The 56620-nt window shown below is 69.8% G+C and carries 49 protein-coding genes (2 of these 49 only partly in view); 15 read left to right on the top strand and 34 right to left on the bottom strand.

Going from position 1 to position 56620, the window contains the following annotated elements; all coding sequences use genetic code 11:
* The 7 genes from ACFVRO_RS16135 to ACFVRO_RS16165 form a co-directional block, all read right to left on the bottom strand.
* Positions 1-884 carry the 5' portion of a serine hydrolase domain-containing protein gene (locus tag ACFVRO_RS16135; protein WP_386954113.1) on the bottom strand. The gene continues 496 nt to the left of window position 1, outside the view, so only the first 884 of its 1380 coding nucleotides appear in the window; it begins with the start codon at positions 882-884; its stop codon lies off the left edge, out of view.
* Positions 885-987: 103 nt separating this feature from the next.
* Positions 988-1485, bottom strand: coding sequence for a methylated-DNA--[protein]-cysteine S-methyltransferase (locus ACFVRO_RS16140; protein ID WP_386954116.1), 498 nt, complete (start codon positions 1483-1485; stop codon positions 988-990).
* Complete coding sequence (locus ACFVRO_RS16145) at positions 1482-2996, bottom strand: DNA-3-methyladenine glycosylase 2 family protein (RefSeq protein WP_386954118.1); 1515 nt, start codon at positions 2994-2996, stop codon at positions 1482-1484. Before ACFVRO_RS16145 ends, ACFVRO_RS16140 begins: the two co-directional genes overlap by 4 nt.
* Positions 2997-3075: 79 nt before the next feature.
* Entirely contained in the window at positions 3076-3999 is a 924-nt protein-coding gene (locus tag ACFVRO_RS16150) for a class I SAM-dependent methyltransferase (RefSeq protein ID WP_386954121.1), read from the bottom strand.
* Positions 4000-4073: 74 nt separating this feature from the next.
* Entirely contained in the window at positions 4074-5681 is a 1608-nt protein-coding gene (gene purH / locus ACFVRO_RS16155; protein WP_386954124.1) for a bifunctional phosphoribosylaminoimidazolecarboxamide formyltransferase/IMP cyclohydrolase, read from the bottom strand.
* Positions 5682-5710: 29 nt separating this feature from the next.
* Positions 5711-6298 (bottom strand): phosphoribosylglycinamide formyltransferase, encoded by a 588-nt coding sequence (gene purN, locus ACFVRO_RS16160; RefSeq protein WP_386954126.1) that lies wholly within the window; start codon positions 6296-6298, stop codon positions 5711-5713.
* A 43-nt stretch (positions 6299-6341) separates the two neighbouring features.
* Complete coding sequence (locus ACFVRO_RS16165) at positions 6342-7682, bottom strand: DUF6350 family protein (RefSeq protein ID WP_386954129.1); 1341 nt, start codon at positions 7680-7682, stop codon at positions 6342-6344.
* A 91-nt stretch (positions 7683-7773) separates the two neighbouring features.
* On the opposite strand from ACFVRO_RS16165, the gene ACFVRO_RS16170 reads away from it, so the two are divergent.
* Positions 7774-9189: an NCS2 family permease gene (locus ACFVRO_RS16170; RefSeq protein ID WP_223586922.1), complete on the top strand. Its 1416-nt coding sequence runs from the start codon at positions 7774-7776 to the stop codon at positions 9187-9189.
* Between the two features lie 545 nt (positions 9190-9734).
* Here the strand turns inward: ACFVRO_RS16170 and sucD are convergent.
* Together sucD and sucC are read right to left on the bottom strand one after the other, a co-directional pair.
* Positions 9735-10637 carry a succinate--CoA ligase subunit alpha gene (gene sucD / locus ACFVRO_RS16175; protein WP_386954132.1) on the bottom strand — a complete coding sequence of 301 codons (903 nt, stop codon included), beginning with the start codon at positions 10635-10637 and terminating at the stop codon, positions 9735-9737.
* Between the two features lie 27 nt (positions 10638-10664).
* The gene (sucC, locus tag ACFVRO_RS16180) at positions 10665-11831 is read right to left on the bottom strand and encodes an ADP-forming succinate--CoA ligase subunit beta (protein WP_105672754.1); all 1167 of its coding nucleotides are present in this window, start codon (positions 11829-11831) and stop codon (positions 10665-10667) included.
* Positions 11832-11972: 141 nt separating this feature from the next.
* Here sucC and ACFVRO_RS16185 point away from each other — a divergent pair, with 141 nt between their 5' ends.
* Together ACFVRO_RS16185 and ACFVRO_RS16190 are read left to right on the top strand one after the other, a co-directional pair.
* Positions 11973-12635: a TetR/AcrR family transcriptional regulator gene (locus tag ACFVRO_RS16185; RefSeq protein ID WP_105672753.1), complete on the top strand. Its 663-nt coding sequence runs from the start codon at positions 11973-11975 to the stop codon at positions 12633-12635.
* Between the two features lie 187 nt (positions 12636-12822).
* Positions 12823-14058, top strand: a complete 1236-nt coding sequence (locus ACFVRO_RS16190) for an acyl-CoA dehydrogenase family protein (RefSeq protein WP_386954135.1) — start codon at positions 12823-12825, stop codon at positions 14056-14058.
* A gap of 20 nt (positions 14059-14078) precedes the next feature.
* Here ACFVRO_RS16190 and ACFVRO_RS16195 read toward each other — a convergent pair whose 3' ends face one another.
* Positions 14079-15347: a CynX/NimT family MFS transporter gene (locus ACFVRO_RS16195; protein ID WP_386954138.1), complete on the bottom strand. Its 1269-nt coding sequence runs from the start codon at positions 15345-15347 to the stop codon at positions 14079-14081.
* 54 nt (positions 15348-15401) lie between these two features.
* Here ACFVRO_RS16195 and ACFVRO_RS16200 point away from each other — a divergent pair, with 54 nt between their 5' ends.
* A complete protein-coding gene (locus tag ACFVRO_RS16200) occupies positions 15402-16202 on the top strand; it encodes an AraC family transcriptional regulator (RefSeq protein ID WP_386954141.1) in 801 nt (266 codons plus the stop codon).
* Between the two features lie 92 nt (positions 16203-16294).
* On the opposite strand, the gene ACFVRO_RS16205 is transcribed toward ACFVRO_RS16200, so the two are convergent.
* Complete coding sequence (locus ACFVRO_RS16205; protein ID WP_386954144.1) at positions 16295-17140, bottom strand: helix-turn-helix transcriptional regulator; 846 nt, start codon at positions 17138-17140, stop codon at positions 16295-16297.
* Positions 17141-17256: 116 nt separating this feature from the next.
* Between ACFVRO_RS16205 and ACFVRO_RS16210 the strand changes: the two genes are divergently transcribed.
* On the top strand, positions 17257-18201 hold the full coding sequence (locus ACFVRO_RS16210) for an SDR family oxidoreductase (RefSeq protein WP_386954147.1): 945 nt from the start codon (positions 17257-17259) through the stop codon (positions 18199-18201).
* Between the two features lie 45 nt (positions 18202-18246).
* Here ACFVRO_RS16210 and ACFVRO_RS16215 read toward each other — a convergent pair whose 3' ends face one another.
* Positions 18247-18750, bottom strand: a complete 504-nt coding sequence (locus ACFVRO_RS16215) for a hypothetical protein (RefSeq protein WP_386954150.1) — start codon at positions 18748-18750, stop codon at positions 18247-18249.
* A 63-nt stretch (positions 18751-18813) separates the two neighbouring features.
* Between ACFVRO_RS16215 and ACFVRO_RS16220 the strand changes: the two genes are divergently transcribed.
* Complete coding sequence (locus tag ACFVRO_RS16220; protein ID WP_386954152.1) at positions 18814-20262, top strand: phytoene desaturase family protein; 1449 nt, start codon at positions 18814-18816, stop codon at positions 20260-20262.
* A gap of 265 nt (positions 20263-20527) precedes the next feature.
* Positions 20528-21571 carry an ATP-dependent DNA ligase gene (locus ACFVRO_RS16225; protein ID WP_386954155.1) on the top strand — a complete coding sequence of 348 codons (1044 nt, stop codon included), beginning with the start codon at positions 20528-20530 and terminating at the stop codon, positions 21569-21571.
* A gap of 22 nt (positions 21572-21593) precedes the next feature.
* Here the strand turns inward: ACFVRO_RS16225 and ligD are convergent, their stop codons facing one another.
* The 3 genes from ligD to ACFVRO_RS16240 all read right to left on the bottom strand — a co-directional run bounded on the left by ligD (position 21594) and on the right by ACFVRO_RS16240 (position 26443).
* Positions 21594-22649, bottom strand: a complete 1056-nt coding sequence (ligD, locus tag ACFVRO_RS16230) for a non-homologous end-joining DNA ligase (RefSeq protein WP_386954158.1) — start codon at positions 22647-22649, stop codon at positions 21594-21596.
* A 45-nt stretch (positions 22650-22694) separates the two neighbouring features.
* The gene (locus tag ACFVRO_RS16235) at positions 22695-23822 is read right to left on the bottom strand and encodes an SseB family protein (RefSeq protein WP_386954160.1); all 1128 of its coding nucleotides are present in this window, start codon (positions 23820-23822) and stop codon (positions 22695-22697) included.
* A 143-nt stretch (positions 23823-23965) separates the two neighbouring features.
* On the bottom strand, positions 23966-26443 hold the full coding sequence (locus ACFVRO_RS16240) for an ATP-dependent helicase (RefSeq protein ID WP_386954163.1): 2478 nt from the start codon (positions 26441-26443) through the stop codon (positions 23966-23968).
* 133 nt (positions 26444-26576) lie between these two features.
* Here ACFVRO_RS16240 and ACFVRO_RS16245 point away from each other — a divergent pair, with 133 nt between their 5' ends.
* Both ACFVRO_RS16245 and ACFVRO_RS16250 read left to right on the top strand, forming a co-directional pair.
* Positions 26577-26975: a YccF domain-containing protein gene (locus ACFVRO_RS16245; protein ID WP_341939998.1), complete on the top strand. Its 399-nt coding sequence runs from the start codon at positions 26577-26579 to the stop codon at positions 26973-26975.
* Between the two features lie 21 nt (positions 26976-26996).
* On the top strand, positions 26997-27458 hold the full coding sequence (locus ACFVRO_RS16250; protein ID WP_386954166.1) for a hemerythrin domain-containing protein: 462 nt from the start codon (positions 26997-26999) through the stop codon (positions 27456-27458).
* Positions 27459-27469: 11 nt separating this feature from the next.
* Here the strand turns inward: ACFVRO_RS16250 and ACFVRO_RS16255 are convergent, their stop codons facing one another.
* Entirely contained in the window at positions 27470-28456 is a 987-nt protein-coding gene (locus ACFVRO_RS16255; RefSeq protein ID WP_386954169.1) for a glycerophosphodiester phosphodiesterase family protein, read from the bottom strand.
* 87 nt (positions 28457-28543) lie between these two features.
* On the opposite strand from ACFVRO_RS16255, the gene ACFVRO_RS16260 reads away from it, so the two are divergent.
* Positions 28544-29467, top strand: coding sequence for a Bax inhibitor-1/YccA family protein (locus ACFVRO_RS16260; RefSeq protein WP_386954172.1), 924 nt, complete (start codon positions 28544-28546; stop codon positions 29465-29467).
* 162 nt (positions 29468-29629) lie between these two features.
* Positions 29630-29902, top strand: coding sequence for a GlsB/YeaQ/YmgE family stress response membrane protein (locus ACFVRO_RS16265; RefSeq protein ID WP_223586936.1), 273 nt, complete (start codon positions 29630-29632; stop codon positions 29900-29902).
* A gap of 62 nt (positions 29903-29964) precedes the next feature.
* Here ACFVRO_RS16265 and ACFVRO_RS16270 read toward each other — a convergent pair whose 3' ends face one another.
* Both ACFVRO_RS16270 and ACFVRO_RS16275 read right to left on the bottom strand, forming a co-directional pair.
* Complete coding sequence (locus tag ACFVRO_RS16270) at positions 29965-31248, bottom strand: RNA polymerase sigma factor (protein ID WP_386954175.1); 1284 nt, start codon at positions 31246-31248, stop codon at positions 29965-29967.
* A gap of 19 nt (positions 31249-31267) precedes the next feature.
* Entirely contained in the window at positions 31268-31696 is a 429-nt protein-coding gene (locus tag ACFVRO_RS16275; protein ID WP_105672789.1) for a YciI family protein, read from the bottom strand.
* Between the two features lie 131 nt (positions 31697-31827).
* Between ACFVRO_RS16275 and ACFVRO_RS16280 the strand changes: the two genes are divergently transcribed.
* Positions 31828-32502, top strand: a complete 675-nt coding sequence (locus ACFVRO_RS16280; RefSeq protein ID WP_386954177.1) for a DNA alkylation repair protein — start codon at positions 31828-31830, stop codon at positions 32500-32502.
* Positions 32503-32593: 91 nt separating this feature from the next.
* Here ACFVRO_RS16280 and guaA read toward each other — a convergent pair whose 3' ends face one another.
* From guaA to ACFVRO_RS16340, 12 genes are all read right to left on the bottom strand, one after another.
* Positions 32594-34180: a glutamine-hydrolyzing GMP synthase gene (gene guaA / locus ACFVRO_RS16285; protein WP_105672735.1), complete on the bottom strand. Its 1587-nt coding sequence runs from the start codon at positions 34178-34180 to the stop codon at positions 32594-32596.
* A complete protein-coding gene (locus ACFVRO_RS16290; protein WP_223586938.1) occupies positions 34177-34683 on the bottom strand; it encodes a DUF3817 domain-containing protein in 507 nt (168 codons plus the stop codon). The genes guaA and ACFVRO_RS16290 overlap by 4 nt, the downstream gene beginning before the upstream one ends.
* A 115-nt stretch (positions 34684-34798) precedes the next feature.
* The gene (locus ACFVRO_RS16295; protein ID WP_386954179.1) at positions 34799-35068 is read right to left on the bottom strand and encodes an HPr family phosphocarrier protein; all 270 of its coding nucleotides are present in this window, start codon (positions 35066-35068) and stop codon (positions 34799-34801) included.
* Positions 35069-35103: 35 nt separating this feature from the next.
* Positions 35104-37122: a fructose-specific PTS transporter subunit EIIC gene (locus tag ACFVRO_RS16300; RefSeq protein ID WP_386954181.1), complete on the bottom strand. Its 2019-nt coding sequence runs from the start codon at positions 37120-37122 to the stop codon at positions 35104-35106.
* Positions 37123-37146: 24 nt separating this feature from the next.
* Positions 37147-38088 (bottom strand): 1-phosphofructokinase family hexose kinase, encoded by a 942-nt coding sequence (locus tag ACFVRO_RS16305; protein ID WP_386954184.1) that lies wholly within the window; start codon positions 38086-38088, stop codon positions 37147-37149.
* Complete coding sequence (locus ACFVRO_RS16310) at positions 38085-38879, bottom strand: DeoR/GlpR family DNA-binding transcription regulator (protein ID WP_386954186.1); 795 nt, start codon at positions 38877-38879, stop codon at positions 38085-38087. The genes ACFVRO_RS16305 and ACFVRO_RS16310 overlap by 4 nt, the downstream gene beginning before the upstream one ends.
* Positions 38880-38999: 120 nt before the next feature.
* Positions 39000-39974 (bottom strand): carbohydrate kinase, encoded by a 975-nt coding sequence (locus ACFVRO_RS16315; RefSeq protein WP_386954187.1) that lies wholly within the window; start codon positions 39972-39974, stop codon positions 39000-39002.
* Positions 39974-41185, bottom strand: coding sequence for an ADP-dependent glucokinase/phosphofructokinase (locus ACFVRO_RS16320; RefSeq protein ID WP_386954190.1), 1212 nt, complete (start codon positions 41183-41185; stop codon positions 39974-39976). Before ACFVRO_RS16320 ends, ACFVRO_RS16315 begins: the two co-directional genes overlap by 1 nt.
* A 37-nt stretch (positions 41186-41222) precedes the next feature.
* Positions 41223-42086, bottom strand: coding sequence for a ketose-bisphosphate aldolase (locus ACFVRO_RS16325; RefSeq protein WP_105672727.1), 864 nt, complete (start codon positions 42084-42086; stop codon positions 41223-41225).
* A gap of 44 nt (positions 42087-42130) precedes the next feature.
* A complete protein-coding gene (locus ACFVRO_RS16330) occupies positions 42131-42976 on the bottom strand; it encodes a carbohydrate ABC transporter permease (RefSeq protein WP_386954192.1) in 846 nt (281 codons plus the stop codon).
* A gap of 2 nt (positions 42977-42978) precedes the next feature.
* On the bottom strand, positions 42979-43902 hold the full coding sequence (locus tag ACFVRO_RS16335; protein WP_386954195.1) for a carbohydrate ABC transporter permease: 924 nt from the start codon (positions 43900-43902) through the stop codon (positions 42979-42981).
* Between the two features lie 82 nt (positions 43903-43984).
* Positions 43985-45283, bottom strand: a complete 1299-nt coding sequence (locus ACFVRO_RS16340) for a sugar ABC transporter substrate-binding protein (protein WP_105672724.1) — start codon at positions 45281-45283, stop codon at positions 43985-43987.
* A 225-nt stretch (positions 45284-45508) separates the two neighbouring features.
* On the opposite strand from ACFVRO_RS16340, the gene ACFVRO_RS16345 reads away from it, so the two are divergent.
* Both ACFVRO_RS16345 and ACFVRO_RS16350 read left to right on the top strand, forming a co-directional pair.
* On the top strand, positions 45509-46315 hold the full coding sequence (locus tag ACFVRO_RS16345; protein ID WP_386954196.1) for a DeoR/GlpR family DNA-binding transcription regulator: 807 nt from the start codon (positions 45509-45511) through the stop codon (positions 46313-46315).
* Between the two features lie 78 nt (positions 46316-46393).
* Positions 46394-47023, top strand: a complete 630-nt coding sequence (locus ACFVRO_RS16350) for a glyoxalase (protein ID WP_386954198.1) — start codon at positions 46394-46396, stop codon at positions 47021-47023.
* Positions 47024-47106: 83 nt separating this feature from the next.
* On the opposite strand, the gene ACFVRO_RS16355 is transcribed toward ACFVRO_RS16350, so the two are convergent.
* The 3 genes from ACFVRO_RS16355 to ACFVRO_RS16365 form a co-directional block, all read right to left on the bottom strand.
* Positions 47107-51753 (bottom strand): ExeM/NucH family extracellular endonuclease, encoded by a 4647-nt coding sequence (locus ACFVRO_RS16355; protein WP_386954200.1) that lies wholly within the window; start codon positions 51751-51753, stop codon positions 47107-47109.
* Between the two features lie 238 nt (positions 51754-51991).
* Positions 51992-52741, bottom strand: coding sequence for an SURF1 family protein (locus ACFVRO_RS16360; RefSeq protein WP_386954498.1), 750 nt, complete (start codon positions 52739-52741; stop codon positions 51992-51994).
* Positions 52742-52799: 58 nt separating this feature from the next.
* On the bottom strand, positions 52800-53921 hold the full coding sequence (locus ACFVRO_RS16365; RefSeq protein ID WP_105672720.1) for a GuaB3 family IMP dehydrogenase-related protein: 1122 nt from the start codon (positions 53919-53921) through the stop codon (positions 52800-52802).
* A 70-nt stretch (positions 53922-53991) separates the two neighbouring features.
* Between ACFVRO_RS16365 and ACFVRO_RS16370 the strand changes: the two genes are divergently transcribed.
* A complete protein-coding gene (locus tag ACFVRO_RS16370) occupies positions 53992-55083 on the top strand; it encodes an FAD-dependent oxidoreductase (protein ID WP_386954201.1) in 1092 nt (363 codons plus the stop codon).
* A 64-nt stretch (positions 55084-55147) separates the two neighbouring features.
* Here ACFVRO_RS16370 and ACFVRO_RS16375 read toward each other — a convergent pair whose 3' ends face one another.
* Positions 55148-56620: the 3' portion of an ABC-F family ATP-binding cassette domain-containing protein gene (locus tag ACFVRO_RS16375; RefSeq protein ID WP_386954203.1), read on the bottom strand. Its footprint extends 216 nt past the window's final position; only the last 1473 of its 1689 coding nucleotides appear in the window; its start codon lies off the right edge, out of view; it ends in the stop codon at positions 55148-55150.

Consider the following 56620-nt stretch of genomic DNA (forward strand, 5'->3'; position numbering starts at 1 on the left):
CGTGCGAAGAGCTCCCAGCCGAGACCCCAGGCGACGCCCTGGTCGATGTCCGGCAGCCGCACCTGGGGACGGCGCATGTCCTCGACGGATGCCGTGGACAGCATCCGGGATCCGTCCGCCGCGACGCCTCCGGCGAGATGGAGGCGTCCGAAGCCCAGCAGATCGCGCGCGCTCATCGCGAGTCGGGACCCCGCCGGACTCCCCGAGCGCTCCATCGACCACACGGTCGTCGGAGCGATGTCTCCCGCCGCGGTGCGCAGATGTCCGACCGCCGTGCGGTGGAGGATCGCCTCCTCCGCATCGACGGCGGCGTGCCGGAGTCCGAGCGGATCGAGCAGGCGCTCGCGGAGCACGCGGTCGTACGGCGCTCCCCGCAGCACCTCGACGAGGCGGCCGAGGGTCGAGAACCCCGCGTTGTTGTACGAGAACATCTCTCCGGGGGCGAAGAGCTGCGGAGTCTCGGCGAGGATGTCGACGTAGCGCTCCAGGTTGTCGTCGCCCGCCCCCGTGTCGACGAACACATCGCCCTCGAAGCCCGAGGAGTGGCTGAGCAGCTGGCGCACGGTGATCCGCGCCGATGCGTCGGCGTCGGCCACCCGGAATCCGGGCAGGATGTCGCGCACCGCCTGATCCAGCCCGAGCAGCCCCTCGTCGACGAGCTGCATCACGAGCGTCGCCGTGAACACCTTGGTGACGGAGCCGATCTGGAAGACCGCATCCGTCGTCGCCTCCACGCCGGTGGCGCGGTTCAGGATGCCGGTCGCGAACTCGATCGTCTCGTCGCCGAGGCCGATCGCGAGCGACAGCGCGGGGACCCGGTGCGCGGCGACGAGCTCCGGCATCCGCCGCTCGACCCAGGTTCTGATCGTCTCGACCTGCGCCATCGGCCCTCCTCGACCTCGTTTCTCGCGTCGAGCATACGAGCGGGGATACCGTGCCGGTTCGTCGCCGCGCACCACTCGCACGCCGCGGAGTCGTCGGATCGGCTCAACGAGCGGCGGCCTCCCGCGCCAGGAGACTCTCCTTGACGTGCACTCCCCACGCGAAGCCGCCGAACGTGCCGTCTGTACGGAGCACCCGATGACAGGGCACGAACAGCGCGGGGGCGTTGCGCGCGCAGATGGACGCGGCCGCCCGTACAGCACGAGGGTTGTCGAGACGCGCCGCGAAGGTCGTGTAGGTCAGCGGCGCACCGGGGTCGATGCGGCGCAGGAGCTCCCATCCTGCGAGCTGCAGGGAGGTGCCGGTCTGCATCACGGCGACCGTGTCGATCGCCGCGAGGTCGCCCCCGTAGTAGGCGACAACGGCGGAGGCGGCATCCGTCTCCCCCTCGACGACCGACTCCGGCCGACGGGCGACGGCGAGCCGGTCGAGGATCGCCTCCTGATCGGCGGTCCACCCCGAGGACAGCACGCGCTGCCGGTCGTCGGCGAGGATCGTGAAGGGGCCGTCCGCGGTGTCGATGGTCTGGATGAGGGCGTTCATGGGGTCTCCTTCTTCGTCGTCTTCGTGCGCGTCGGCCTGACCGGCGCCGCGCGCCACAGGTGCGCGCTGAGGTAGCTGCGCCAGGGCGCGACGCGCTCGGCCCAGTCCGTGAGGGGGCCGGGGTCTCCCGGCAGGCCGGAGGCCGCGGCGCCTGCGCGCAGGGCCACATCTCCGGGGAGCAGGATGTCGGGGTCGCCGAGCACGCGCATGCGCACGTAGTCGGCGGTCCACGGGCCGATGCCGGGCATCGCGAGCAGTGCGGAGCGCTGCTGCACGCCGTCGTCGCCGACGGTGAGGGTGAGGGTGCCGTCGGCGAGCGCGGCGGCTGCTCCCACGATCGCCCTGATGCGCGCGGCGGGCCCGCGGAGCACCTCTGCCCCGTGCGCGGCGATCTCCGACATCGTCGGGAACAGCAGCCCCGGCTCACCCGTTCCGTCGGGAACGGGGTGCGGCGTGCGCTCGCCGAGCGCGTCGGCCAGGGCCGTCAGCGCCGCGCGGGCCGCGACCACGGTGATCTGCTGCCCGATCATCGCGCGGATGAGCATCTCGTGCGGATCGGCTGAGCCGGGGACGCGGATGCCGGGGGTGCGGGCGACCAGCGGCGCGAGCTCAGGATGCGAGCTCAACGCGTCGTCGACGGCCAGCGGGTCGGCGTCGAGATCGAAGATGCGGCGGACGGTCGCCACGAGCGGGGCGAGGTCGCCGAGCTGGGTGACGCTCGCGCGCAGACGGAGCCGCGAGGAGGCGTCCTGCCGCACCTCGAACCACGCAGGACCTCCTGCCAAGCGCAGATGCCGAGCGAACGAGCTCGGCGTGACCGTCTCGATGTCAGGTACAGCCCGCGCAGCCATCCACGCGAACACACCGGCCGCGTCGAACGGACCGCGATACGGAAGCACGAGGTCGATCGCACCAGGGGTGGGCTCCGCCGCCGCGTCCCTGCGTCGGCGCGCGCGCAGCTCCCCCGGGGTGAGTCCGAACACCTCGCGGATCGTCTCGTTGCCCTGGCGGATGCTGGCGAACCCGGCCGAGAACGCGACGTCTGACACGGGCATGTCGGTGCCGACGAGGAGCATGCGAGCCGTGTGGGCGCGATGGGCCCTGGCCAGTGCGAGCGGCCCGGCACCGAGCTCGGCGGCGAGGAGGCGGGTCAGATGACGGCTGGAGTACCCGAGACGCGAGGCGAGCCCCGGCACGCCCTCGCGCTCCACGACACCGTCGGCGATCAGCCGCATCGCCCGCGCGGCGGTGTCTCCCCGGATGTCCCATGCCGGTGAGCCGGGCGCGGCCTCCGGCAGGCAGCGCTTGCACGCACGGTAGCCGGCCTCGTGCGCCGCGGCGCTGGTCGGGTAGAACGTGACGTTCTCGGGCTTCGGGGTGCGGGCAGGGCAGCTCGGTCGGCAGTAGATCCCGGTCGATCGCACGGCGGTGACGAACTGCCCGTCGAAGCGGGTGTCGCGGGCGCTGATGGCGCGGTACCGCTCGTCGAAGTCGATCACGGGGAGGCTCATGGATCCATGCTGTCACGCCCCGCCGACACGCACTGGCGGAAATCGGACATCGCTGTGGTCCCGCCTCACCGCACCGGAGTCAGCGGTCTCGTCTGATCATCCGGCTCGCCGCGCGCAGCGGCGCAGTGACCGCCCAACTCGTGCTGCCATGCAACGAGGCGATCGAGCGATCCTGGGCGGCGATCACCTCGGTGAGGCGCAGACGCTCGGTCTGCAACATGTCCACGACATCGTGCAACGAGGCGACCTCGGCCTCGAAATGCGGGATGCGCGCCATCTCGGCGATGACCGCCCCGAGTCGTTCGAAGTCGGTCCTGATGCGGTCGGCGACGCCGGCATCAGCGTCGAAGAGCACGCGAAGCGGCTCCTGCGCGATGTCGCCGACGGCGAGCACGCCGAGCCCGTGGCCGTGCTCGAACGTGAAGGAGCGGCCGGGCTCGGCGATCTCCTCCCAGAGCCTCCAGACGCCGAAGCCCTCGCGCCGCTCGGCGATGTCGTGGAAGAGGATCACCCCGCCGTCGCGGACAGTGTCACGCCACTGCTCGTAGTCCTCCCTGGCATCCTCATAGCCGTGGCGCCCATCGATGTGGAGGAGGTCCGCGGAGGCTGCGGCGAACTCCGGACGCGTCTCGGAGAAGTAGCCGCGGTGCAGCACGACCGAACCGGCGTAGTCGCGCTCGGCGGTCGCGCGCACCGAGAGGTAGACGGAGTCGTCGTAGAAGCCCGCCTGATCGTCGCCTTCCCAGCTGTCCAGCGCATGGATCGTGATCGAGTGACCCATCCGCTTCGCCGCCTCCGCGAACGCGAAACACGAGAAGCCGTTGTGGGTGCCGAGCTCGATGACATCCCGCGGTCGCAGCACGTCGACGATCCAGGCGGCGAACGACCCGTGAGTGGACCAGGCGGAGTCCACGAAGTGGGCCGGCAGCCAATAGGACGCGGGAGTCAGCCACGACGGCATCGACGTGCCGTCACCCGAAGTCGCACTCGTCTGTGCTGTCATACTGTCGCCCCGTCGCCCCAGTGTCCGTCCAGTATAGATTCCGCGGACGTGACCTGGAGCGACGGGGCCGGAGATCAGTGGAAGAAGTGGCGCTCCCCGGTGAAGAACATGGTGACGCCGGCCTTGCGGGCCGCATCCACCACCTCTTCGTCGCGCACCGAGCCGCCGGGCTGGACGATCGCCTTGATGCCCGCATCGATGAGCACCTGCGCGCCGTCGGCGAACGGGAAGAACGCGTCGGATGCCGCGACCGATCCGGTCGCGCGGTCGCCCGCCCGCTCGACGGCGAGACGGCAGGAGTCCACGCGGTTGACCTGGCCCATGCCGACGCCGACGGTGGCGTTGTCCTTCGCGAGCACGATCGCGTTCGACTTCACGGCGCGGCACGCCTTCCACGCGAAGATGAGGTTCTCCATCTCCGCGTCGCTCGGGCGCTCGCCCGAGACGAGCTCCCAGTTCTTCGCGACCGACCAGATGTCGTCGGGGAACCGGTCGGCGTCCTGCAGCAGCAGGCCGCCGGACACCAGGCGGACATCCATGCGCTCCTGCTGCCAGTCCTCCGGGAGCTGCAGCAGACGCAGGTTCTTCTTGGCTTTGAAGACCTCGAGCGCGGCGGGCTCGAACGAGGGAGCGACGATGACCTCGGTGAAGATGTCCTTGAGGTTCTCGGCCATCTTGAGGGTGACCGTGCCGTTCGCGGCGATGACTCCGCCGTACGCCGACACCGGGTCGCACTCGTGGGCCCGCAGGTGCGCGCTGGCGATCGGGTCGAGGGCGTTCGGCGCGGTGGTGGCGATGCCGCACGGGTTCGCGTGCTTGATGATCGCGACGGCGGGCAGCACCATGTCGTAGGCGGCGCGCAGGGCGGCATCCGCATCGACGTAGTTGTTGTACGACATCTCCTTGCCCTGCAGCTGCGTCGCCTGGGCGATGCCGTGGCCGCCGGCGCGCGTGTAGATCGCGCCGCGCTGGTGGGAGTTCTCGCCGTAGCGGAGGGTCGCGAGACGCTCGGCCTGGATCGTGAGGTGGGCCGGCAGGTCGCCCTGGTCGATCAGGGTCCCCTCGGCGAACCACGAGGCGACCGCCGCGTCGTAGGCAGCCGTGTGGGCGAAGGCGCGCGCCGCGAGCTCGCGGCGCTGCGAGAGGGACGTGCCGCCCTCCTTGATCGCGCCCACGATCGCCGGATACGACTCCGGCGAGACGACGATGGCGACGTTGGCGTGGTTCTTCGCGGCGGCGCGCACCATGGCAGGGCCGCCGATGTCGATCTGCTCGACGACGTCATCGCCCTGAGCGCCAGAGGCCACGGTCTCGACGAACGGGTACAGGTTCACCACCACGAGCTCGAACGGTGCGATGCCGAGGTGCTCGAGCTGTCCTTCGTGATCTTCCAGCCGCAGGTCGGCGAGGAGGCCGCCGTGGATCTTCGGGTGCAGCGTCTTGACGCGGCCGTCGAGCATCTCGTCGACGCCGGTGACGGCGGCGACGTCGGTGACCTCGAAGCCCGCCTCTCGGATCGTCGTGGCGGTGGAGCCCGTCGACACGATCTCGGCGCCGGATTCGGCGAGCGCCGCGGCGAGGGCCAGCAGCCCGGTCTTGTCGCTCACCGAGACGAGCGCGCGGCGGATCGGGACCGCATCGCGATCGCGGTACAGCGAGGGGTCGTGGCGGGGGCCGGCCATGGAGGGCTCCTTCGTGCGAGGGTGAGGGGTCAGGAAGCGGAGGACAGCGCGAGCTCGCCGGTCGCGATGCGTCGCACCACGTCGATGAGGAGTCGGCGCTCGACGGGCTTGATGCGCTCGTGCAGCGTGTGCTCGGTGTCGCCCTCGACGATCGGCACGCGCTCCTGCGCGAGGATGGGGCCGGTGTCGACGCCGTCGTCGACGACGATCACGCTGGCCCCGGTCTCGGCGGCTCCGGCGGCGAGCGCATCGCGGACGCCGTGCGCTCCGGGGAACTCCGGCAGGTAGGCCGGGTGGGTGTTGATCAGACGCGGCGAGTACGCGGCGACGAGAGACGGCGGCAGCAGGCGCATGAGTCCGCTGAGCACGACGAGGTCCGGCTTCCAGACGTCGAGCTGACGGCCGACCTCCTCGCCCCAGTGCTCGCGGCTCTCGTGCAGGTGCCACGGCACCGTGAAGCTCTGGATGCCGAACTCCTCGGCGTGCGCGAGCCCTTCGGCTTCGCGGTCGGCTCCGACCACGACGACCCGCGCGGGGAAGTCGGGGTGACGAGCAGCCTCGAGGAGGGCACGAAGATTCGAGCCTGTGCCCGAGATGAGAACGGCGACCGTGAGCACGCGCCCAGTCTACCGGGGCGCCGCAACGCGCCCGACCCGCATGTCAGCCCCCGGAGCCGCGCGGGGGGAGATCGTCCAGCGGCGTCGTGTCGAAGGAGGAACCGGCATCCGGCGCATCGTTCAGCGGCAGGTCGGATGCCGCCATCTCGGCGATCCACCGATCGGTGCGCTCCTCCGCGAGCTCGTCGCGGTGACGGGGCGCGAGCAGCAGGATCGCGGCGCCGATCAGCACCTCGCCGCCGAGCGCCAGCGCGAAGGGCAGCGCCGCGGGTCCGACCACTCCGAGCCGCCCCGGACCGATCGATCCGTTCGCGACGACAGCGGCCGTCGCGGCCACGCCGGCAGTGAGCACGGCGATCCCCAGCGCGATCGCCCCGCGCTGGGCCAGACCGAGCGGCGTGCCCTCCCAGACGAGACGGGAGCGCACCGCCCAGCCGGCGAAGGCGCCGGCCGCGATGGGGACGAGCACCACCACCAGCATCCACATCGAGCCGTTCTCGGGCAGCAGGCCCAGCACCGGGATGCCGGGCACCACGCCGAGCTGCGTGCCCGCCGGCGACACCGCGGTGCCGGCGCCGACGGCGAAGCCGGGACCTGCGAGCCAGGAGGCCGCCCAGACGATCAGCGTGGGCAGGTAGGCGAGGTGTCCGAGGGTGAGCACGGTGGCGCCGAGCACGTCGACCCTGGCGGCTTCGAAGAGCGCCACGACCTGCCCTCCGCGCAGCATCGTCATCACCGCGACGGCGAGCGCGGATGCCGCGACCACGCCGACGACCGCGAAGGCCGCTCCCCGCACCGCTGCGGCGGGCACCGGTCCCCACTCACCCCAGGAGTCGACGGCGTCGTGAACACGGTCGAGGATCCCGCCATCGCCGTCCTCCCACGCGATGCGCACCGCTCCGCACACGGCGCCGACGAGGTAGACGGCCGACGGCAGCAGGATCGCGAGAGCGAGAGGCGTGCGGGCGACGCCGAGGCTCGAGGTCAGCGCGACGCCGACGGCGATCAGCGCGAACGCGGCGGATCCCGAGAGCGCGCCGAGCAGCCAGGTGCCCGCGCGAGCCGCCCGCGCACCGGATCGCGCGGCGAAGAGCAGCGTGAAGACGAGGAAGGCCAGGGGCGTCACCGACAGCGTGAACGACGCCGCCTCCGGGGCGATCCCGGCGGCGGTCAGCACCTCGGCGGGGATCGTCAGATCCAACGGCACTCCGTGCCCGAACTGCCACAGGGTTCCCGTGAGAGGCCACAGGGCGCCCCAGTCGGCGCCGACGCCGAACGCGAGCGTCCAGAGCAGGGTGAGGGGCGCCAGCAGCACGGCGAGACCGATCGCGGCCGCGATGGCTGCGTCGACGGCCGCGAGGAGCGCGACGAGGAGGCGTTGCATATCCCTTCGAGACTACGACGAGAACCTGCGGCTCCCCTCGGGGCGCGCGCGACTCGGGCGACACGATATCGTCTCCACGGAGGTTCCCCCGATGACAACTGCCCCGTCCCCTGTCCGCGCGAGCGCAGAGCCCACGAACGCTCTCGACCGCTTCTTCGAGATCAGCAAGCGCGGATCCACGATCGGCACCGAGGTGCGCGGAGGCCTGGTGACCTTCGTCACCATGGCCTACATCGTGATCCTCAACCCGATCATCCTCGCCACCCCCGACGTCGACGGCCACGTGCTGTCCGGCCCCGCGGTCGCCGCAGCCACCGCACTGACCGCCGGGATCATGACGATCCTCTTCGGGCTCGTCACCCGACTGCCGTTCGCCTTCGCCGCCGGCCTCGGCATCAACGCGTTCCTCGCCTTCACGGTCGTCGGCACCGTGACCTGGCCGGAGGCCATGGCGCTGGTCATGATCAACGGCGTGATCATCGTGCTGCTCGCGGCGACCGGTCTGCGCAAGCTGATCTTCGATGCCGTCCCCGTGCAGCTCAAGCTCGCGATCACGGTCGGCATCGGCCTCTTCATCGCTTTCATCGGCTTCGTGAACGCCGGGTTCGTCACCTCGACCAAGAACGCCTCTCCCCCGGTCGATCTCGGCATCGGCGGCTCCGTGGCATCCATCCCCACCCTGCTGTTCGTCATCACGCTGCTGATCGGCGGTGTGCTCATCGCCCTGCGCATCAAGGGCGCCATCCTCATCGCCCTGGTCGGCGGCTCCGTGCTCGCAGCGCTGGTCAACCTCATCTGGCCCTTCGGCCAGGACTTCGGATTCAACGGCAGCATCGTGGGGCTCCCCGACCTGAGCCTGATCGGCCAGGTCGACTTCGGCTTCGACTTCGCGAAGGTCGGCGGCGTCACCCTGGTGATGTTCGTCTTCACGCTGCTGTTCTCGAACTTCTTCGACGCCATGGGCACCATGACCGGTCTCGCCAAGGAAGCCGACCTCGCCGACGAGAAGGGCGACTTCCCCCGGATCAAGTCGGCCCTCGTGGTCGAGGGCGTCGGCGCGATCGTCGGAGGCGGCACCTCGTCGTCGTCGGCCACGGTGTTCGTGGAGTCGGGCGCCGGCATCGGCGAGGGCGCCCGCACGGGCTTCGCGACAGTCATCACCGGCGCGATGTTCCTGCTCGCGATGTTCTTCACGCCGCTCACGTCCCTGGTGCCCAGCGCCGTCGCCGCGGCGGCCCTCGTGCTCGTCGGCGCCATGATGCTCTCGCAGATCAAGAACATCGACCTGAGCGACTTCCGCGTGCTGCTGCCGGTGTTCCTCACCGCCACGGTGATGCCGATGACCTACTCGATCGCCAACGGCATCGGAGCGGGCTTCGTCAGCTGGATCGTCGTGAACGCGTTCTCCGGCAAGGCCAAGACGATCCACCCGCTGCTGTGGGCGGTCGGCGTCGGCTTCGTGCTGTTCTTCGCCCGCGGCCCGATCGAGGCGCTGCTCGGCGCCTGACACCCGCACGACAGAGGGGCGGATGCTGCGGCATCCGCCCCTCTGTCGTCTCTGCCGCCCCCTCTGCCGTCTCTGCCGCCCCTCTGTCATCTCTGCCGCCGCTCTGTCATCTCTGCCGCCCCTCTGTCGTCTCACCGCCCCTCGGACCGTCGCACGTTCATCGGACGATCGCACGTTCCTCGGACGATCCGCCGCCGATCATCCGAAAAAGCGACAACCCTCCGAAAAACACAAGGCGAGCATCTGCCCGAGTGCACGAACGGGCGAGCGGATGCCCGTGCGGATGCCGCAGCCGGATGCCACGAGCGAGTACGCAGCATCCCCACCGACCCTCGGACCGTCGCACATTCATCGGACCGTCGCACGTTCATCGGACGATCCGCCGCCGATCATCCGAAAAAGCGACAACTCTCCGAAAAACACGAGGGCGAGCATCCGCCCGAGTGCACGAACGGGCGAGCGGGATGCCCGAGCGGATGCGCAGCCGGACATGCATGAAGGCCCCGGGGTGGAGCCCGGGGCCTTCATGTCAAGCGTAGCTCAGATCAGAGAGCTTCCACGATCGCGCGCATCAGGTCGGCGGTCTCGGACGGCGTCTTGCCGACCTTGACCCCGGCGGCCTCGAGGGCCTCCTTCTTCGCCTGAGCGGTGCCCGCAGAGCCCGAGACGATGGCGCCGGCGTGGCCCATGGTCTTGCCCTCGGGGGCGGTGAAGCCCGCGACGTAGCCGACGACCGGCTTCGTGACGTTCGCCTTGATGTAGTCGGCCGCGCGCTCTTCCGCGTCGCCGCCGATCTCGCCGATCATGACGATGGCCTTGGTCTCGGGGTCGGCCTCGAACGCGGCGAGCGCGTCGATGTGCGTGGTGCCGATGACCGGGTCGCCGCCGATGCCGATGGCGGTCGAGAAGCCCAGGTCGCGCAGTTCGAACATCATCTGGTAGGTCAGGGTTCCCGACTTCGACACGAGTCCGATCGGGCCCTTGCCGGTGATGTTCGCCGGGGTGATGCCGACGAGCGCCTCACCGGGGGTGATGATGCCGGGGCAGTTCGGACCGATGATGCGGGTCTTGTTGCCCTTGCTCTGCGCGTAGGCCCAGGCCTCGGCCGAGTCGCCGACGGGGACGCCCTCGGTGATGACGACGAGGAGCGGGATCTCGGCGTCGATGGCCTCGATCATCGCGTCCTTCGTGAAGGCGCCGGGGACGAAGGCGATCGACACGTCGGCGCCGGTCTCCTTCATGGCCTCGGCGACCGAGGCGAAGACGGGGAGCTCGACGGCGTTGCCGTCCTTGTCCGTGTGCGCGACCGTGGTGCCGGCCTTACGGGCGTTGACGCCTCCGACGACCTGGGTGCCGGCCTTCAGCATGAGCGCCGTGTGCTTGGTGCCCTCGCCGCCGGTGATGCCCTGGACGATGACCTTGGAGTTCTTGTTGAGGTAGATCGACATTTCTCTAGTCCTTGTGTCTCTCTGCGATCAGGCGTTGGCGAGCTCGGCGGCCTTGTCGGCGCCCTCGTCCATCGTGGCGGCCAGGGTGACGAGCGGGTGCGCGTACTCGGCGAGGATCGCGCGACCCTCGTCGACGCGGTTGCCGTCGAGGCGCACGACGAGGGGCTTGGATGCCGCGGCGCCCAGCGTCTCGAGGGCGCCCTTGATGCCGTTGGCCACGGCGTCGCACGCCGTGATGCCGCCGAAGACGTTGACGAACACGCTCTTGACCTGCGGGTCGCCGAGGATCACGTCGAGACCCGCGGCCATGACCTCGGCAGAGGCGCCGCCTCCGATGTCGAGGAAGTTGGCGGGCTTGACGCCGTTGTGGTTCTCACCGGCGTAGGCGACGACGTCGAGCGTCGACATGACCAGGCCTGCGCCGTTGCCGATGATGCCGACCTCGCCGTCGAGCTTCACGTAGTTCAGGCCGCTCGCCTTGGCCTTGGCCTCGAGCGGGTCTGCGGCGTCCTTGTCCTCGAGCGCCTCGTGCTCGGGGTGGCGGATCTCGGAGGCGTTGTCGTCGAGCGTGACCTTGCCGTCGAGCGCGATGATGTCGCCCTCTTCGGTGCGGACCAGCGGGTTGACCTCGACGAGCGTCGCATCCTCGCCCTTGTAGACGTCGAAGAGCTTCACGAAGACGTCGGAGACCTTCTCGACGAGGTCCTCGGGGAAGTTCGCCGCGCGGGCGATCTCGACGGCCTTCGCCTTGTCGATGCCCGTGAGCGGGTTGACCTCGACGCGGGCGAGCGCCTCTGGACGCTCGACGGCGAGCTCCTCGATCTCCATGCCGCCCTCGACCGAGCAGAGGCTCAGGTAGGAGCGGTTGGCGCGGTCGAGCAGCACGGAGAAGTAGAACTCCTCGGCGATGCGGGCGCCCTGGGCGACCATGACGCGCTTGACGATGTGGCCCTTGATGTCGAGGCCGAGGATGGCCTTGGCCGCCTCGTACGCCTCTTCGGGGGTCTTCGCGACCTTGACGCCGCCTGCCTTGCCGCGACCACCGGTCTTGACCTGCGCCTTGACGACGACGACTCCGCCGATCTTCTCAGCGGCTGCCTTCACCTCCTCGGGGGTGTCGGCGACGATGCCGGCGAGGACCGGCACTCCGTACTTCTCGAAAACGTCTCGTGCCTGGTACTCGTACAGATCCACTGTGGTTCCTTCACTGGGATGCGGCTGGTTTTTCTCTCGATGTCGAGACATCGACCAGTCCCCCAGCTTACTACCTCGCTCTGAGCGCCCCGCGCCGGGAAGCCGCCTCGCAGTTCGCCCGCGAGGTTCTAGGCTTTCGTCATGCGAGACTTCCCCGAACCGCGCTCCGCCGTCGTCGCCGCAGCGCTCGAACTGTTCCAGACCCAGGGTTTCGACCAGACGTCCGTCGAGCAGATCGCCAAGGCCGCCGGCGTCTCGCGATCGACCTTCTTCCGCCAGTTCGGCGGCAAGGAGGACGTGGTGTTCGCCGATCACGAGGTCCTCATCGAGCAGCTCAGGGAGTTCCTCGCCGAGGGGCACGAAGACCCGTGGGGCGCGGTCTGCGCGGCATCCGAGTCCGTCTTCTCGCATTTCGCGAACGATCCGGAGCTCGCGCGTCGTCGCTACCAGATCGTGCGGCAGGTCCCCGTGCTGCGTGAGCGGGAGATCATCACCGTGTTCCGCTACGAGCGCCTGTTCGACGACTACCTGCGCACATCCCTCCCCGGTATCGACCCGCTGGACGCGGTGGGCTTCGCCGCCCTCGTGACTGCGGTGCACAACCACGTGCTGCGCCAGTTGCTGCGCGGCAAGAAGAAGGTGCCGCTGTCGACGCTGCAGTCGGCGCTGGCCGATGTGCGGCGCCGCTACGGCGTGCCCGCTGAGGCACCTGCGGAAGCGCCGGACGACGTGGTGGTCGCCGTCTTCCCCCGTTCGATGCCGATCGCCGAGGTCACCCGCCGCCTGCGCACGCAGCTCGACTGAGCTCCCGGGCTCGCGCCCCTCACCCCGCGTCGCGACCCGTCTCGAACGGCGGGTTCTCGGCGCACGCACACGCCGTTCGCGACGGCTCGGCGGTCTCGCGCGCCCGGACTCGGCGGTCTCGCGCGCCCGGGGTCGTGAAACTGAGTATCGAGGAGTACGATACTTGGTGCCACGAAGGAGCCCTCCCATGAGCACTGCAGCTTCCCCCTTCCCCGGCGAGCGCGTCTCGTCGTACGACATCACCGGTCGCCAGGACAGCGACTACTACGCCGTCTTCCTCGACATCCCCGCCGCCGACCGCGAGGCGTGGGATCGCGCACGCGCGTACATCGACGAGGTCGGCCCGCAGATGGCGGATGCCTGGGATCGCGCGGAGTACCCGCTGGATGCCGCCCGCCGCATGGGCGAGATGGACCTCGTCGTCGACGGCATCGAGCATCCGTCGCTCACCCGCCTGTCTCCACTGGCCGCGGGGCTCGTGAACATGGAGATCTCCCGCGGAGACGGATCGCTCGGCACCGTGCTCGCCGTGCAGGGCGGTCTCGCGCTGCGCACGCTCGCGCTGTTCGGCTCCGACGCACAGCAGGAGAAGTGGCTGACGGGCCTCGCCGACGGCTCCGTCCTCGGCTCGTTCGCCCTCACCGAGCCCGATCACGGCTCCGACTCCGTGTCGCTCGAGACCGTCGCCCGTCGAGACGGCGAGGAGTGGGTCATCCGCGGCACCAAGAAGTGGATCGGCAACGGCGCCTCCGGCGGCATCACGTTCGTGTGGGCGCGCGTCGACGACCCGGATGCCGCCGAGCACGGCGCCGTCCGCTGCTTCCTCATCGAGCAGGACACCCCCGGCTACGTCGGCACCGTCATCCGCGGCAAGGCCTCGCTGCGCGCGATCTACCAGGCGCACATCGCCCTGGACGACGTGCGGGTGCCCCTGGACGCCGTGCTCCCCGGCACCCACAGCTTCAAGGACGCGTCGACCGTGCTCTACGCGACGCGATCCGGCGTGGCCTGGTCGGCTCTCGGGCACGCGACCGCCTGCTACGAGGCCGCACTCGCCTACGCGAAGGAGCGCGTGCAGTTCGGCAAGCCGCTCGCGAAGTTCCAGATGGTGCAGGAGCGGCTCACGCACATGCTCGAGGACCTCACCGCCATGCAGCTGTACTGCCGTCGCCTCGCCGACCTGGAGACGGCCGGAGAGCTGCGGCCGACGCAGGCGTCGCTCGCCAAGTTCCACAACACCCGCGCCGCCCGCCGCATCGCCTCGACGGCCCGCGACCTGCTCGGGGGCAACGGCATCCTGCTCGAGAACGGCGTCATGCAGCACATGGCCGACATCGAGGCGATCCACACGTACGAGGGCACCGAGAGCGTGCAGGCACTGCTGCTCGGCCGCGACATCACCGGGATGAGCGCCTTCGCCTGAACGGAGGTCGCCCGTCGCGCTCAGCCGCGCACATGGCGATCGCGCCCGGCCGCGGCCCCCGCCACCGTCTGCACCGTGAGCAGCAGGAGCAGCGCGACGACGGGCACGACCCATCCGCCGACCAGGGCGTGCAGCAGACCGAGCCCGATCGGCCCGAACCCGGCCAGCAGGTAGCCCATCCCCTGCGCCATGGTCGACAGGTGCGCGGTGTGCGCGGCATCCGGAGACCGCAGCACGATGTAGTTCAGCGAGAGGGTGATCGAGGCGCCCTGACCGAACCCGAGAAGCGTCATCCACACCCACACCAGGGGCTCGAACGGGGCGACGAGGAGTCCCACGAGGCCCGCCGCGCACAGGAGCGAGGCGATGAGCACGGGCAGCCAGCGGGGGCGGATTCGACGCGCGAGCGTCGGGGTGAGAAGAGCCGCGGCGATGCCGGGCAGGCTGGAGTACGACAGCAGCAGTCCCGCATCGGATGCCGCGACCCCGGAGTCCTGCAGCAGGGTCGGGATCCAGGTCAGCGCCGCGTAATAGCTGAGGCTCTGCAGCCCCATGAAGGCCGTCACCGCCCACGCCACCGGATCGCGCAGCAGCCGTGACAGGCGGGGTTCGTCTCGCGGCTCGATGATCGCATCCGCAGGCGCCGCTCCTCGCGGAGAGCCTGCTCCCCGCAGCGCACGCGGAAGCCAGAGCAGCAGAGCGAGCACGGCGGGAATCGCCCACACTCCCAGCGCACCCCGCCACGAGCCGTCGAACGCCGTCATGAACGGCACCGTCAGCGCCGCAGCCGCGGCCGCGCCGACGAACAGGGCCGTGGAGTAGAGGCCCATCATGAGGCCGACGCGGTGGGCGAAGTCCTGCTTGATCACCGCGGGCATGCAGACGTTGGCCACGGCGATGCCCGCGCCGATGAGCACCGTCCCGCCGAAGAGCGCGACGGGCGACGGCAGGAGACGGATGCCGATGCCGATCGCGACGACCGCCATCGTGAGTGCGAGCAGCCGGTGCAGCCCGATCCGCCGAGTGAGCGCGGGCGTGAGGAACGCGAACGCCCCGAAGGCGAAGACGGGGATCGTGGTCAGCAGACCCGCCGCCGCGGACGGGAGACCGAGATCGGCCTCGATCGCCGAGAGCGCCGGCCCGACGGAGACGACCCCCATGCGGAGGTTGAGGGCGATCAGGAGCAGTCCTGCGCCGACGTAGGCGCCGAGGAACACCCCGCCCCGCCGGTGAGACGGCACCGCCAGAGGCGTGGAGGCGGTGTCGGGATGCTGGTCGATCGTGCTCATGAGTCCACTCCAGCAGTGACGACCGTCGTCGCGAAACACGTAGACTGCCTTGTGATGTCGAATACCCGCCATTCTCCCCGCCTCGTCGATCTTCACCTCGTCGACTTCACGGCCGACGACCCGTTCCCCTCGGAGGGCGCGTACCGCTTCGCCCACGCGGAGACCTCGCCTCGCCACTCCCACCGCCGCGGGCATCTCGTGCACGCGGCATCCGGAGTGCTGTCCCTGATCACCGACGACGGCACCTGGATCGCTCCCTCGTCGCGCTTCGCCTGGGTGCCGGCCGGCGTCGAGCACCGCCACCGCGCACACGGCCGCACGGACATGCGGATCGTCCATCTCCCCGACGAGCTCGCCGCCGCGCTCCCCGCCGGCCCCGCCGTCGTCGTCGCCACGCCGCTGGCCCGCGAGGCGGTCCTGGCGATGACGGCGGGCCGACCGCGCAGCGCCGAAGCGCTCGATCACCTGCGCCGCGTGATCGTCGACGAGACCGTCGCCGCGCCCGAGCAGCCGCTGCATCTCCCGGAGCCCCGGGACCATCGGCTCCAGCGCGTCGCCCGCATCGTCGAGGACGAGCTGTCGGCTCCCGTCGGGCTCGGCGAGCTCGGGCGCCGGATCGGCGCATCGGAGCGGACCCTGAGCCGGCTGTTCCCGCACGAGACCGGCATGGGCTACCGGCAGTGGCGACTCCAGCTGCGGGTGCACCGCGCGCTCGTCCTGCTCGCCGACGGAGCCTCCGTGACCGACACGGCCGCGGCGTGCGGCTGGGCGACGAGCAGTCAGTTCATCGAGCAGTTCACCCCGCTCGTCGGGATGACCCCCGGCAGGTACCGGCTCTCACAGCATCCGGAATGACCCTGCGACTGACGGGTTCCGTCGCAGGCGCAGCGCCGAGAGCAGGCCCCGACATCACGGAGATGAGCGCCTTCGCCTGCTCCCGCGGCCGGTCACGCTGAGAAGCTCTCCGCGCCGATGACGGAGAGCAGGCGCAGCTTCTCCTGACTCTCGCTCCCTGGAGCAGCCGTGTAGACGAGAAGCGCGTGGGACTGCTCCGGTTCGACGAGCGTCTGGCATTCCAGCTCGAGAGCGCCCAGTTCCGGGTGGACGAAGTGCTTGACCGCTCGCGGGCGGAGCCCCACCTCGTGCTGCCCCCAGATCCGGGCGAACTCGTCGCTGCGATCGAGGAGTTCCTTCGTCCAGCGCGCGGCACGCGAGGCGGGTCCACGGCGCGTCACGACGTCGCGAAGGCCGGAGGCCCAGAGCCGGGAGAGGAAGTCGTGCTCCTCCTCCGCATAGGTCCGACGCGACGAGGGATCGACGAACCACCGGAATCCGATGCTGCGTTCCGGCCCCTCGAAGCGTGTGAGGTCGCCGACGAGCGCCGTGCCGAGCGCGGTCTGTCTGAGGGTCTCTCCGAGCTCCGTCACGACCTCCGCCGGGGTGTCGTACAGGCGATCGAAGATGCGCAGCATGCCGGGACTGATGTGGCTGCTCTCCCCTCCCCTCGGCGGGGGCGCGTGCCCGGCGAGAAAGAAGAGGTGATCCCTCTCGGCCAGCGTGAGATGAAGCCCCTGGGCGATCGCCGCGATCATCTGCGGCGAGGGCTGAGGACCCCGCTGCTGCTCGATCCGCGCGTAGTAGTCGGTCGACATGTGGCTGAGGCTCGCGGCTTCCTCGCGTCTCAAGCCGCCCGTCCGCCGGCGGCCGCCTCTGGCGAGGCCCACGTCCTCCGGCTGCAGCGCCTCGCGGCGCAGCCGGAGGAACTCCGCCAGCCCTGCCCTGTCGATCTCCATGCGCACCCCCGTCCCGTCCTTTGTACCAGCAGCCTTCTGGCGCATCCACGGACGGACGATCCCTGGATGCCGCACGGCGCGAGGAGGAGAGTCGGGAGGTCAGAAACGAGGAGATCATGCCCCGCACACCATCCATCGACGTCCCGCCCCTCGACGGCCGGCGCGCCGTCGTCACCGGCGCCAGCGACGGCATCGGCGTCGGCATCGCCGCACGGCTCGCCGCCGCGGGCGCCGAGGTCGTCATGCCCGTCCGCAACCGGGACAAGGGACGTGCGGCGATCGAGCGCATCCGCACGACGGTTCCCGACGCGCAGATCTCCCTCCGCGATCTGGACCTCTCCGCGCTCGACTCCGTGGCCGCTCTCGGCGCGTCGCTGCGCGCGGAGGGGACGCCGATCGGCATCCTCATCAACAACGCGGGCGTCATGACGCCGCCGGATCGACGCACCACGGCTGACGGCTTCGAGCTCCAGTTCGGTGCGAACCACCTCGGACACTTCGCACTCGTCGGCGGACTCCTCCCCCTGCTGCGAGAGGGTGGCGCACGGGTGGTCTCCCAGATCAGCGTCGCCGCGAATCAGGGCGCGATCAACTGGGACGATCTGCAGTGGGAGCGCGCATACGACGGCATGCGCGCGTACAGCCAGTCGAAGATCGCGTTCGGCCTCTTCGGGCTCGAACTCGACCGTCTCAGCCGATCGCGCGGCTGGGGTATCACGAGCATGCTCTCGCATCCGGGCGTGGCTCCGACGAACCTGCTCGCCGCCCGTCCCGACCTCGGCCGGGAACGCGAGACGAACGGCCGCCGCGTCATCGGAGCGCTCTCACGGCGCGGAATCCTCTTCGGCACCGCGGAGTCCGCCGGCCTTCCTGCGGTGTACGCCGCGATCTCCTCGACAGCGGTGAGCGGCGGGTTCTACGGCCCCCGCGGACCCGGCCACCTCGGCGGCGCCCCGGGACCGCAGCGGCTCTACTCCCGACTGCGCGACGATGATGCGGCGCGCAGGATCTGGGAGGTCTCCGAAGAGCTCACCGGAAGACCGTTCGCACGCCGCCCGTGACGAGGTGCGGCACCGCGGCGACGCAGACGGGCCGCGTCGACGGGTTCAGTCGCAGGCGCAGCCGCCGGCGGCGGTCTTGACCATGAAGCACACATCGCACACGCCGTAGTCGCGCTCGATGGGCTTCGGCGTGCGTTCCGTGCGCGGAGAGCTCGCGGTGCGAGGAACGCTGACGCGCGGGGTGCTCGGCCGCATCGACCGCGCGGTCGTGGTCACCTGGGGGTACTCGCTCGGGTGCGTGACGAAGAAGTACGGCTCACGCCCCTCGCTCGGCTGGAGCCGCAGCGGGGTGGAGCCGATCGTGATGACCTCGCCCTCCCCGAACCCGTTCGTGTACGTGCGTCCGATGTGCAGGGATGCGCCCTCCCCACGACGGATGGCCTCGATGTACCGACCGCGGTCGATGAAGGAGGAGATGCCCACGGCATCGGTGACCGCAGTGATGAACTCGTAGTTCTCCAGGGCGACCCGGTGCGCACGAAGCGCCTCCGTGAGCGAGCGATACGGACGGGAGGTGCCAGTAGGGGTGGGACCCTGTACTTCAGTCATCTCCTCAATGCTCTCACCCCGGAGGCGGCGCGAATACCACTTGTGCCGTGGAAGACTGGGCGCATGGCGCGCGCGACGATCATCGGCTCCGGTCCCAACGGACTCGCGGCGGCCGTGTCACTGGCCAGGGCGGGGTACGAGGTGCGCGTCCTCGAAGCCGCGGACACGATCGGCGGCGGCGTGCGCACCGCCGAATCCACGCTCCCCGGCTTCCTTCACGACGTGTGCTCCGCCGCGCATCCTGCGGCCCTCGCCTCCCCCTTCTTCCAGGCCTTCGGCCTCGCCGAGCGAATCGACTGGATCCACCCCGAGATCTCCTACGCGCATCCTCTCGACGGCGGCCGCGCCGGGATCGCCTGGCGCGACATCGAGCGCACGGCATCCACACTCGGCGAGGACGGCAGGGCGTGGCTGTCGCTGCTGCGCCCGCTGAGCACGCACATCGACGGAGTCGTCGACTTCACCGGCAACCAGATGCTGCGCCTGCCGCATGAGCCGATCACGGCCTTCCGCTACGCGATGCGGATGCTGGAGCAGGGCACCCCCCTGGCGCGACGCACCTTCCGCACCGACGAGGCGGCAGGCCTCCTGTCCGGGGTGCTGGCGCATGCGAACACCCCGCTCCCTTCCCTCGCCGGCGCGGCAGCGGGGCTCCTGCTCGCCGCACAGGCGCACGCCGGAGGGTGGATGTATCCGCGCGGAGGAGCACAGGGCATCGCCGACGCGCTGGTGGCGGATCTCGTCGCCCACGGCGGCGCGGTCGAGACGGGCGTGCACGTCACCGACCTCTCGACCCTGGACTGGGGCGACCCCGCGCAGGGCGATCTGCTGATGCTCAACACCTCGCCCCGGTTGGCCCTCACTCTCCCCGACATGCCGGCCCGTTACGCGAGCGCCCTGCGGTCGTACCGATACGGCCCCGCCGCCGCGAAGGTCGACTTCGCCCTCGACGGCCCCGTGCCCTGGACGAACGAGGAGGTCGCGCAGTCGCCCACCGTGCACGTCGGCGGCACTCAGGCCGAGGTGTGGGCCAGCGAGAACGCGGTCGCGCGCGGACGCGTCAGCGAACGCCCCTACGTGCTCACCGTCCAGCCCTCGGTGTTCGATCCCACGCGTGCGCCAGAGGGCAAAGCCGTGCTGTGGGCGTACATCCACGTCCCGCAGGGCTCGGATCTCGACGCCACCGAGCTCATCACGCAGCAGGTCGAGCGCTTCGCCCCCGGCTTCCGCGACCGCATCCTCGCGCACCACTCGGTACCGGCATCCGCCCGCGAGGCGATCAACCCCTCGGAGATCGGCGGGGACATCCTGGGCGGGGCCTTCACGATCCCCCAGGCGCTGCGTCGCCCCGTGCTCGGCACGAAGCCGTGGCGCACCCCGGTGCCCGGCGTGTACCTCGCCTCCGCCTCCACCCCGCCGGGACCCGGTGTCAACGGCATGGCGGGGTGGCACGCCGCGCGCACGGCACTGGGCGACGCCGGCATCCCGGCGACCCTCGCAGACCTGTTCTGATCGGAACCCGGGTCGCGGCCTCCCTGCCCCAGGTTCACAAGTCCTCAAGAAACGTGCGCCTCGACGCCTCGTCGGCCGCCGAACTGCGGTTTCCGGGTTCCGGAGCAGCCGAACGTGAGGAGTTGTGAACCGCGACCCGCGCGCAACTCCGGAGAAACGGCCCCCTCCGGGCCGAAGAGCCGCGCGCGTCCGCGGCACCTCCGCCGACGTCCTCCGATTCTCCGGAGTTCTGGCGCGTGTCCCCGCCAGTCGCCAGGATGGACCCATGCGCTACGACATCCCCGCACCGATGCTGGCGAAGGCCGCGGCATCCGTCCCCGACCCCGCGAAGAGCTCCGGCGGGCTCCTGTTCGAACCCAAGTGGGACGGCTTCCGCGGTCTGATCGCGTGGGACGGCGAGACCGTCGAGATCGGCTCCCGTGGCGCGAAGCCGCTGACCCGGTACTTCCCCGAGCTCGTCGAGGCCATTCCGAGCCTGCTGCCGGGGCCGTGCCTGCTCGACGGCGAGATCGTGGTCGCGACCGGCCCCGCGGGGGCGCAGCGGCTCGACTGGGAGGCCCTCAGCCAGCGCATCCACCCCGCAGCCTCCCGCGTCGCGAAGCTCTCGACCGAGACTCCCGCGATGTTCATCGCGTTCGACCTCCTCGCCGAGGGCGATGAAGACCTGCAGTCGTCACCGTTCTCCGTGCGTCGCGAGCGGCTGGAGCGGATGCTGGCCGGAGTGGCGCATCCGCTGCACATCACGCGCACGACCCGCGATCGTGAGGCCGCCGTCCGCTGGCTGGCCGAGTTCGAGGGCGCTGGTCTCGACGGCGTCGTCGCGAAGCCGCTGGACCAGCCCTACGCGCCGGGCAAGCGCACGCTGATCAAGATCAAGCACGCGCGAACCGCCGACGTCGTCGCACTCGGCTACCGCATCCACAAGTCGGGGTCGGGAGTCGGGTCGCTGCTGGTCGGGCTCTACGACGCCGACGGCACCCTGCGCCAGGTCGGCGGCGTCGCGGCCTGGAGCGACGTGCGACGACAGGAGCTCGTCGACGAGCTCGCGCCCCTCGTGGAGCGCGACGAGTCCGGCGGCGCCGTGACCGGGGAGGGCGAGCGCTCCCGATTCAGCGGCTCGAAGGATGTGTCGTTCGTGCGGCTGCGGCCCGAGCGGGTGCTGGAGGTGCGTTACGACCAACTCGAAGGCGCGCGCTTCCGCCACACCGTGCAGTTCGAGCGGTGGCGCCCCGACCGCGACGCTCGCTCGTGCACCTACGACCAGCTCGACACCGTCGCCGGCTACGACCTGGCCGACGTGCTCGGCTGAGCCCGGCGCTCTCCCGGCTCGCTCACTGCGCGGAGGGCTTCCCCTCCTCATCCCAGTTCGCCGCGACCTTCTTGCTCGGCTGCACTCGCGGAGGCTCCCCCGGCATCTTCGGGAACTCCGGCGGGAACGGCAGCTCGCCGAGGCCGTCGGCCTTGTCGCGCTCCCACCACTCCAGCAGGGTGTCGATGCGGCCGGGACTGCTCTGCTTGCCGGCCCACGGGTCGCCCACCTCGTCGAGCCGCTTCGGGATGCTGCGCACCGTGAACCGCGCCGGGTCGAGCCCGTCGAGCTCCTCCCAGTGCACGGGGGTCGACACGGTCGCTCCGGGGAGTGCGCGCGGGCTGTAAGCGCCCGCCATGGTGCGGTCGCGGTTGGCCTGGTTGAAGTCGATGAAGATGCGCTCGCCGCGCTCCTCCTTCCACCAGTTCATGGTGACCTGCTCCGGCATCCGCCGCTCCAGCTCCCGCCCCGCGGCGATCACCGCGTGCCGCACGTCGAGGAACTCGTGGCTGGGCACGATGGGGGCGAACACGTGCAGTCCGCGGTTGCCGCTGGTCTTCACGAAGGCGTCGAGCCCCGCCTCGCGCAGCACCTCCCGCAGCGCGTGGGCGGCGGTGACGGCATCCGCGAAGTCGGTGCCCGGCTGGGGGTCGAGGTCGATGCGCAGCTCGACGGGGTTGTCAGGATCGGACGCCAGCGACGCCCACGGATGGAACACGATCGTGTTCATCTGCGCCGCCCACACGATCGCGCTGGGCCTGTTCAGCACGATCTGCGGATGCTGTCGCCCGCTGTTGTAGGTCACCATCACCGCATCGACGTAGTCGGGCGTGCCCGCCGGCGGGTTCTTCGAGAAGAAGCCGCCGCCCTTGCCGACGCCGTCGCGGAAGCGCTCCAGCGACACGGGGCGACCGCCGTTCGCCTCGAGGAACGGCCCGCTGACGACCTGGAAGTACTCGGCGAGCTCGGCCTTCGTGATGCCCGGAACCGGCCAGACCGCCTTGTTCGGGCTGGAGAGCACGACCTCGCGCTCTCCATCAGGGTCGACGATGGTCAGTGTCACGCGCTCGGAGGCCATGACTCGACCCTAGAGGCAGCCTCGGACGCGCGAAAGCCCCGCCCGTCAGGACTCGATGTCGACCCCGAGCACCAGCACCGGGGCGAGCGCGTCACGCTCGACGAGAAGGGTCGGTCCCGCCGGATCGACGATCACTCCGGCCATCTCGGCGTGCCCCGTGAGCACCTTGGCGAGCTGCGTGGGCTCGAACGGGAGCGGGCGGTCGCCTCGTCCCATCGCGATGACCTCGAGCGGGTGCGAGAACAGCTGGAGGAACCTCTTGCCGTCGGGCGTCTGCGCCTCGGCGATGCCCACGGGCGTCCCGTTGCTGCCGTCGTTGACGGCGACCCACATGCGCGTGGAGGCGAGAGCCTCGGCGACCCTGGCCGCGGAGTCCTGCTCGCGCGGGGCCGCGAGGATCGTCTTGACGGTCATCTCGGGGTCGCCCTGCTCGAGTGCCTTCTGCAGCAGCTCGGTCGGGAAGACGACGCGATGCGGCGCGGAGGCGTTGTCGACGATGAGACCGGCGAAGTCGCCAGCCACGACCTGCTGCAGCACGGAGGTGACGGGCTGGGCGACCGCAGTGGTCGCGGCCGGATCGGCCTCGAGCTGCACCGAGTCGCGCACGGCACCGGCCGAGCTGAACGCGAGCATGAACTGACGGTCACCGTCGCGCACCACGGCGACGGACAGCGGCTTCCCCTCGCTGATCTGCGCACGGGCATCGCCGTTGACGCGGATGTACAGGTGCCCCTGCAGCGCCTGACGCATCACGCCGAGCAGCTGATCGTTCGACGCGCCCTGCTCGATCTCCTTGAGAGCGTCGCGGAGGAGGACGTTATCCTTCATGCCGGCGACGGTCTCGGTCTGCTCCGGGGGCAGCGCAGGAGCGAGCGGAAGACGACGTTCCTGAGGATCGGGCAGCGCTGCCGGGGGTGCGGACTGCGTCGGAGCAGGAGCGACCGGGGCGGCAGGCGCGGGAGCGGCGGGCTCGTCCAGGGACACCTCGGGGCCGGCCTCGGCCCCCACTCCGCGGAACGCCTGCACCGAGATGCCGATCGTCGGGGCGGGAGCGGCCTCGACCGGGGCGACGGACTCGGCGCCGGTCGACTCGGATTCGACGTTCTCGGAGGAGATGTCGGATGCCGGGACTGCAGCGTCAGCGGACTTCTTGCGGCGGGAGAACAGGGCCATAATGTGCCAGCCTAACCGGCGACGACGGCGGTTCCGTGCGCAGGACCCGCCGTTCGGGGTCGGCTCTCAGCATCCGCTCCCCGCACTCCTCGTCGCGCGGGCCGCAGCGCCGCGCCTCCTCGGCGCCGGAGCGTCGATGCGGCTCAGATCTTCTCGATCGGCGCGACCTTGATCAGGAGCTTCTTCTGCCCGGCGGTGTCGAAGCGCACGTGGGCGATGCGCTTCGCGCCCTCGCCGGTCACGGCATCCACACGCCCCTCGCCGAAATCGCTGTGGCGGATGCGGTCTCCGGCCGTCAGCTCGAGATCCCCGTTGTCGCGCATCTTCGCGGTGACCCGGTTGGGGAACTTGTCCATCGCGGTGGAGAGCGGCGTGAGCGAGTCGCGACCGGGGAGCGGCTTCACCGCGAACCTGTCGTTCGAACCGGCTCCGCCGAATCCGCCGGAGCCGCCGAACCCGCCGGAGCCCGAGCGGCGCGCGTTCAGCGCGCGCGACTGCATGCCGCCGCGCGAGTTCACGTCTCCCGGCGACTGGCGCCAGTCGATGAGCCCCGCGGGGATCTCCTGCAGGAAGCGACTGGGCATGGCGACCGAGACCTCGCCGAACTGCGCCCTCGTCATCGCGAGGGAGAGATGCAGGCGCTTGCGGGCACGCGTGATGCCCACGTAGAAGAGCCGCCGCTCCTCCTGCGGGCCTCCGGGCTCCCCAGCCGAGATGCGATGAGGGATCAGATCCTCCTCGACGCCTGTGACGAACACCGCGTCGTACTCGAGGCCCTTCGCCGTGTGCATCGTCATCATCGACACCGAGCCCGACTCGTCGTCGAGGTCGTCGGCGTCCGAGACGAGCGCCACCTCGGTGAGGAAGTCGACGATCGTGCCCTCGGGGTTGTTGCGCGCGAAGTCGCGGGCGACAGCCACGAACTCGTCGAGGTTCTCGACGCGCGCCTCGTCTTGAGGATCGCGGCTGGCGCGCAGCGCATCGAGGTAGCCGCTCTTCGACAGCAGCACGCTGAGGCCGTCGGCGACCGTGGTCGGCGCGGGCACCTCGCCCGTCGCGGGAAGCATGATCTCGGTCGCCTCAGCGAGCACGGCGTCGAGCTGGGCGATCGCCGCCTGGATCTTCGGCCCGAAGCCGAGCTGGTCGGGCACGGACAGCGCCTGCCGGAACGTGATGCCGTGCTCCTCGGCGAAGCGCGCGATGGCGGTCTCGGTGACGTCGCCGATGCCGCGACGCGGCTTGTTGAGGATGCGTCGGACCGCCATCTCGTCTGCCGGATTCGCGACGGCCACGAGGTACGCCAGCGCGTCCTTGATCTCGGCGCGCTCGTAGAACTTGGTGCCGCCCATGATCTTGTAGGGCACGGCCGAGCGGATGAAGATCTCCTCCAGCGCACGGGACTGCGAGTTGGTGCGGTAGAAGACCGCCATCTCGGAGTACGGGTAGCCCGCACGACGCAGCGCCTCGACCTCGTCGGCGACGAACTGAGCCTCGTCGTGCTGCGAGTAGCCGGTGAAGCCGATGATCTTGTCGCCGTCGCCCTTGTCGCTCCAGAGCTTCTTGTCCTTGCGGTCGAAGTTGTTGCCGATGACGGCGTTCGCGGCCGAGAGGATGTTCTGCGTCGAACGGTAGTTCTGCTCGAGGAGAACGACGCGGGCCCCGGGGAAGTCGCGCTCGAACTCGCTGATGTTGCGGATGTCGGCACCGCGGAAGGCGTAGATCGACTGGTCGGAGTCGCCGACCACGGTGAGCGAGGCGCCATCGAGCTCCGGTGTCGTCTCCGGCTCGAAGATCATCATGCCGTTCGAGGCATACGGGTCGGGGGCGTCGCCCGAGACGGGGCGGGTGAGCTCGTGGATCAGTGCGTACTGGGCGTGGTTGGTGTCCTGGTACTCGTCGACGAGGATGTGCCGGAAGCGCCGGCGATAGGTGTCGGCGACCTGCGGGAACGCCCGGAACAGGTAGACGGTCTGCCCGATGAGGTCGTCGAAGTCGAACGCGTTCGCCTTCTGCAGCTGGCGCTGGTAGTCGGCAAACAGCTCGACGAAGACGCGCTCTGCGGGGTCGCTCATGTTGGCCTGCCGCGCGTACGCCTCGGCATCGGACAGCTCGTTCTTGAGCTTCGAGATGCGCGACTGCACAGATCCCGGGGTCATGCCGTAGGCATCGGCCTCGTGCTCCTTGACCAGGCGCTTGATGAGCGCGCGCGAGTCACCGGAGTCGTAGATGGTGAACGACTTCGTGAAGCCGAACTGCTCGGCCTCGCGCCGGAGGATGCGCACGCAGGCGGAGTGGAACGTGGAGATCCACATTCCCCGGGCCGCATCTCCGACGATCGCCTGGACGCGCTCGCGCATCTCGCCGGCGGCCTTGTTGGTGAAGGTGATCGCGAGGATCTGGCTCGGCCATGCCTCTCGGGCGCGCAGCAGGGAGGCGATGCGACGGGTGAGCACGCTCGTCTTGCCCGACCCCGCCCCCGCGACGATGAGCAGCGCGGGGCCGCGATAGGTGACGGCCTCGAGCTGCTGGGGGTTGAGTCCGGCGAGGAGGTCGTCCTGCCCCTCCGCCCCAGTGGAGCGGGGGCCGACGGATCCGGGGACGATGAGAGGTGCTTCGGTCATGGCCTTATGAGTCTAGGCGTCGCCACCGACACCGCAGACGGGCGCTGGCCGTCCGTCGACTCGCACGATCCCGCGTCGCCCCGGGGGACGTGCGGGCATCGGAGGTTCAGGCCGCGAGTGCGAGAATCGAGCGGTGCGCACGATCCTGAACGTCATCTGGCTGATCTTCGCCGGCTTCGCCCTCTGGCTGGGCTACATGCTCGCCGGCATCCTGCTGTGCATACCGATCGTGACGATCCCGTGGGCGATCGCGTCCTTCCGCATCGCGGGCTACGCGATCTGGCCGTTCGGTCGAGAGGTCGTGAGCAAGCCCACCGCGGGCGTCGGATCCTTCCTCGGCAATGTGCTCTGGGTGATCCTCGCCGGCTGGTGGCTCGCCATCGGGCACATCGTCTCTGGCATCGCCCTGTGCATCACGATCATCGGCATCCCGATGGGGATCGCCGACTTCAAGATGGTCCCCGTGTCGCTGATGCCGCTGGGCAAGGAGATCGTCTCGACGAAGAAGGGCGCGTTCGACCGGACGCTGTGAGACGCGCCTAGACTGGCGCGGATGGATGCCGACCGCCTGATCGCCTGGGACGCGGAGCTCCGCAGCGCCCACGCTCGGCTCCGCGCGGCGCTCGCGGCCACGCGGGAAGCTCTCGATGCGGGAACAGCGGCGCCGGATGCGGCATCCGACCTCCTGCTGTACTGCATCGGCTTCTGCTCGGCGCTGGACGGCCACCATCGGGCGGAGGATCGGAGCCTGTTCCCCGCCCTGCGCGAGGAGCACCCCCGGCTGGGCGGCATGATCGACAAGCTCATGCAGGACCACTCGATGCTCACCCACCTGCTCGCCGGGCTCCGGCACGCGGTCGAGAGCGGCGAGAGCCCCGACTCGATCTCCCGTCATCTCGACGGCGTCGGCGCGATCATGGAGTCGCACTTCCGGTTCGAGGAGCGCGAGATCCTCGAACCGCTGCGCACGATGCGCCTCGACGCAGACGTCGCAGACGTGCTCGGCCCCCTCTGAGCCGCCGTCCGTCAGCTGCGGAAGAAGCTCACGCCGAGATCGGGGTGGTCGACGAAGACGCCGTCGACGCCGGTCTCGGCGATCACCCGCCACTCCGACTCGTAGTCGCCGTACGCGCCCTTGCCGCCGCTCCCCCGGTACTCCGCCGCGAGGAACGCGTTCTCTGGTCGACAGGTCCAGGTGAAGACCTTGAGGCCCCGCGCGTGCGCGTCGGCCACGATCGTGTTGCCGCGGACGAGCAGCATCTTCTTGCTCACGCTCACGCCGTCGACCCGGCCCACGAGGGCGTCGAGGCCCTGAGGGGTCACCGTCGACGCGTAGGTCGGGGCCTGCTTCCCCTGCGCGACCAGGAGGTCGTACGGACGCCCCGCGGCCTCGATCAGGTAGACGTACGAGGCCGGGATGCCGCGCTCGCGCAGCTCGCCGAGGATCGTCGACTCGAAGCACTCGATCACGAGAGGCAGCTCGCCATCGGCCCAGCCCGCGGCACGGAGGTCGCGTGCGATGAGAGGGGCGAGATCGATCCCGATGCTCGCGAAGTAGGTCGCGTGCTTGACCTCCAGCACGACGCCGATCTCCCGGCCGTGCTCGACCGAGCCCTCGCGTACGAGATCCAGCACGTCGACGAGCCGGAGGATCCCCTGCGCGTCGTCGAAGCTCGCGCTCGAGACGCGCATCGCGGGAAGGCGTTCGCGCGTACGCAGCACCGACAGCTCCTCCCACGTGAAGTCCTCGGTGAACCAGCCCGTCAGCGCCTGCCCGTCGACCCGCTTGGTCGTCTTCCGGTCGGCGAACTCCGGATGCAGCGCCACATCGGTCGTGCCCGAGATCTCGTTCTCGTGACGGACGACCAGCACGCCGTCCTTGGTGGCGACGACGTCGGGCTCGACGGCATCCACCCCCATGGCGAGCGCGAGCTCGTAGGAGGAGCGGCTGTGCTCCGGACGGTAGCCGGGCGCACCTCGGTGCCCGATGACGAGAGGGGATTTCCTGGGCACGCTCTCAGCGTAGAACACCCAGGTGACGCGCCCATCCGGGTATCGTGGAGGGAAGCGACCTACAACCACTTCGGAGTGAGGCCCACCATGAGTAATTTCGCATTCAACAATCCGGCGTTCCAGCAGCAGGATCCGCGCAACGTCGCGACCTACCCCGGGGCACCGCAGGCGGCTCAGGGTGCTCAGGCCGCCTCGTTCCAGCAGGCCGGTGTCGACGCCGCGGTCAACGCGCAGCTGGAGGGCATGTACGCCGCTCCCCCGGCCGGCGCGATCGAGACCGACCGCATGTCGGTCGAGGACACGGTGTGGAAGACCGCCGGTCTCTTCGGCATCCTCCTCGTCACCGCCGCGATCGGCTGGGTGTTCACGCTCGGCGGCATCGCCGCGCCCGAGCGCGACCCGTACAACGGCTTCGCGCCGAACATGCTCCCCTGGATCATCGGCGCGCTCGGCGGCTTCGTGCTCGCCATGGTCATCACGTTCACCTCGCGCAAGAAGGTCCGCCCCGCGCTGATCTTCGCCTACGCGGTGTTCGAGGGCCTCTTCATCGGCGGCATCTCGGCGTTCTTCGAGGTGCTGTGGCCCGGCATCGTCATGCAGGCCACGCTCGCGACCGTCTCGGTCGTCGCGGTGACGCTGGCCCTCTTCGCGAGCGGCAAGATCCGCGCCTCGGCGAAGATGACGAAGATCGTCATGATCGCGATGATCGGCTACCTCGTCTTCTCGCTGCTGAACGTCGTCCTGATGTGGACCAACGTGCTCCCCGAGGGCCAGGCCTTCGGACTCCTCAGCGCGAAGGTCGCCGGCATCCCGCTCGGTCTGATCATCGGCGTCCTCGTCGTCTTCATGGCGGCGTACTCGCTCGTGCTCGACTTCGACCAGATCCAGCAGGGCGTCCGCAACGGCGCTCCCCGCAAGTACGGCTGGCTCGGCGCCTTCGGCATCATGGTCACGGTCGTCTGGCTGTACGTCGAGATCCTGCGGATGATCGCGATCGCGCGCAGCAACTAGACGCAGAACACGCTCGTCCGAAGAGGCCCGTCCCCCTGGGGGCGGGCCTCTTCGCACACTCCAGCGGTCCTGCGCAAGGGGGTGTCGCAGAAACCCGGATGGGCGGATGGTGGTGTCTACGAGCCCTGGCACCCCGGGGCTCCTGACACAAAGGAGCTGACCATGAGCTTTCTCGGCTTTCTTCTTCTCGGCCTCATCGCCGGAGCCATCGCGAAGCTGATCCTTCCCGGCCGTCAGGGCGGAGGATGGTTCATCACCCTTCTTCTCGGCGTCGTGGGAGCGCTGCTCGGCGGTTGGCTCGGCAGCCTGATCCTCAACCGTCCGCTCACCGAGTTCTGGGACCTGGGCACGTGGCTGCTCGCGATCGCCGGCTCGATCATCGTGCTGCTGATCTACGGCCTCGTGGCCGGACGTGGACGTGCTGTCCGCGACTGACCCGCGCTGATACATACGCCCGTCCCCTTCGAAAGCCGAGGCTGTCGAAGGGGGCGGGTCTTTCAGTCTCCGGCGGCCTTTGACTGCAGCAGCGCCCGCTCGCGATCGTTGCCGGCGAGGGAGGCGGCCGTCGCGAACTCGCTCCGCGCCTCCTCGGTACGGCCGAGCCGCAGCAGCAGCTCGCCGCGGGTGGCGGGCAGGAGGTGGTATCCGCGCAGGGCACCCGACTCCGCGATCCGGTCGATGATCCGGAGAGCGGATGCCGGCCCCGTCGCCATCGCGACGGCTGCGGCGCGATTCAGCTCGACGACCGGTGAGGGCGCCAGCCGCCCCAGGGCCTCGTAGAGCACGACGATGCTCTCCCAGTCGGTCTCCTCGACGGAGGGCGCGACCGCATGGCGCTCGGCGATCGCCGCCTGCAGCCCGTAGGCGCTGCGTCCGCCTCCCCGCGCATCGGCGGCGGCGAGAGCGGCGCGTCCGCGCGCGATGCGTCCGCGATCCCAGCGAGACCTGTCCTGATCGGCCAGCAGCACGGGATCCCCGTTCGCGTCGATGCGCGCAGGGAACCGGGCCGCTGTGAGCTCCATGAGCGCCAGAAGGGCGTGCACGTCGCGCTCGCGCGGCATGAGAGCGGCGAGCACGCGGGTGAGCCTGATCGCCTCCACGCTGAGCTCCGGACGCATCCAGTCGGATCCGCTCGACGCCGCATGCCCCTCGTTGAAGATCAGGTACAGCACGCCCAGGATGCCCCCGAGCCGCGCCGCATGCTCCTCCCGCGACGGCATCTCGAAAGGGACGTTCGCCGCTGCCAGCGTCTTCTTCGCGCGCACGATCCGCTGCTGCACGGTCGCCGTGGGCACGAGGAAGGCGCGTGCGATCTCCTCGCTCGACAGGCCGCCCACCACCCGCAGTGTCAGCGCGACCTGCGCCTCCCTCGACAGCACGGGGTGGCAGGAGATGAAGATCAGGCGCAGCACGTCGTCATCGACGGCATCCGGGTCCCAGGGCAGCGCGTCGGCCGCCTCCCCCTGTTCGCGCTCCAGGTCGTGAGCGAGCACGGCGATGCGGTCGTCCAGCCGCTCGCGCCGACGCCAGCCGTCGATCGCCTTGCGCTTGGCGACCGCGGTGAGCCAGGCGGCGCCGTTGCGCGGCACGCCCTCGACCGGCCACTGCGCGAGCGCGTCGAGCAGCGCCTCCTGCGCGAGGTCCTCCGCGAGACCGAAGTCTCCGACCAGACGCGACAGCGTCGCGACGATCTTCGCCGACTCGATGCGCCACACGGCCGCGACGGCGCGCTCCGCCGCTCCCCTGTCGGGTGCGGAGCGCGCCATCGCCTCACCGGTCATCGTCGGCATCCCGCCCGGTTCAGGCCTCGGCGGCCTTGGCGGCGGCGTCCTCGATCCACTGCTTCTCCTTCTGCACCCACTCGTTGTCCTGGGGGAAGTCCTCGACACCGTGGATGCGACGGATCTCCAGCTTCGAGCCGGGGCCGAGGGGGCAGCGCTTCGCCCACTCCACGGCCTCCTCCTTGGACGAGACCTCGAGGATCCAGAAGCCGTTGAACAGCTCCTTCGTCTCGCCGTAGGGGCCGTCGGTGACGAGGGGCGGCTCGCTGGAGAAGTCGACGACGACGCCCTCAGCGGCGTCCGTCAGACCGTCGCCGCCCGCCATGACGCCGGCCTTGATGAGCGACTCGTTGTAGCGCCCCATCGACTCGATCATCTCTTCGAACGGGATCTCCTTCGACGCCTCGAGTGCCTCGTCGGTCGCGCGCATGATGAGCATGTACTTCATGATGTTCTCCTTGATCGTGGGGCCGTCTCTCGACCCTCTCATTGAAGACGTCGAACGGGAACGCATCGGATCGACATCCTCGCGAAAAAAAGTTCCCGAGATCCGTCGCAGGTCCGCTCTAGACTCGCTCCGTGACCGCCGCAGACCTCGTCGACAGCATCCGCCAGGCCCTCCGCGAGGGCGCGGATCCCACGATCGCGCCCGGTCAGCAGGCGTACATGAAGTCATCCATGCCGTTCCTCGGCGTGAAGGTGCCGCAGGCGCGAAGGATCGCGCGACAGGCCGCCCGCGGACGGAAGGATGCTGCGGAGCTCCGTGCCGCCGCGCTGGAGCTGTGGCGCGGGGCGACGCACCGCGAGGAGCGCTACGCCGCGACCGAGATCATGGGGCTGCGTCCGCTGCGCGGGCGGCTGGACATGCTCGACGTGCACGAGGAGATGATCCGCACCGGCGCCTGGTGGGACCACGTGGACGAGGTCTCGCACCGGCTGGCGGAGACGCTGGACGCCCACCCGGAGGACCTCACGCCCGTGCTCGTCGCCTGGGCGCGCGACGAGGACTTCTGGGTGCGACGTGCCAGCATCATCTCCCAGCTCGGACGGCGGGTCGACACCGACCTCGCGCTGCTGGTGAGCGCGATCCAGCCGAACATCGCCGACACGGAGTTCTTCATCCGCAAGGCGATCGGCTGGGCCCTGCGCGAGTACGCGAAGACCGACCCGGAGTGGGTGCGCACATTCGTCGCCGCGCACGAGGGCGAGCTCAGCGGGCTCTCGCGGCGCGAGGCGATGAAGCACCTGGGCTGAGCCGCGCCGCCCGCAGCGCCCGGGGACGCGAAAGGGCACGGACCGCGATGGTCCGTGCCCTTTCGACGTCAGGCGAGTGGGAGCGACGGCGTCACTCCCACTCGATGGTCCCCGGCGGCTTGGAGGTCACGTCGAGGACGACGCGGTTGACGTCGCGCACCCCGTTGGTGATGCGGTTCGAGATCTTCGCCAGCACGTCGTACGGCAGGCGCGTCCAGTCGGCGGTCATCGCGTCTTCGCTCGACACGGGACGCAGCACGATCGGGTGGCCGTAGGTGCGGCCGTCGCCCTGCACGCCCACGGAGCGGACGTCGGCGAGCAGCACCACGGGGCACTGCCAGATCTCCTGGTCGAGGCCGGCCTTGGTGAGCTCCTCGCGCGCGATGGCATCGGCCTCGCGCAGGATCTCCAGGCGGTCCTTCGTCACCTCGCCGATGATGCGGATGCCGAGCCCGGGGCCGGGGAACGGCTGGCGGCCGACGATCGCCTCGGGGATGCCGAGCTCGCGGCCGATGGCGCGGACCTCGTCCTTGAACAGCGCCCGCAGGGGTTCGATCAGCTCGAAGTCGAGGTCGTCGGGGAGCCCGCCCACGTTGTGGTGCGACTTGATGTTCGCGGTGCCCGCGCCGCCGCCGGACTCGACGACGTCGGGGTACAGCGTGCCCTGCACGAGGAACTTGACCGGAGCGCCGCCCGCGGCCTTGGCCTCGGCGACGAGGTCGAGCTGCACCTTCTCGAACGCCCGGATGAACTCGCGCCCGATGATCTTGCGCTTCTCCTCCGGGTCGGTCACACCCTCGAGGTGGCCGAGGAACGTGTCGGCCGCGTCGACCGTGATGAGGCGGACGCCCGTGGACTCGACGTAGTCCTTCTCGACCTGCTCGCGCTCGCCCTTGCGGAGGAGGCCGTGGTCGACGAACACAGCGGTGAGCTGGTCGCCGATGGCCTTGTGCACGAGGGCCGTGGAGACGGCGGAGTCGACGCCGCCGGAGAGGGCGGAGATGACGCGGGCGTCACCGACCTGCTCGCGGATGCGCTCGATCTGCTCGGCGATCACGTTGCCGCTGTTCCAGTCGGAGGCGAGACCCGCGCCCTTGTGTAGGAAGTTCTCCAGCACGCGCTGACCGTGGTCGGAGTGCTTGACCTCGGGGTGCCACTGCACGCCGTAGAAGCGACGCTCCTCGTTCGCGAAGGCCGCGACCTTGGTGGCGGACGTGGTGGCGAGGACCTCGAAGCCCTCGGGGGCCGTGGCGACCTGGTCGCCGTGGCTCATCCACACGTTCTGCTCGGCAGGCTGGCCGCCGAGCAGCGTGCCGCCGTCGCCGGAGATGACGGCATCCGTCGCGCCGTACTCGCGCAGGCCGGTGTTCGCGACCTCGCCGCCGAGGGTCTGCGCCATGTACTGGAAGCCGTAGCAGATGCCGAGGGTCGGCACCCCGAGGTCGAAGACCGCGGGGTCGAGGCGCGGGGCGCCCTCCTCGTACACCGACGACGGGCCGCCGGAGAGGATGATCGCGACCGGGTTCTTGGCGGCGATCTCCTCAGCGGTGGCCGTGTGCGGCACGATCTCGCTGTAGACGCCGGCCTCGCGGACTCGACGGGCGATCAGCTGCGCGTACTGCGCGCCGAAGTCGACCACAAGCGCTGGACGCTGCTGGGTCTCGGATTGTTCGGTCAACGGACACCTTCCGGGGAGGGGCGGGAATCGGGGTCTGCGGGGAGCGCATCGGGCTCCGGCTGCGCGGTCGCGGCCTCCCTGGTGGAGAGGTACGTCTTCACCTCGCGGGCGACGATGCCCTCCATGAAGAACGACAGCAGCGGGATGACGCCGCCGAGCGCCAGGGTGATGAAGCGCAGGAACGGCCAGCGCATCAGGCTCCACATGCGGAAGCACGCGAAGAGGTAGACGACGTAGAACCAGCCGTGGGCGACGAGGATGCCGAGGGAGAGGTTGAGGCCGTCGCCCGTCGACTCGAGGCCGTCCGGCCCCTCGACCACCGGCGCGAACCAGAGGAAGCCGCCCCTTCCGCCCGCGAAGAGCTCGAGGTGGATCGGCGTGTACTTGAGCACCATCTCCGTGACCAGCAGGAGCAGCATGACTCCGGTGATGATCGACGCGATCTGATAGAACTTCAGCGCACCGCGGATCGCCGGAAAACTGGCGACTTTCGGTTCTGGCATGGAGTCCAGTCTAGCCGGGCCGGGATCGCATCCGTTCCGGTGCTCGGGCACCCTGCGCTGCGGACGGCGAGGCGCGACCACGGCCGCCGGGGCTTCCCGGCGGCCGTCGTCATGCTCACTCCGCGTCGAGATCCGTCTCGAGCAGGGCGACGAGCTCGTCGAGCGCCTGCTCAGCGCCCTCGGCGTCGGATCGCAGGGTCACGACGGCGCCCTTCGAGGCTCCGAGTCCCATCAGCGCGAGGATGCTGCCGGCGTTGAGCTCGGCCCCGCCCGCGCGGGAGATGGTGATCGGGATGCCCTTCTCCTGCACCGCCGACACGAAGAGCTTGGCGGGGCGGGCGTGCAGCCCTGAGCTGCTGGCGATGGTGGCCTGACGTTCGGTCATGTCTGTTCTCCTTCGATGCGGTGTCTGGTGCGTGATCAGGCGGCGACGGTGACGGGGTCTCCCGCGCCGACGAACCTCTTCAGGGCGACGATGGCGAGCGCGCTCACGATGGTCCCCGCGGCGAGAGCGAGGAGGAAGCCCCAGATCGGATTGATCGCGAAGAACACGAAGATGCCGCCGTGCGGGGCCAGCGACTGCACGCTGAACACCATGCTGAGCGCACCGGTGACGGCCCCGCCGAGCATGGATGCGGGGATCACACGCAGCGGATCGGCGGCGGCGAACGGGATCGCGCCCTCGCTGATGAAGGAGGCGCCCAGCAGCCATGCGGCGACGCCGTTCTCACGCTCGACCGTCGTGAACCGGCGACGGGCCAGCACCGTGGAGGCGAGGGCCATCGCCAGCGGCGGGACCATGCCCGAGCACATGACGGCGGCCATGATCAGGTACGGCGCGGGGTTGTCCGAGGACGCGGAGGCGAGACCGGCCGTCGCGAACGCGTAGGCGACCTTGTTCACCGGTCCGCCGAGGTCGAAGCACATCATGAGACCGAGGATCACGCCGACGAGCACGATGCCCGAGGTGCCGGCGAGTCCCGTCAGCCACTCGTTCAGGATCTGCATGAGCCCCGCGATCGGTCGACCGAGGAACAGCAGCATCAGGCCGGACGCGACGATCGAGGCGAGCAGCGGGATGATCACGACCGGCATGAGGCCGCGCAGCCATCTCGGCGCGTCGATGCGCCCGATCGCCCAGGCGATGAACCCGGCGAGCAGACCGCCGACGATGCCGCCGATGAAGCCGGCGTTCATGAGCACCGCGATGGCGCCGGCGACGAAACCGGGGGCGATGCCCGGCCGGTCGGCGATCGCGAAGGCGATGTATCCGGCGAGCGCCGAGACGAGGAACCCCATCGACGTGGCGCCGATGACGAAGAGGACCGACCCGATGTACTGGCCGAGGCCGCCGTCGGGCAGCGCCCACAGCGCGTTGCCGAGCACGATGTCGAACGCCTGATCGTCTTTGTTGACGTTGAACCCGCCGAGGAAGGGCAGGAAGCTCAGCGCGATCAGCAGTCCGCCTGCGGCGACGAACGGGATCATGTAGCTGACGCCGGTGAGCAGGATGCGCCTGATCCGCGACCCCATCGACTGCGCCTGCGCGGGCGCGGCAGCGGACGACGACGCCGCGGCTCCCGACACCCGGGCGGCCGACGGATCCTTCGACGCGGCGATCGCCTCGGCGATCAGGCGTGCCGGCTCCTCGATGCCCCTCTTCACCCCGGAGCGCACCACGGGCTTGCCGGCGAACCGCTCCTGGGCGCGCACGTCGACGTCGACCGCGAAGATGACGGCATCCGCATCGTCGATCACGCTCTGCGGCAGGGCCTTGTACCCGCTCGATCCCTGCGGCTCCACCACGAGGTCGATGCCTTCCGCTCGCCCCGCCGCAGTGAGGGCGTCGGCGGCCATGAAGGTGTGGGCGATGCCCGTCGCGCACGCCGTCACCGCGACGATGCGGGCGCGACGCGGTGCACCGTCTGCGGCGAGCGCTCCCGCCGATTCGGACGGTGCGACGGCGGCGGATGCCTCGGGCTGCGGCTCATCGCTGATCGCCGTGGACACGATCGTCACGACCTCCTCGGCGGAGCGAGCCGCGCGCAGGGCACCGGTGAACTCCTCCTGCATGAGGCTCCGTGCGAGCTTCGACAGCATCGCGAGATGCGCCTCGGCGGCCGTGTCCGGCGCGGCGATGAGGAAGACGAGATCGGCCGGCCCGTCAGGGGCGCCGAAGTCGACTCCCGGCGCGAGACGAGCGAAGGCGAGGGTCGGGATCGTCACCGACGCGCTCTTCGCGTGCGGGATGGCGATGCCGCCGGGCAGACCCGTCTCGTCCTTCTCCTCCCTCGCCCAGGCGTCGTCGAAGAGCCCCTGCGCGCTGTTCGCGCGGCCCTGTGCGGCGACGCGCTCGGCGAGAGCGCGGATGACGGCGGACTTGTCGGCGCCGAGGGCCGCATCGATGCTGACCAGCTCGGCGGTGATGGTGTCGGACATGATGACCTCCAGTGGTCGTCAGGGTTACAGAGAGCGGACGATGATGTCGTCGTCGCCGAGATCGGCGGATGACGGCACCTGGGTGCCCGGAAGGGATGCCGCTGCCGCCCCGTAGCGGATCGCGGAGCGCAGACGATCGGCCGGCTGCTCGCCTGCCAGGTCCGCGAGAAGGTAGCCGGCGAGGGAGCTGTCTCCCGCGCCGACCGTGCTCACGACACGGATGCGCGGAGCCGCGGCGCACCAGGCGCCGTCTGCCGTCACCAGGACGGCGCCGGCCCCGCCGAGCGTGACGAGCGCCGCCGCGACGCGACCGGGGACGATCCCCCGCGCCACCGCGGCGACCGCGCCGTCGAGGTCGTTCTGATCGATCGGCCCCCCGACGAGATCGGCGAGCTCCTCGTCGTTGGGTTTGATGAGGTCGACGGCGGCATGCTCCACGACGTTGCGCAGAGCGGGACCGGAGGCGTCGACGGCGACCTTCGGAGCGCGCGTTCCCCATCGATCCCGCACCGCGCGGACGACGTCCGCATAGAACATGTCGTCGAGCGCGTCAGGGAGCGACCCCGCGAGCACCAGCCAGTCCGCATCGGCGCTGGTCTCGACCACGGCGGAGAGCATCGCGTCGGCGTCGGCCACGGCGAGAGGGGCGCCGGGGAGGTTCAGCTTCGTCGTGACGCCGGCGGGATCGGTGATCGCCAGATTCGTGCGGGCGAGCCGTTCGACGGGGACGGGGCGCACCGCGAGGCCCGCGGCGTTGAGCGTGGCGCGGAAGGGATCGTCGGCAGCCAGCGGGAGCACCGCACGCGTCCTGACGCCTGCCGCCGAGACGACCCGGGAGACGTTGATCCCCTTGCCGCCGGCGTCTTCCCGGGCGGACGCAGCGGTCTGCACCTCTCCGGGGCGCAGCGCGTCGCGGAGGGTGATCGTGCGATCCAGCGCCGGGTTGACGGTGAGCGTGACGATCATGCGACCCAGACCTCGACTCCGGCCTCGGCCAGCGCCTCCGAGAGCTCGGGTGACGGCTCGGCATCCGTCACGAGGATGTCGATGTCGCTCAGCGCGGCGAACGTGACGAGCAGCTCCCTGTCGTGCTTGCTCGAGTCCGCGACGACGACGACCTTCCGTGCCGATCGGACGATGGCCGCCTTCACGGAGGCCTCGTCGGGGTCGGGCGTGCTCAGCCCGAATCCCGCGGAGATGCCGTTCGCACCGACGAAGGCGACGTCAGGGCGGAGACGGCCGATCGCGCCGACGGTCTCGGCGCCGACGGCCGCCGCGGTGATCCCCCGGATGCGACCGCCGATGACGGTGAGGGACATCCCCTCCGCCGCCGCGAGGACGGGCGCGATCGTGAGAGAGTGCGTCACCACTTCGATGCGCTCGTCTCCGGCTGATGCGAGAGCGCTGCGCGCCGACAGGGCGTCCGCGACGGTCGCGGTCGTGGTGCCGGCGTCGATGAAGACGGAACCGCGGAAGCCGCTCCCCAGGGCGGAGAGGGCACGGGCGGCGATGGCCTGCTTGGCCGCTCCATGCCGGTGCGTCCTCTCGAGCACCGTCGGCTCGTCGATGCTGTCGGCATCCCGTGCGACGGCTCCCCCGTGCACGCGGACGAGGGCGCCGGCGTCTTCGAGTGCTCCCAGATCGCGACGGATCGTCTCAGTCGTGACATCGAAGCGCTGCGCGAGCTCGATGACGGCGACACGGCCCTCGTCGAGCAGAATGCGCTCGATCAGCTGCTGACGCTCCAGTGCATACATTGCAGACTCCGTTGTTGAGGGAAGATTCCCACACGATACAACAGAGAACAATACAAACACAATGATGGATCTGCGATCACCTGCGTTTCGTGAGCTCGTCCCTCAGCTCGGTTCACACGCCTACGGTGCCGGCGGCCGGGCGATCAGCAGCTCGCCGCGCCCGTCGACGACGACCTCTCCCTCATCGGCGGCGACGAGCAGAACGCTCCCCCGGTGAACGGCCTCGCCGCCCACCTCCATCCGCCCATCCGTCGCCACGACGACGGAGAAGCCCGCGGCGATACCGGTCGCGCCGTCGACATCGACCCGCTCGAGCCGGAAGTACCGGTCGGCCTCCGCCGGGAACACCGAACCGGTGCGCGGGGCCAGATGCACGAGCGACGCGATCTCGGGCTCCGAGCGTCTGACGGTGGAGACCGCGCTCAGGGCCAGATCGGAGCCGAGGCCGAGATGCCACACATCCGTCGCGTCCAGCTCGAACCCGCGCCACTCCAGGAGGATCGAGAGATCCTCCGGCTGCTGGAGCTCCAGCAGCAGGACGCCTGCACCGATCGCGTGCAGCTCCCCCGGCGGCACCCAGACCACGTCCCCCGCTGCGACCTCGATCTCGTGCAGCAGCGAGAGGAGTCCCTCGGAATCCTGCCGGGACACGAGATCCGCGAGCACCGCGGCCCCGGCGTCCTGGCGCAGTCCGACGTGGATGACGCCGCCCTCGAGGATGTACCAGGCCTCCGCCTTGCCGTGAGGCCGGCCGAGATGAGTCGCCGCGAAGTCATCGTGCGGATGCGCGTGCACGGGCAGGCGCTGACCGGCGTCGAGGAGCTTGACCAGCAGGCGGGCATCCGCACCCCACCTCTCTACGTGAGCCGCACCGAGCCAGGCGACGGGGTCGTCGGCGATCGCATCCCGCAGCATCCGCCCGTCGGGCAGCACCGTCAGGCCGAGGTCGCTCTCGCCACGGATCGTGGTGGTCGACGCGATCCAGTCCTCCGGCTCGCGTGCGGCCGCGGCGGCCTCACCACGGAACCGCGTGATCCGCGCCCCGCCACGGTAGAAGCGTTCACGAGGGCGGTTCGAGGGCAGTGCGATCGGCATCAGGATCGCCGCCCCGTCGCCCGCGCGGGTTCGACGTGGCCCGCCAGGAACCCGCCGACGAACGTGTCCCCCAGCCCGACCGTGGTCGGCGCGGGCACGTCGAGGTGGAACGCCGCGACGCCCGCCGCCTCGGGCAGAGAGCCCTCGACCGCCCTGACCAGCTCGCCGCCGCCCTCATGACGCGGGAGCCCCGTCGTCGCCGCCACGTCGTCGGCCGTGATGTCGTCTCCGAGCCGGTAGCGGGTCGCGGCGACGCTGACGGCGCTGTCGAGAGCCGTCCTGTGGCGCGCGGCCTGCGGGCCCACGGCGACGGCCCAGTAACGCGTGTGCACGACGAGAGCCGGGACCGGGATCAGCGCATGCACCTCGCGCAGCGCATCCGCGACCTCGTCCGCATCGAGCAGCCGCACGGAGCGGCCGACGTACTCCTGGAGCTCGTCCTCGTTCATTCCGTAGACGTCGATCCGCGGCAGCAGCCTCGCACGGACGGTCTCCGAGAACTCGCGGGTGTAGAACCCCGCGTCCTCGTAGTACAGCAGCGCGTCGGCGGGCAGCGTCCGCATCGCGGCCTGCAGCTCGCCGAGGCGCCGCTCCAGGAGAGCGTGGTCCTGCATGGTGTTGAACCCCGAGACCAGGAATCCGCCGGCATCCGTCAGCTCCGCGGAGAGCGCCGGGGCGATGGCCATCTCACGGTTGGGAGGATCGTTCGCGAAGATGAGACGGTTCGACGCGGGCGAGACGATATCGGCATCGACGAGCTGCACCTGAGCTCCGGCCGGGTACTGCACGATGAGGTGCGGGTCGAGGGTGTCGGCGTCGGCCGAGCACACGTACGAGACCGCGTCCGGCAGGAGCCTGCGCACCGTGTCGTCGATGCTGACCAGGTGCTGAGTGCTCGGGATGCCGAGTCCGGCGAGCGCGAGCCCTGCGCGCACTCCGGTGCCGCCGAGGGTCACGTCGTACGCGAAGTGCGCGCTGAAGCGCTCGATCACCGCGGAGTCGGACACGAACCGCTCCGCACCGGTCCCCGATGCGACGAACGCGAGGATCGACACGATCAGCGACCTCTCGTCGACGATCGGCGAGGTGGAGGTCACCTCGTGCCTGCGGATCCCGTGAGCCCGCGCCAGCCTTCCGAGCACGGCGGAATCCCACCGCAGCTCGTAGTCGACGGTCCCGCCGAGTCCCAGTACGAGTCTTCGCCTGCCCACGTCGCCGATCATCCTCCTGCCGCGCCCGTCCTACCGCTCAGTACAGCGGAGCTTTGCCGTCCGCCCCGAACAGCTCGATCTTCTCCGCCGCGGTGACCTTCATCGCCGCGATCGGCTCGGGCTGGATCGCGTTCGGCTCCCGAAGGCGCTCGTCCGTCCCCAGGATCTCGCGCATGCGGTTGTGGTACGACACCTTGATGTCGCTGGAGATGTTGATCTTGTTGACCCCCAGCTCGACGGCGCGACGCAGTTCAGCGTCGGGGTTCGAGGATCCGCCGTGCAGCACGAGCGGGATGCCGACGGCGGCCTTGATCTCTTCCAGCAGGTCGTGGCGCAGCTCCGGGTTCTTGTCGGCGGGGTAGAGACCGTGCGACGTTCCGATCGCGATCGCGAGGCTGTCGACGCCGGTCTCCTCCACGAACCTCACGGCATCCGCGGGGTTGGTGTAGATGATCTCCGCGGCACCCGACTCGCCGTAGCTGTCGTTGGCGCCGATCGTGCCGAGCTCGCCCTCCACCTGGATGCCGACGGCGTGCGCCGCCTCGACGACCTTGCGGGTGAGCGCCACGTTCTCATCGAAAGGCTGCAGCGACGCGTCGATCATGACCGAGGTGAAGCCGGAGCGGATGGCGGTGATGATCTGCTCGTAGGTGCCGCCGTGGTCCCAGTGGATCGCGACCGGCACGCTGGAGCGGTGCGCCCGCGCGTGCATGGCGGCGATGAGGTCGGTCGTGATGTGGGAGACCTCGTCGGGGTGGATCGCGATGATGACGGGGGCCTCCTTCTCCTCGCTGACGTCCATGATGCCGGTGAACATCGCCCAGTCGCTGATGTTGAAGGCGGGGATGGCGAAGTTGTTGGCGTTCGCGACGTCGAGGATGGACTTGCCGGTGTAGAGCACTTGATTCTCCTGTTTCGTGGTGGTGGGTGGCAGCGGCGGAACGGTCAGCTCTTCACGGACCCGGCCGTGAGCCCGCTGATGAAGTACCGCTGGAAGAAGAGGAAGAGGATGAGGACGGGGATCGAGCCGAGCACGCTCATCGCCATGATCTGGTTCCACTCGTACGAGTGCTGTCCCATGAGGAGCTGGATGCCGATGGGGACGGTGCGCATGTCGATCGACTTGGTCAGCGTCAGGGCGAAGAGGTACTCGTTCCACGCGATCATGAACGTGTAGATCCCGATGGAGACGATCCCGGGCACGGAGATGGGGACGAGCACCCGCCACAGGGCCGTCATCGAACCGGCTCCGTCGACCCTGACCGCCTCGTCGAGCTCGCGGGGAAGGGTGTTGAAATAGCCGGTCATCATGATGATCGCGTAGGGCAGGGTGAACACCATGTACGTGAGGATGAGTCCCGGGTAGGAGTTGTAGAGGCCGAGAGCGACCATGAGCCCGAAGTACGGGATCAGCAGCGTGATCGGCGGAACGGCCTGGACGCTGACGATCACCACGTTCAGGACGCGCTTGCCCCGGAAGTCGAATCGGCTGAACGCGTAGGCGGCCTGGATGGCGACGACGAGGGTGAGGATCGTGACGGCGCCCGCGACGATGTAGCTGTTGAGGAAGAACCTCATCGTCTCGGGGTTCGTGAAGATCGCGATGTACGCATCGAACGAGAACGTGTCCGTGATCAGCCGGGGCGGCAGCTCGAAGATCTGCGTGTTCGACTTGAACGAGCTCGACAGCATCCACAGCACGGGGCCGGCGGCGAAGACCGCGCCCAGCAGCAGGCCGAGAGTGACCGCGATCTTCGCGACCGTGCGTCGGCGGGTGGCGGTGAGAGCCATGATCAGTCCCTCGCTTTCTGGTGACGGACGTAGAAGACGGCGAGCACCATCGACATCAGCAGGACCAGCACGGCAGAGGTCGCCGCACTCGAGAAGTCGTACTTCGCGAAGGCGAGCTTGTAGGTGAAGGTGCTCAGCACCTCGGTGACGTCGATCGGACCGCCGCCGGTCGTCATCCAGATGAGGGCGAACTGCTGCGACGTCCAGATGAGGTCGAGCAGCACGAGGCTGACGATGATCGGTCGCAGCTGCGGGATCGTGACGTTCCAGAAGCGCTGCACGGCGCCGGCCCCATCGACCGTGGCCGCCTCGTTCAGCTCGTTCGGGATGCCCTGGAGACCCGCGAGCAGGCTCACCATGAAGAACGGGTACCCCGCCCAGATGTTGATGAAGATGATGGTGCCGAGGGCGAGCTGCGGGGAGGCCAACCACTCGATGTCGGTGTTGAGCAGGAAATTGATCACGCCGTTCGGGGCGAGGAGCATGCGCCACAGCACCGCGATGACGGCGACCGTGAAGAGCCACGGGAGGATGTAGAGGGCCCGGAAGACCGCCCGCGACACCCGGCCCAGCAGCGGACTGTTCAGCATCATCGCGAAGGCGAGGCCGAGCACGAGGTGAGCGACGACGCTCGCCACCGTGAACAGGACGGTGTTGCCCGTCGCCTTCCAGAACCGGGGGTCGGAGAGGATCCCCGTGTAGTTCTCGAGGCCGACGAACTCCGGCGACTTGTTCAGGATGACGTTGTCCTGGAAGGAGTACCCGATCACCATGATGATCGGCACGATCATCAGCACGAAGAGCAGGATGATCGTCGGCGAGAGGAAGACGTAGGACTCGGAGGTCTTGCGCAGCTGCCGACGTCGACGCGACAGCGGGGCTCCGGTGACGATCACCTCGGTGTCGTCGGTTGTTCTCAGGCTCATGGGAACCGGTGCTCCTTGGTTGGTCGGGTGCCGCATCGCATCCTGTGCGATGCGGCACCCCGTTCAGAGGGATGCGAGAGGGTCAGAACTCCGCTTCCCAGGCCTGCTGGGCCTTCTTGAGCGCGTCCGGAATGGACTGCTGCCCGTCGAAGGCGGACTGCAGCTGCTCTCCGAGCTGGCGCATGAGCTCCTCCGCCACGGGGAGTCCGGTGAACTCGTTCGCCGGGTAACCCGCCTGGTAGATGTCGAACGCCGTCTTGAACAGCTCGTCGTCGTTCACGAAGTCCGGGACGGACTTCGAGTTGCCGGGGAACGCCTTGGCCATCGTCGACAGCTCGGAGTTCGTCTTCTCGCTCATCAGGAACGACACCAGCTTGAACGCCGCTTCCTTGTGCTCGGAGTTCTCTGCGACGCCGATGCCCCAGGAGGCGTAGGGGATGCCTCGCTCGCCGTCGTATCCGTCCTCGGCGGGCAGTGCCGAGATCGAGAACTTCAGATCGGGGTTGGTCTCCCTGATCAGGTTGATGTGCGCGAGCGAGTCGATCATCATGCCGACGCGTCCGTTCGTGAACTCCTCGACCTTGTCCTGCTCCTTCATCGTGAAGGAGCCCGATGCGATCACCCCGTCGTCCCAGAGGCCGCCGATGTACTCGACCGCGGACGTGACGTCGTCGTTGGTGAGATCGGGCTTGCCGTCCTTCAGCATCGATCCGCCGGAGGCCCACACCCAGGACATGACGTCGTTCTGCACGCCGTTCGGCGCCTCGAGCGAGAGCGGGAGCACCCAGCCGGAGACGTCGCCGCCCAGGGCCGAGACCTTCGCGGCCGCGTCGGCGAACTCGCTGCGCGTCGCCGGCGGTGCGTCGACGCCCGCCTGGGCGAGCAGGGTGTCGTTGGTGAACATGGGGTAGACGAAGTTCACCACCGGGATCATGTAGGTGCTGCCGTCGACCTGGATCTGGCTGGCGAGCTCGCTGTCGTCGTAGTCGTACTCCTTCATGAGGGCCGTGAGGTCGGCGATGACCCCCTGCGACGCGAAGTCGTTGACCCAGGCGCCGTCGAGACCGACGACGTCCGGCATGGTGCCGGATGCCGCACCGGCGAACAGCTGCTCCTTCGTGGAGGCGTACGGGCCGCTGACGAGCTTGACGGTGATGCCGGGGTTCTCGTCCTCGAACTTGTCGATCAGCGCACGGAACTCGCCGTCGGGGAGTTCGGGCTCCCACCACTGGGCGAACTCGATCGTGACGTCTCCGCCTGCATCGCCGCCCGATCCGCTGTCGCCGGCGGAGCAGCCGGCCACGGCGAGAACGGTCAGGGTCGCGGTCACCGCACTGGCGAGCGTCAGAGCACGTCGCCGCCCTCGTCCCACTGTCATCATCACTTCTCCTCTTCGAGATCGTGCCGCATCACGCGCCTCAATGCTTGTTCATGCGGTTTTAAGCAATGTTATGCCGAGATATGCGGCCAGGTCAAGAGATTCTCTGCACGATTTCGCGCACAGCCCCGCCGACGCGCGGCGTCGAGGGCGCATGCGCGCATCCTCTTCTTGCTGTTTTCTGCCGCAACATGCGGGAAAAAGCACACCATGTGCTAAGAAGACTGCATGGAAGCATCCGGAACCGGCCGCAGACGCCGCCTCCCCGCAGGACGAAAGGCCGATCTCGCCGCGTACGTCGAGCAGACGGGTCAGGTCACCGTCGCCGACCTCGCCGAGCACTTCGACGTCTCGATAGACACCATCCGACGGGATCTCGATCAGCTCGACCGGGAGGGCGTGCTGATCCGCACGCACGGCGGCGCGGTGAGCGCCGCGGAGGGGCAGCTGAAGGATCGCGCACTCGACGTGCGGCTCCAGATGCAGACGGAGGAGAAGGAGAAGATCGCGCGCGTCGCCGCCGGCCTCATCGACGACGGCGCCGTCGTCATGATCAACGCGGGCACGACGACGCTCGCGCTGGCTCGAGCCCTCCGCAATCACAAGGACCTGACCATCGCGACGAACAATCTCCGCATCCCCGCGGAGATCTCCCCCTCGGCCTTCCGCGACCTCTACGTCTTCGGCGGGGCGGTCAGAGCGATCACCCAGGCGACCACCGGCCCGGTGACGTTCACCATGACCCCCGGGGGCCCCGAGGTCGACATCCGCTGCGACCTGGCTTTCATCGCGGTGGGCGCCGTGGACGAGGCGGGCTACTCGACATCGAACCTGGGCGATGCCGCCATGATGTCGGAGATGATCCAACGGGCGGAGCGGACGGCGATCCTCGCCGACACCTCGAAGCTGGGCCGTCGGCTGTTCGCCCAGGTGGCGCCCCTCGATCGCGCGGATTACCTCGTCACGGACGCGCGCCCGGAGACCGGCATGGCGGAGGCTCTCGCCCAGGCCGAGGTCGATGTCCTCACCCCCTGATCGTCACCCCGTGCCCTTCCGCCGTTTCGGTCAGGAATCGAGAAGCACACAGCATGCCGCGTCCGTAGCGTCGAGGGCATGAACAGCGCAATCGAATCCCTCACCCTCGACGTCTCCGACGTCACCACCGCCCAGGCCTTCTACGACGCAGCTTTCGGGCTCGGCGACAGGCTGCGACTCCGTGCAGCGGATGCCGAGAGCTCCGGCTTCCGCGGCTACACCCTCTCGCTCGTGGTCGCCCAGCCCGCGAACGTGCACGCGCTCGTCGACGCCGCCGTCGCGGCGGGGGCCACGGTCATCAAGCCCGTATCGAAGTCCCTCTGGGGCGTCGGCGGCACCGTGCAGGCTCCGGACGGTGCGATCTGGAAGATCGCCACGTCGGCGAAGAAGGACACCGCTCCCCCGAGCCGCGCCGTCGACGAGATCATCCTCCTGCTCGGCGCTGCGGACGTCCTCGCCTCGAAGACGTACTACACGGAGCGCGGCATCCGCGTCGCGAAGAGCTTCGGTCGCAGCTACGTGCAGTTCGACACGGGGACGAGCCCCATCGGGCTCGGACTCTACCGGCACGCGTCGCTCGCGAAGGACGCGGGGGTCGCGGCATCGGGTTCCGGCTCGCACCGGCTCCGCATCAACGGCGGGCTCGGAGCAGCCGTCGACCCCGACGGCTTCGTGTGGGCCCCCGTCGAGGCCGGCGCGAGCCTCTGACCTGCGGGCGCCTCTTGCCCGCCACAGACGACGGAGGCCGCCGGGATCACTCCCGGCGGCCGCCGCGCTGTTGTTCCTGAAGGTCAGAACCAGCCCTTGATGATGTCCCAGAGCCAGTCGAGGATCGCACCGATGATGCCGCCGATGCCACCCGCCTTGTTCACGGTGACCGTTGCGGTCGCCTTGTCGCCGTCGGCCTGAGCCACCGCGACGGTGTACTTGCCCGCAGGCACGCTCTTCGGCACGACGACCGACGTGCTGAACGTCCCGTCTGCGCGCACCTTGACCGTGCCGAGCGTGAGCGGCTGACCCTTCTTCGGCTGCAGCTGAACCGTCACGGTCTCCCCGGGCTGGTAGCCCTTTCCGGTGATCGTGAGCTTCTTGCCCGCGGTGACCTTCGACGAGTCCAGGGCGATGGTGCCCGCGAACGCGGGCTGGCCCGCGATCGTGAACGGCACCTGCGCCGTGGTTCCGGTGCCCGCGACCGAGACCGTGAGCGACTTCGCGCCGTACACACCGGACGGAACCGTGAACGTGAGCGCCGCGCGGCCGACCTCGTCGAAGGTGTCGACGATGGCCGGGTCGATCGCGCCCGTCGCGAGCACGGTGTCGCCGAGCTTCAGCGTCACCTCGCCCGGCGCCTGCTCGCCCGCGCTGAACGCCAGCGAGGAGAGGGACACGGTGACCTGGTCGCCGGCGCTGTAGCCGTCGGCATCCGGGGCGCTGACCGCGACGCCGACCGCACGCTGCGCGAGGTCGGGGGTCGCCGTCTTGTTCGCGTCGAACCAGTCGACCATGGACTGCAGGTCGATCTTGCCGGTGTCGCGCTTGCCCGTGCCGAGCTTGAACGAGGTGAAGTTGTCTCCACCCGCCGCAAGGAACGAGTTCGCCGCCACCGTGTAGTTCGCCGCGGGGTCGACCGGTGCGCCGTTCAGCGTCATCGTCGTGATCCGCGAGCCCTGGGCCGCCGTGGGGTCGTACGTGTACGACAGCTCCTTGGAGACGCCGAGCTTGAGGAACGGACGCGCCGAGCCGGCCGGCTGCCACTGCTCCTCGAGCACGCTCTTCAGCTGGGCGCCCGTGAGCGTCAGCGTGACCAGCGTGTTGGCGAACGGCTGGACCGTCGCCGCCTCGCGGTAGGTGACGTTGCCGTTCGGGTCGCTCGCCCCGCTCGACGCGTAGGTGAGGTTCGCGCGGATGCCACCCGGGTTCATCAGCGCCAGGTCGGCGCCGGTGGACCACTTCTGCACGTCGGCGACGAAGTTGCCGATGGTGGACTCGCCACCGCGGTTCTCCGTCTTGCCGTCGCTCTGGCGAGCGCGGTTGAGGTCGCCCGTGATGTCGCCGACCTTGACGGCGCCGAGGATGTCGGCCTCCGCCTTGGCCTTCGCGACGATATCGGCCACCTCCGGCACTGCCGGGTAGAGCGGCTTGCCGGCCGCGGTGAGGGGCTTGATCTGGTTGGTGATCGAGATCAGGTCCTTCGTCTTCGGGTCGACTTTGATGTTCATCAGGCCGAGGTTCTCGCCGTACTGACCGGCCGAGACGACCGGACGGCCGTCGATGACGTGGTTGTACGCGAGGTGCGTGTGCGCCGAGACGATGGCGTCCACGTCCTTGTCCACCCCGTAGACGATCTCCCCGAGCGGCGAGTCCGGCGTGATGCTGGACACGTCGACCGTGGCTGCGCCCTCGTGCACGAGGAGGATGACGACATCCGCCTCGCCGTTGGACTCGTCGCCGTCACGCAGGTCGTCGGCCACGGCGTTCACCGAGTCGACGATGCTGCGGACCTCGAGGTCCTTGATGCCGTCGGGGGACACGAGCGAGTCGAGGTCCTCCGTCACGGCGCCCACGAAGCCGACGCGCACGCCGTCGAGCTCCTTGACCCAGGCCGGGGCGAGCGCAGGCTGCCCTGTCTCGGTGAGGAACACGTTCGAGGAGATGTACTCCCAGTTCGCGCGCTCCTGCACGCGGTCGCGCAGGTCGGCCCAGCCCTGATCGAACTCGTGGTTGCCCGCGGCGCTCACGTCGAGTCCTGCGGCGTTGAGCGCGTCGATGGTGGGGTTGTCGTCGTTGATGAACGAGGTGAACGTCGAGGCGCCGATCAGGTCGCCGGCTCCGGCGAAGATCGTGTTCGGGTTCTCCGCGCGGAACTGCTTGACGGCGCCCGCGAGGACCGCGGCTCCGGCAGCGGCCCCGTCGGCCTCGATCCGACCGTGGAAGTCGTTGACCGTGACGACGTCGATGCTCACCGGCGGGGTCGTGGCCGAGACGCCGACGATGATCGGGTCGTGGTCGCTGGAGCGGTAGGGCGTGCCCGACTCGGTGGCGCCGAACGCGTAGCCGCGGTCGCTCCACTCGGGCGAGTTGATGCTCCAGACGCCGGCTCCGGTGATCGACGAGGCGAGCGACGGCGAGGCGATGACGTGGTCGAGCGAGCCGACCTCCCCGTCGAAGCTGTACGTGTGCTCGTCCGCCGCTTTCTCACGTGCGACGTCGCTCCAGCCCGCATCCGTGAAGACCCGGATCGGGTCCTCCTTCGCGTAGGCGTTGAAGTCGCCGATGAGCAGCATGTCGGCGCTGCCCGTGGTCTGCTCGATCTTCTGCGTGAACGCGAGGATCGACTTCGCCTGGGCGACGCGGTCGGCGTTGAAGAAGCCCTGCTCGTCGGCCGGCACCGGGGTGCCGTCCTTGGGGTCGGACTTCGACTTCAGGTGGTTCGCGACGACCGTGACGACACGGCCGTCGACGTCGAACGCCTGGGCGATCGGCTCGCGGGCGTTGCCCCAGACGGTCTCATCCGTGACGGTCATGCTGTCGCCCACCGGGGAGACGGCGCCCTTCTTGTAGATGATCGCGCTGGTGATGTAGTCGGTCGTCGCCGCGTTGTTCAGCGCCGCCGGGGTGTGCACGTAGGCCCAGACATCGCTGCCCGCGGCCTCGTTGAGACCCGCGACCAGATCGGCGAGGGCCGAGTCCAGCGTGCCGCCGAGCTTGACCGAGTTCTCGATCTCCATGAGCGAGACGATCTCGGCGTCGAGGCCGTTGATGGCCGCCACGATCTTCGACTTCTGGATCGCGAACTCCGCAGCGGTCGCCGCTCCTCGCGCGTTCGAGTTCTGGCTCTTCAGCGTCGTGAAGTAGTTGTAGACGTTGAACGACGCGACCTGCACGTCGCCGCCGACGACCGGAGCCTTCGCGGGGCGCGGGTTCGTGGCGGTGAAGCCCACCTTGAGGTCGGCCGAGGACGCGCTGTCGATCGGCACCACCGGCTGCAGACGCCAGTCGTCGAAGCTCCACTGCAGCACGTAGCCGTTGTCGCCGAAGTCGACGGTGTCGCCGTTGCGGACGACCGCGTCCTTGGTGAAGTACGGCTGGTCGTTCGGGTGGCCGTTGTTCGTGACCTGGATCGACCATCCGTCATCGAGGAGGATGCGGTTCGCACGGTTGGCGGCGGTGATCGCCGCGGCGTCCGGGCCGGGAAGAGCGGCCTCGGTGCTCTTCTGGGCGAGTCCGCCACCCACGTTCAGCCACAGCGCGCCGTAGTTGTACAGCTGGTGGCTGGACGCGACGCGGTAGGTGCCGGTCGGAGCGACGTACATGCTCTCGAACTGCTCGCGTGCGGCGCCGACCGCCGTGTCGGGCAGCGGAGTGGCTGCGGGGACGCCGACGCCCGCCTGCACCACGGAGATCGCGGAGGCGGTCGCGGGGTTCACCTGCGTCTGGCCGAAGTACTCGCTCACGGGGCCGGTGACCGAGACGAGGTCGCCGATCGCGAGGGCCGGGGTGAGCGCGTTCAGGAACACGAAGACGCCGTCGGACGCTCCGGGCGTCGCGTCGTTCGCGCCGCCAGAGCCCTGCGTCTGGATCGTGACGCCCTTGTAGCCGCCCGTGCGGTAGTCGGCGGTGACGACGCCCTCGACCGTGACGGTCTTGCCGTTCAGCGGCGAGACGTCGGTCGTGCCCTGGACCTCGGCGATGGTGGCCTTGGTGGGCTGCGTGCCGGGGTCGGTGCCCGGATCGGTGCCGGGGTCGGTGCCGCCGGAGCCCTGCGGCGTGACCGACGCCGAGAGGGTGAAGTCGACGCTGTTGTTGTCGGTGTCCGCGCCGCCGGTGCGGTTCAGCGACTTCACGTCGGTGTTCCCGGCCGGCGCAGTCGCCGCAGCGGTCTCGAAGGTGTTCGAGGTCCCGTAGCCGAGGACGTCGATGACGCCGGCGGCGCCCGCGGTCGAGCCGGGGGTGAGGTTCACCGCGGCGGTGCCGTCGACGAGGGCGATCGTGCCGGAGGAGCCGCTCGGGTTGAGGGTGCTGACGGCATCCGCCTTGGGGAGCGCCGCGCCGTTCGCGCCGTTGCTGCCTCCCTGCACGAGGTAGTAGCCGCCGGCCGGGATCGTGCCGGTCAGAGCGGCGACGCCGGAGAAGGCGCCCGTGCCGGTCGCCGAACGGTACTGCAGCGACTTGCCGTCGAGCGTGATCGGCGCGGAGGTCGGGTTGTAGAGCTCGACGAACTTGTTGGTGAAGGCCGCGCCGGCGCTGCCGCCGGAGAGGTAGGCCTCGTTGATCACCACCCCTGTTCCGTCGGTGCTGGCGAAGGCGGGCGTCGCGACCAGGGAGCCGAGGCTCAGGGCGGCGATGCAGGTCGCAGCGAGAGCGCCGATGCGCCCCCGCTTCCGGTGCGCAGACGAAGCGAGGCCCTCTCGGGCGCCGTCGTCGGGGGCGAAGTTCATTCGGCAGGTCTCCTCGGCGTTGCGGATCTCGTATGCGGAGAACTCTTGTGGAGCCTCCGATCGTGCTCGCCGGTCTCCCAGCCAACACATATGTGTGGGAGCTTACGGACGGGCCCGGACATCCTCAACGCTGTTTGCCGATTCGTCATGCATTGCTCATCCGATCGACAAAACCGTTCGGAGAGAGCCCACAATCATCGCGCAGATGCGCGCGAGAGGGTGCGCGGATGCGCGGAGTTCACGCGGATGCCGCGTCTTCGAACTCCTCGACCTCTCGCTCCCAGGCGTCCTTCGCGAGGCGGTACCAGAGGTAGAACGCGAAGCCGGCGAAGATCGCCCACTCGACCGCGTAGAAGATGTTCAGCCAGTTCACCGAGGAGCCCTCCTCCGGCGCCGGCGACGAGATGTCGACCAGCCCGTCGACGGCCGAGATCGACGCGAGATACGGGCGGTACACGCTCAGCTGGTCCACGTCGTGCCAGCGGCTCAGCAGCGCGGCCGGGGACATGCGGTCCAGCCTGTCCGGTTCGTCGCGGGGCGGGACGACCGGCCCCTCATCGGAGATGATGCGTCCTGTGACCGAGACCTCGGAGCCGTCGGCATCCGCTTCCAGATCCGCGACGGCGGCATCGGCCGACTCCCGATCCGGCGCCCAGCCGATCGCGACGGCGATCGACGTGCGCTCGGCGACGCGCAGCTGACCGGTCACCCAGTAGCCCTGCGCGCCGTCGTTGAAGCGGGTCGACACGACGATGAAGTCCCCGGGGATCCAGTGCCCCGTCGTCTTCACGCGCTGCCCCACGAGAGGTTCGTTCAGATACTCCCCCGGCTCCACGACATCCGTGAGCGGACGGACCTGCTCGGTCGCCCCTGGGGCCTGCGGCGACGTGTCGATCGCGCGCCCGAGCTGCCACTGCCCGAGCCAGGCGAACACGCCGGCGACGACGAGGCAGAGCAGCAGCATGCCGATCCAGCGTCCCCGGAGCATCACCTCACGCAGGGTGGGCGGGAACAGCGCAGGGGTGGTCACGGTGAAGAGCGGGGCCTCAGGCCTCGTAGGGCGCCAGGACGACCTCGACCCGCTGGAACTCCTTGAGATCGGAGTATCCGGTGGTCGCCATCGACTTGCGGAGCGCCCCGATGAGGTTCGCCGTGCCGTCCGCCACCGGGGCGGGACCGTACAGGACCTCTTCGAGCGTGCCGATGCCGCCGACCTCGACGCGACGGCCGCGCGGGAGCTTCGGGTGGTGGGCCTCGGGGCCCCAGTGGAACCCGCGGCCGGGAGCGTCGGTGGCACGGGCCAGTGCGACGCCGAGCATGACCGCGTCGGCGCCCATGGCGAGAGCCTTGACGATGTCGCCCGAGGTGCCGACGCCGCCGTCGGCGATCACGTGCACGTAGCGCCCGCCCGACTCGTCGAGGTAGTCGCGGCGAGCCGCGGCCACATCGGACACGGCCGTCGCCATCGGGGCGTGGATGCCGAGGGTCGCGCGCGTCGTGGATGCCGCTCCCCCGCCGAACCCGACGAGGACACCGGCGGCTCCGGTGCGCATGAGGTGCAGGGCCGCCGTGTAGGTCGCGGCGCCGCCGACGATCACGGGGACGTCGAGGTCGTAGATGAACTTCTTGAGGTTGAGCGGCTGATCGACGCTCGACACGTGCTCCGCCGACACCGTGGTGCCGCGGATCACGAACAGATCGACGCCGGCGGCGGCGACCGTGTCGTAGAACTCCTGGGTGCGCTGCGGCGTGAGGGAGCCTGCGACGGTGACGCCCGCGTCGCGGATCTCCGCAAGACGACGCGTGATGAGCTCGGGCTTGATCGGCTCGGAGTACAGCTCCTGCATCCGCGTCGTCGCGCTCTCGTCGCTCAGACCCGCGATCTCCGCGAGAAGGGGCTCCGGGTCCTCGTAGCGGGTCCAGACCCCTTCGAGGTCGAGCACGCCGAGGCCGCCCAGCTGACCGAGCATGATCGCGGTCTTCGGGCTCACGACCGAGTCCATCGGCGCGCCGAGCACCGGGATCTCGAAGCCGAAGGCGTCGATGGTCCATGCGGTGGACACGTCTTCGGGGTTGCGGGTGCGCCGCGAGGGCACCACCGCGATGTCGTCGAACGTGTACGCGCGTCGCGCGCGCTTTCCTCGGCCGAGATCGATCTCTGTGGTCACCAGACCAGACTACCCGGCACGCGGGGGCATCGACGGCTGGGAGACTGGAGCCGACCCTCAGGGAGGACGCATGAAGACGGATGCCGTGCAGATCGCGGTCGTGGGCGGCGGCGTGATGGGGCTGGCGACGGCGTGGGAGCTCGCGCGCCGGGGCCTCAGACCCGTGGTGCTCGAGCGCTTCGCCCGCGGACACCACGAGGGGGCCTCCCACGGAGCCACCCGCAACTTCAACAACGCCTATGACGACGAGCACTACCTCGATCTCCTCGTCCGCGCCCGCGAGGGGTGGGATGCGCTCGGCGCCGTCGGCGGCGAACCGCTGCTGCGCCTCCACGGCCTCGTCACCCACGGCCTCCTCGACCTCGACCCGATCGCCCGCCGCCTCGGCGAGCGCGGCATCCACGCCGTGATGCTGTCCGCCGCCGAGGCGACCCGCCGCTGGCCCGGCATGCGCTTCGACGACGACGTGCTGTACTCGCGCGACGCCGGCGTCGCCAGGGCGTCGGCCGCGCTGGTCGAGCTGGAGCGCCGCATCGTCGCCGCGGGCGGAGAGGTGCGATGGGAGACGCCGGTGCTCCGCATCGACGAGACGGATGCCGGGGTGCGGCTGACGCTGCCCTCGGGCACGCTGGACGCCGAGGTCGCGGTGGTCACGGTCGGCGCATGGACATCGCGGATGCTGCCGTCGCTCGACCTGCCGCGACTGACGGTCACGGAGGAGTCCCCCGCGCACTTCGCGCCGACCGGCGACGCCGCGTGGCCCTCGTTCAACCACTACGCGGACCCCGAGCGCCACCCGGCCACGGTGTACGGCATGCCGACGCCCGGTGAGGGCGTGAAGGTCGGTTTCCATCGCGTCGGCGACGTGGTCGACCCCGACGCGCGACCGCACCGTCCCGCTCATGCGGAGACCCTCGCCGAGTACGTGCGGGAGTGGATGCCCGGCCTCGACCCGGCATCTGCCGCTCCGATCAGCTGCACCTACACCTCGACCGACGACTCGGCGTTCGTGCTCGACCGGCGTGGGCGGATCGTCGTCGGCGCCGGATTCTCCGGGCATGGCTTCAAGTTCGCCCCGGGCGTCGGCGCCGTGCTCGCCGACCTCGCCCTCGACCCGTCGGCGCGCGCAGCATCCCCGTTCCGCCTGCCCGACGGTCGGTGAGGGGTCGAGCAACGTCGAGTGCAAGCGGTCGGATGCCGCACTTCTCGCCCCCTCACCGCGCCCGTCAGCGCGCTCGCAGGACCCGCTTCTCGTCCCAGACCGGGGCGTCGGCCTCATAGACCTCGCCGTCGGAGCCGAACACCAGGAAGCGGTCGAACGAGCGGGCGAACCAGCGGTCGTGGGTCACCGCGAGCACCGTGCCCTCGAACCGCGCGAGAGCATCCTCGAGCGCCTCAGCGGACTCGAGGTCGAGGTTGTCCGTCGGCTCGTCGAGCAGCAGCAGGGTCGCACCCGAGAGCTCCAGCAGCAGTACCTGGAAGCGCGCCTGCTGACCGCCCGACAGCGACTCGAAGGTCTGCTGGGCCTGCCGCACGAGGCCGTACCGGTCGAGCGCCGAGCTCGCCGCATCCCTCGGCATCCCCGATCTGCGCTCGTCTCCGCGGTGCAGGATCTCCAGCAGGGTGCGTCCGACGAACTCCGGATGCGCGTGCGTCTGCGCGAACAGCCCAGGCACGACGCGCGCGCCGAGCACCGCCTGCCCGGAGTGGACGACCTCGCTCAGCTGCTCCCCCGTCGACGTCACATGGCCGAGCGTGGGGTCGGGGTCGGTGCCCCCTCGGGCCAGCAGCCTCAGGAAGTGCGACTTGCCCGAGCCGTTCGAGCCCAGCACCGCGACCCGGTCGCCGTACCAGACCTCGGCGTCGAAGGGACGCATGAGGCCGGTGAGCTCGAGCCCCGTCGCCACGACCGCGCGTTTGCCCGTCCGTGATCCCCGCAGCCGCATGTCGAAGTCCTGCGCCGGCGGACGCTCCTCCGGAGGCCCCGCCTCCTCGAACTTGCGGAGTCTGGTCTGAGCCGCCTGGTATCTCGACGCGAAGCCGTCGTTCGCCGACGCCTTCACCTTGAGGTTCGCGACCAGGATCCGCAGCTTCTCGTGCTGCTCGTCCCACCGCCTGCGCAGCTCGTCGAGCCGATCCATGCGGTCGCTCCGCGCCTGGTGGTAGGTCGCGAAACCGCCTCCGTGCACCCACGCCGTCGCACCGGCGCCGCCCGGTTCGAGCGTGATGAGGCGATCGGCCGCCCGCGCCAGCAGCTCGCGGTCGTGCGACACGAGGAGCACCGTCTTGGGCGTCTGCCGCAGCTGCTCCTCGAGCCAGCGCTTGGCCGGCACGTCGAGGTAGTTGTCCGGCTCGTCGAGGAGCAGCACCTCGTCCGGCCCCCTGAGCAGGGCCTCGAGGGCGAGCCGCTTCTGCTCTCCGCCGGAGAGCGTCGTGAGCTCGCGGTACCGCGCCCGCTCGAAGGGCACGCCGAGCGCCGCGACGGTGCACTGGTCCCACACCGTCTCGTGCTCGTAGCCGCCGGCATCCGCGTACTCGGAGATCGCGGTCGCGTACGCCATCTGCGTGTCGTTCTCGTCGCGTTCGATGAGCGCGTTCTCGGCGGTCTCCAGGGCTTCGGCCGCCGCGCGGATGCGCCGAGGCGCCACGCGCACCAGCAGCTCGTGCACCGTCTGCCCCGGCTCGCCGTGGCCGACGAA

Source organism: Microbacterium sp. NPDC057944 (assembly GCF_042887445.1).
GTDB classification, from domain to species: domain Bacteria; phylum Actinomycetota; class Actinomycetes; order Actinomycetales; family Microbacteriaceae; genus Microbacterium; species Microbacterium natoriense.

Bases quoted from the DNA above. Each gene is read 5' to 3' on its own strand.
- ACFVRO_RS16185 (WP_105672753.1), top strand. From the start codon at position 11,973: ATGCGAGACTTCCCCGAACCGCGCTCCGCCGTCGTCGCCGCAGCGCTC.
- ACFVRO_RS16330 (WP_386954192.1), bottom strand. From the start codon at position 42,976: ATGGCTCTCACCGCCACCCGCCGACGCACGGTCGCGAAGATCGCGGTC.
- ACFVRO_RS16345 (WP_386954196.1), top strand. From the start codon at position 45,509: ATGGAAGCATCCGGAACCGGCCGCAGACGCCGCCTCCCCGCAGGACGA.
- ACFVRO_RS16225 (WP_386954155.1), top strand. From the start codon at position 20,528: ATGCGCTACGACATCCCCGCACCGATGCTGGCGAAGGCCGCGGCATCC.
- ACFVRO_RS16240 (WP_386954163.1), bottom strand. From the start codon at position 26,443: ATGACCGAAGCACCTCTCATCGTCCCCGGATCCGTCGGCCCCCGCTCC.
- ACFVRO_RS16275 (WP_105672789.1), bottom strand. From the start codon at position 31,696: ATGAAGTACATGCTCATCATGCGCGCGACCGACGAGGCACTCGAGGCG.
- ligD (WP_386954158.1), bottom strand. From the start codon at position 22,649: ATGGCCTCCGAGCGCGTGACACTGACCATCGTCGACCCTGATGGAGAG.
- ACFVRO_RS16265 (WP_223586936.1), top strand. From the start codon at position 29,630: ATGAGCTTTCTCGGCTTTCTTCTTCTCGGCCTCATCGCCGGAGCCATC.
- ACFVRO_RS16190 (WP_386954135.1), top strand. From the start codon at position 12,823: ATGAGCACTGCAGCTTCCCCCTTCCCCGGCGAGCGCGTCTCGTCGTAC.
- ACFVRO_RS16235 (WP_386954160.1), bottom strand. From the start codon at position 23,822: ATGGCCCTGTTCTCCCGCCGCAAGAAGTCCGCTGACGCTGCAGTCCCG.
- ACFVRO_RS16370 (WP_386954201.1), top strand. From the start codon at position 53,992: ATGAAGACGGATGCCGTGCAGATCGCGGTCGTGGGCGGCGGCGTGATG.
- ACFVRO_RS16340 (WP_105672724.1), bottom strand. From the start codon at position 45,283: ATGATGACAGTGGGACGAGGGCGGCGACGTGCTCTGACGCTCGCCAGT.
- ACFVRO_RS16295 (WP_386954179.1), bottom strand. From the start codon at position 35,068: ATGACCGAACGTCAGGCCACCATCGCCAGCAGCTCAGGGCTGCACGCC.
- ACFVRO_RS16305 (WP_386954184.1), bottom strand. From the start codon at position 38,088: ATGATCGTCACGCTCACCGTCAACCCGGCGCTGGATCGCACGATCACC.
- ACFVRO_RS16150 (WP_386954121.1), bottom strand. From the start codon at position 3,999: ATGACAGCACAGACGAGTGCGACTTCGGGTGACGGCACGTCGATGCCG.
- sucD (WP_386954132.1), bottom strand. From the start codon at position 10,637: ATGTCGATCTACCTCAACAAGAACTCCAAGGTCATCGTCCAGGGCATC.
- ACFVRO_RS16165 (WP_386954129.1), bottom strand. From the start codon at position 7,682: ATGCAACGCCTCCTCGTCGCGCTCCTCGCGGCCGTCGACGCAGCCATC.
- ACFVRO_RS16210 (WP_386954147.1), top strand. From the start codon at position 17,257: ATGCCCCGCACACCATCCATCGACGTCCCGCCCCTCGACGGCCGGCGC.
- ACFVRO_RS16145 (WP_386954118.1), bottom strand. From the start codon at position 2,996: ATGAGCCTCCCCGTGATCGACTTCGACGAGCGGTACCGCGCCATCAGC.
- ACFVRO_RS16355 (WP_386954200.1), bottom strand. From the start codon at position 51,753: ATGAACTTCGCCCCCGACGACGGCGCCCGAGAGGGCCTCGCTTCGTCT.
- ACFVRO_RS16260 (WP_386954172.1), top strand. From the start codon at position 28,544: ATGAGTAATTTCGCATTCAACAATCCGGCGTTCCAGCAGCAGGATCCG.
- ACFVRO_RS16315 (WP_386954187.1), bottom strand. From the start codon at position 39,974: ATGCCGATCGCACTGCCCTCGAACCGCCCTCGTGAACGCTTCTACCGT.
- ACFVRO_RS16360 (WP_386954498.1), bottom strand. From the start codon at position 52,741: ATGCTCCGGGGACGCTGGATCGGCATGCTGCTGCTCTGCCTCGTCGTC.
- ACFVRO_RS16215 (WP_386954150.1), bottom strand. From the start codon at position 18,750: ATGACTGAAGTACAGGGTCCCACCCCTACTGGCACCTCCCGTCCGTAT.
- ACFVRO_RS16250 (WP_386954166.1), top strand. From the start codon at position 26,997: ATGGATGCCGACCGCCTGATCGCCTGGGACGCGGAGCTCCGCAGCGCC.
- ACFVRO_RS16205 (WP_386954144.1), bottom strand. From the start codon at position 17,140: ATGGAGATCGACAGGGCAGGGCTGGCGGAGTTCCTCCGGCTGCGCCGC.
- ACFVRO_RS16220 (WP_386954152.1), top strand. From the start codon at position 18,814: ATGGCGCGCGCGACGATCATCGGCTCCGGTCCCAACGGACTCGCGGCG.
- ACFVRO_RS16170 (WP_223586922.1), top strand. From the start codon at position 7,774: ATGACAACTGCCCCGTCCCCTGTCCGCGCGAGCGCAGAGCCCACGAAC.
- ACFVRO_RS16310 (WP_386954186.1), bottom strand. From the start codon at position 38,879: ATGTATGCACTGGAGCGTCAGCAGCTGATCGAGCGCATTCTGCTCGAC.
- ACFVRO_RS16195 (WP_386954138.1), bottom strand. From the start codon at position 15,347: ATGAGCACGATCGACCAGCATCCCGACACCGCCTCCACGCCTCTGGCG.
- ACFVRO_RS16290 (WP_223586938.1), bottom strand. From the start codon at position 34,683: ATGCCAGAACCGAAAGTCGCCAGTTTTCCGGCGATCCGCGGTGCGCTG.
- ACFVRO_RS16270 (WP_386954175.1), bottom strand. From the start codon at position 31,248: ATGACCGGTGAGGCGATGGCGCGCTCCGCACCCGACAGGGGAGCGGCG.
- purH (WP_386954124.1), bottom strand. From the start codon at position 5,681: ATGGCCGGCCCCCGCCACGACCCCTCGCTGTACCGCGATCGCGATGCG.
- ACFVRO_RS16350 (WP_386954198.1), top strand. From the start codon at position 46,394: ATGAACAGCGCAATCGAATCCCTCACCCTCGACGTCTCCGACGTCACC.
- ACFVRO_RS16200 (WP_386954141.1), top strand. From the start codon at position 15,402: ATGTCGAATACCCGCCATTCTCCCCGCCTCGTCGATCTTCACCTCGTC.
- ACFVRO_RS16335 (WP_386954195.1), bottom strand. From the start codon at position 43,902: ATGAGCCTGAGAACAACCGACGACACCGAGGTGATCGTCACCGGAGCC.
- ACFVRO_RS16300 (WP_386954181.1), bottom strand. From the start codon at position 37,122: ATGTCCGACACCATCACCGCCGAGCTGGTCAGCATCGATGCGGCCCTC.
- ACFVRO_RS16140 (WP_386954116.1), bottom strand. From the start codon at position 1,485: ATGAACGCCCTCATCCAGACCATCGACACCGCGGACGGCCCCTTCACG.